Origin of the sequence: Oerskovia sp. Root22 (assembly GCF_001429135.1) — a bacterium.
Lineage (GTDB): Bacteria > Actinomycetota > Actinomycetes > Actinomycetales > Cellulomonadaceae > Oerskovia > Oerskovia enterophila.
Genome location: NZ_LMIL01000011.1, coordinates 457,555 through 515,225 on the forward strand (window position 1 = coordinate 457,555; position 57,671 = coordinate 515,225).

General features: G+C 73.0%; 45 protein-coding genes, 2 pseudogenes and 1 riboswitch (2 of these 48 only partly in view). Of the genes and pseudogenes, 34 read left to right on the forward strand and 13 right to left on the reverse strand.

What is annotated here, in order from left to right; translation table 11 throughout:
* Together ASE15_RS17415 and ASE15_RS17420 are read right to left on the reverse strand one after the other, a co-directional pair.
* Positions 1-680 carry the 5' portion of a 3-oxoacyl-ACP reductase gene (locus ASE15_RS17415; protein WP_056652511.1) on the reverse strand. It extends 673 nt beyond the left edge of the window, so the window shows 680 of its 1,353 coding nt (coding positions 1-680); it begins with the start codon at positions 678-680; its stop codon lies off the left edge, out of view.
* An 11-nt stretch (positions 681-691) separates the two neighbouring features.
* On the reverse strand, positions 692-2,143 hold the full coding sequence (locus ASE15_RS17420; RefSeq protein ID WP_082618555.1) for an acetyl-CoA C-acetyltransferase: 1,452 nt from the start codon (positions 2,141-2,143) through the stop codon (positions 692-694).
* 331 nt (positions 2,144-2,474) lie between these two features.
* Here ASE15_RS17420 and ASE15_RS17425 point away from each other — a divergent pair, with 331 nt between their 5' ends.
* The 3 genes from ASE15_RS17425 to ASE15_RS17435 all read left to right on the forward strand — a co-directional run bounded on the left by ASE15_RS17425 (position 2,475) and on the right by ASE15_RS17435 (position 6,467).
* Positions 2,475-3,209: a TetR/AcrR family transcriptional regulator gene (locus ASE15_RS17425; protein WP_369800642.1), complete on the forward strand. Its 735-nt coding sequence runs from the start codon at positions 2,475-2,477 to the stop codon at positions 3,207-3,209.
* A gap of 37 nt (positions 3,210-3,246) precedes the next feature.
* The gene (locus ASE15_RS17430; RefSeq protein WP_056764653.1) at positions 3,247-5,433 is read left to right on the forward strand and encodes an acyl-CoA dehydrogenase; all 2,187 of its coding nucleotides are present in this window, start codon (positions 3,247-3,249) and stop codon (positions 5,431-5,433) included.
* 308 nt (positions 5,434-5,741) lie between these two features.
* Positions 5,742-6,467, forward strand: coding sequence for a GNAT family N-acetyltransferase (locus ASE15_RS17435; RefSeq protein WP_082609000.1), 726 nt, complete (start codon positions 5,742-5,744; stop codon positions 6,465-6,467).
* 118 nt (positions 6,468-6,585) lie between these two features.
* Here the strand turns inward: ASE15_RS17435 and ASE15_RS17440 are convergent, their stop codons facing one another.
* Complete coding sequence (locus ASE15_RS17440; RefSeq protein ID WP_056764656.1) at positions 6,586-7,452, reverse strand: phosphotransferase family protein; 867 nt, start codon at positions 7,450-7,452, stop codon at positions 6,586-6,588.
* 114 nt (positions 7,453-7,566) lie between these two features.
* On the reverse strand, positions 7,567-8,637 hold the full coding sequence (locus tag ASE15_RS21275) for a DUF2599 domain-containing protein (protein ID WP_200960570.1): 1,071 nt from the start codon (positions 8,635-8,637) through the stop codon (positions 7,567-7,569).
* A gap of 246 nt (positions 8,638-8,883) precedes the next feature.
* On the opposite strand from ASE15_RS21275, the gene purL reads away from it, so the two are divergent.
* The 5 genes from purL (at position 8,884) to ASE15_RS17470 (ending at position 15,217) form a co-directional block, all read left to right on the forward strand.
* A complete protein-coding gene (gene purL / locus ASE15_RS17450) occupies positions 8,884-11,271 on the forward strand; it encodes a phosphoribosylformylglycinamidine synthase subunit PurL (protein ID WP_056764662.1) in 2,388 nt (795 codons plus the stop codon).
* A gap of 369 nt (positions 11,272-11,640) precedes the next feature.
* Entirely contained in the window at positions 11,641-12,702 is a 1,062-nt protein-coding gene (locus tag ASE15_RS17455) for an endonuclease/exonuclease/phosphatase family protein (RefSeq protein WP_082618556.1), read from the forward strand.
* The gene (locus tag ASE15_RS17460) at positions 12,699-13,703 is read left to right on the forward strand and encodes an endonuclease/exonuclease/phosphatase family protein (protein ID WP_157277268.1); all 1,005 of its coding nucleotides are present in this window, start codon (positions 12,699-12,701) and stop codon (positions 13,701-13,703) included. Before ASE15_RS17455 ends, ASE15_RS17460 begins: the two co-directional genes overlap by 4 nt.
* A gap of 9 nt (positions 13,704-13,712) precedes the next feature.
* On the forward strand, positions 13,713-14,072 hold the full coding sequence (locus ASE15_RS17465; protein WP_056652489.1) for a hypothetical protein: 360 nt from the start codon (positions 13,713-13,715) through the stop codon (positions 14,070-14,072).
* A 143-nt stretch (positions 14,073-14,215) separates the two neighbouring features.
* A complete protein-coding gene (locus ASE15_RS17470) occupies positions 14,216-15,217 on the forward strand; it encodes a hypothetical protein (protein ID WP_056764668.1) in 1,002 nt (333 codons plus the stop codon).
* 179 nt (positions 15,218-15,396) lie between these two features.
* On the opposite strand, the gene ASE15_RS17475 is transcribed toward ASE15_RS17470, so the two are convergent.
* The 7 genes and pseudogenes from ASE15_RS17475 to ASE15_RS17505 form a co-directional block, all read right to left on the reverse strand.
* A complete protein-coding gene (locus ASE15_RS17475) occupies positions 15,397-15,615 on the reverse strand; it encodes a hypothetical protein (protein ID WP_056764670.1) in 219 nt (72 codons plus the stop codon).
* Between the two features lie 49 nt (positions 15,616-15,664).
* Positions 15,665-16,921: an MFS transporter gene (locus ASE15_RS17480; protein ID WP_056764672.1), complete on the reverse strand. Its 1,257-nt coding sequence runs from the start codon at positions 16,919-16,921 to the stop codon at positions 15,665-15,667.
* The gene (locus ASE15_RS17485) at positions 16,918-18,357 is read right to left on the reverse strand and encodes an LLM class flavin-dependent oxidoreductase (RefSeq protein WP_082618557.1); all 1,440 of its coding nucleotides are present in this window, start codon (positions 18,355-18,357) and stop codon (positions 16,918-16,920) included. The genes ASE15_RS17480 and ASE15_RS17485 overlap by 4 nt, the downstream gene beginning before the upstream one ends.
* Positions 18,358-18,444: 87 nt before the next feature.
* A complete protein-coding gene (locus ASE15_RS17490) occupies positions 18,445-19,347 on the reverse strand; it encodes an ABC transporter permease (protein ID WP_082608997.1) in 903 nt (300 codons plus the stop codon).
* Entirely contained in the window at positions 19,340-20,215 is an 876-nt protein-coding gene (locus ASE15_RS17495; RefSeq protein ID WP_056764806.1) for an ABC transporter ATP-binding protein, read from the reverse strand. Before ASE15_RS17495 ends, ASE15_RS17490 begins: the two co-directional genes overlap by 8 nt.
* A gap of 98 nt (positions 20,216-20,313) precedes the next feature.
* Positions 20,314-21,414 carry an ABC transporter substrate-binding protein gene (locus ASE15_RS17500; protein ID WP_056764674.1) on the reverse strand — a complete coding sequence of 367 codons (1,101 nt, stop codon included), beginning with the start codon at positions 21,412-21,414 and terminating at the stop codon, positions 20,314-20,316.
* Positions 21,415-21,889: 475 nt separating this feature from the next.
* Positions 21,890-23,524: pseudogene (locus ASE15_RS17505) on the reverse strand (ATP-dependent DNA ligase).
* A 130-nt stretch (positions 23,525-23,654) separates the two neighbouring features.
* On the opposite strand from ASE15_RS17505, the gene ASE15_RS17510 reads away from it, so the two are divergent.
* The 16 genes from ASE15_RS17510 (at position 23,655) to ASE15_RS17585 (ending at position 40,700) form a co-directional block, all read left to right on the forward strand.
* Positions 23,655-24,473, forward strand: a complete 819-nt coding sequence (locus tag ASE15_RS17510) for a 3-hydroxyacyl-CoA dehydrogenase (RefSeq protein WP_056764676.1) — start codon at positions 23,655-23,657, stop codon at positions 24,471-24,473.
* A 691-nt stretch (positions 24,474-25,164) separates the two neighbouring features.
* On the forward strand, positions 25,165-26,424 hold the full coding sequence (locus tag ASE15_RS17515) for an LLM class flavin-dependent oxidoreductase (protein WP_082618558.1): 1,260 nt from the start codon (positions 25,165-25,167) through the stop codon (positions 26,422-26,424).
* Positions 26,425-26,436: 12 nt separating this feature from the next.
* Positions 26,437-27,918 carry an NtaA/DmoA family FMN-dependent monooxygenase gene (locus ASE15_RS17520; protein WP_056764677.1) on the forward strand — a complete coding sequence of 494 codons (1,482 nt, stop codon included), beginning with the start codon at positions 26,437-26,439 and terminating at the stop codon, positions 27,916-27,918.
* Positions 27,919-27,964: 46 nt separating this feature from the next.
* The gene (locus ASE15_RS17525) at positions 27,965-28,909 is read left to right on the forward strand and encodes a DUF1684 domain-containing protein (protein WP_056764679.1); all 945 of its coding nucleotides are present in this window, start codon (positions 27,965-27,967) and stop codon (positions 28,907-28,909) included.
* Positions 28,906-29,604, forward strand: coding sequence for a GNAT family N-acetyltransferase (locus ASE15_RS17530; protein WP_200960571.1), 699 nt, complete (start codon positions 28,906-28,908; stop codon positions 29,602-29,604). Before ASE15_RS17525 ends, ASE15_RS17530 begins: the two co-directional genes overlap by 4 nt.
* Positions 29,605-29,699: 95 nt before the next feature.
* Positions 29,700-30,854 carry an amino acid ABC transporter permease gene (locus ASE15_RS17535; protein ID WP_056764681.1) on the forward strand — a complete coding sequence of 385 codons (1,155 nt, stop codon included), beginning with the start codon at positions 29,700-29,702 and terminating at the stop codon, positions 30,852-30,854.
* Positions 30,851-31,690, forward strand: coding sequence for an amino acid ABC transporter ATP-binding protein (locus ASE15_RS17540; RefSeq protein ID WP_082618559.1), 840 nt, complete (start codon positions 30,851-30,853; stop codon positions 31,688-31,690). Before ASE15_RS17535 ends, ASE15_RS17540 begins: the two co-directional genes overlap by 4 nt.
* A 76-nt stretch (positions 31,691-31,766) precedes the next feature.
* Positions 31,767-32,798, forward strand: coding sequence for an ABC transporter substrate-binding protein (locus tag ASE15_RS17545; RefSeq protein WP_056764814.1), 1,032 nt, complete (start codon positions 31,767-31,769; stop codon positions 32,796-32,798).
* A gap of 82 nt (positions 32,799-32,880) precedes the next feature.
* Positions 32,881-34,053 carry an FAD-dependent oxidoreductase gene (locus ASE15_RS17550; RefSeq protein WP_056764683.1) on the forward strand — a complete coding sequence of 391 codons (1,173 nt, stop codon included), beginning with the start codon at positions 32,881-32,883 and terminating at the stop codon, positions 34,051-34,053.
* 93 nt (positions 34,054-34,146) lie between these two features.
* A complete protein-coding gene (locus ASE15_RS17555) occupies positions 34,147-34,968 on the forward strand; it encodes an NADPH-dependent oxidoreductase (RefSeq protein ID WP_056764686.1) in 822 nt (273 codons plus the stop codon).
* Positions 34,969-35,033: 65 nt separating this feature from the next.
* Positions 35,034-36,326 carry an LLM class flavin-dependent oxidoreductase gene (locus tag ASE15_RS17560; RefSeq protein WP_056764688.1) on the forward strand — a complete coding sequence of 431 codons (1,293 nt, stop codon included), beginning with the start codon at positions 35,034-35,036 and terminating at the stop codon, positions 36,324-36,326.
* A 99-nt stretch (positions 36,327-36,425) separates the two neighbouring features.
* A complete protein-coding gene (locus ASE15_RS17565; RefSeq protein WP_056764690.1) occupies positions 36,426-36,836 on the forward strand; it encodes a rhodanese-like domain-containing protein in 411 nt (136 codons plus the stop codon).
* A complete protein-coding gene (locus ASE15_RS17570; protein WP_082618560.1) occupies positions 36,833-37,603 on the forward strand; it encodes a GNAT family N-acetyltransferase in 771 nt (256 codons plus the stop codon). Before ASE15_RS17565 ends, ASE15_RS17570 begins: the two co-directional genes overlap by 4 nt.
* 133 nt (positions 37,604-37,736) lie before the next feature.
* A complete protein-coding gene (locus ASE15_RS17575) occupies positions 37,737-38,852 on the forward strand; it encodes an LLM class flavin-dependent oxidoreductase (protein WP_056652442.1) in 1,116 nt (371 codons plus the stop codon).
* Between the two features lie 134 nt (positions 38,853-38,986).
* Entirely contained in the window at positions 38,987-40,084 is a 1,098-nt protein-coding gene (locus ASE15_RS17580; RefSeq protein ID WP_056652438.1) for an LLM class flavin-dependent oxidoreductase, read from the forward strand.
* Positions 40,085-40,283: 199 nt separating this feature from the next.
* Positions 40,284-40,700 carry a hypothetical protein gene (locus ASE15_RS17585; RefSeq protein ID WP_235534509.1) on the forward strand — a complete coding sequence of 139 codons (417 nt, stop codon included), beginning with the start codon at positions 40,284-40,286 and terminating at the stop codon, positions 40,698-40,700.
* A gap of 41 nt (positions 40,701-40,741) precedes the next feature.
* Here the strand turns inward: ASE15_RS17585 and ASE15_RS17590 are convergent.
* Positions 40,742-41,275: pseudogene (locus tag ASE15_RS17590) on the reverse strand (flavin reductase family protein); the annotation flags it as partial.
* A complete protein-coding gene (locus ASE15_RS17595; RefSeq protein ID WP_082618578.1) occupies positions 41,272-41,994 on the reverse strand; it encodes an NADPH-dependent FMN reductase in 723 nt (240 codons plus the stop codon). The pseudogene ASE15_RS17590 and the gene ASE15_RS17595, both read right to left, overlap by 4 nt.
* 20 nt (positions 41,995-42,014) lie before the next feature.
* A riboswitch (SAM riboswitch) is annotated at positions 42,015-42,126 on the reverse strand.
* A 316-nt stretch (positions 42,127-42,442) separates the two neighbouring features.
* Between ASE15_RS17595 and gdhA the strand changes: the two genes are divergently transcribed.
* From gdhA to ASE15_RS17645, 10 genes are all read left to right on the forward strand, one after another.
* Complete coding sequence (gene gdhA / locus ASE15_RS17600; RefSeq protein WP_056652431.1) at positions 42,443-43,780, forward strand: NADP-specific glutamate dehydrogenase; 1,338 nt, start codon at positions 42,443-42,445, stop codon at positions 43,778-43,780.
* Positions 43,781-44,055: 275 nt separating this feature from the next.
* A complete protein-coding gene (locus tag ASE15_RS17605) occupies positions 44,056-44,811 on the forward strand; it encodes a copper homeostasis protein CutC (protein ID WP_056764694.1) in 756 nt (251 codons plus the stop codon).
* Between the two features lie 380 nt (positions 44,812-45,191).
* Positions 45,192-46,874, forward strand: coding sequence for an ABC transporter substrate-binding protein (locus ASE15_RS17610; RefSeq protein ID WP_056653424.1), 1,683 nt, complete (start codon positions 45,192-45,194; stop codon positions 46,872-46,874).
* 46 nt (positions 46,875-46,920) lie between these two features.
* Positions 46,921-47,916, forward strand: coding sequence for an ABC transporter permease (locus ASE15_RS17615; RefSeq protein ID WP_056652425.1), 996 nt, complete (start codon positions 46,921-46,923; stop codon positions 47,914-47,916).
* Complete coding sequence (locus ASE15_RS17620; protein ID WP_157257661.1) at positions 47,909-49,078, forward strand: ABC transporter permease; 1,170 nt, start codon at positions 47,909-47,911, stop codon at positions 49,076-49,078. The genes ASE15_RS17615 and ASE15_RS17620 overlap by 8 nt, the downstream gene beginning before the upstream one ends.
* Positions 49,075-49,986, forward strand: a complete 912-nt coding sequence (locus ASE15_RS17625; RefSeq protein ID WP_082608994.1) for an ABC transporter ATP-binding protein — start codon at positions 49,075-49,077, stop codon at positions 49,984-49,986. Before ASE15_RS17620 ends, ASE15_RS17625 begins: the two co-directional genes overlap by 4 nt.
* Positions 49,983-50,870: an ABC transporter ATP-binding protein gene (locus tag ASE15_RS17630; protein ID WP_056764696.1), complete on the forward strand. Its 888-nt coding sequence runs from the start codon at positions 49,983-49,985 to the stop codon at positions 50,868-50,870. Before ASE15_RS17625 ends, ASE15_RS17630 begins: the two co-directional genes overlap by 4 nt.
* Positions 50,871-51,074: 204 nt before the next feature.
* Positions 51,075-52,673: an RNB domain-containing ribonuclease gene (locus ASE15_RS17635; RefSeq protein WP_056764698.1), complete on the forward strand. Its 1,599-nt coding sequence runs from the start codon at positions 51,075-51,077 to the stop codon at positions 52,671-52,673.
* A 96-nt stretch (positions 52,674-52,769) separates the two neighbouring features.
* Positions 52,770-53,147, forward strand: coding sequence for a sterol carrier family protein (locus ASE15_RS17640; RefSeq protein ID WP_056652419.1), 378 nt, complete (start codon positions 52,770-52,772; stop codon positions 53,145-53,147).
* A gap of 389 nt (positions 53,148-53,536) precedes the next feature.
* Positions 53,537-57,671: the 5' portion of an ExeM/NucH family extracellular endonuclease gene (locus ASE15_RS17645; RefSeq protein ID WP_056764700.1), read on the forward strand. The gene runs 572 nt beyond the window's last position; the window shows 4,135 of its 4,707 coding nt (coding positions 1-4,135); it begins with the start codon at positions 53,537-53,539; the stop codon falls past the right edge of the window.

The window sequence follows — 57,671 nt, forward strand, 5'->3', positions numbered from 1 at the left end:
GCGATCGCGGCCCCGATCCCGCGGGCCGCGCCCGTCACGACCGCGACCCGGCCCGCGAGGGGTCGGTCCCAGTCGGGCCTCGCCTCGGTCGGGGCCGGACCCACGTGCAGCAGCTGGCCGTCGACGAACGCCGACCTCGCCGAGAGGAAGAAGCGCAGCGTGGCCAGGGCCGACGTGCTGTCGGGGGCGGCGTCCTCGGTGAGCTGGATGCCGTTCGCCGTGGCGCCTGCGCGCAGCTCCTTGGCGAGCGAGCGCAGGAACCCGTCGACGCCCTGGCGGGTCGCCGCGAGCAGGGGCGTGTCGTCGTCGGACGGTGCGCGCGAGACGGTCACGACGCGGCCTCCGGGCGCGAGCTGACGCAGGTTCGCGCCCAGCTCGAGGACGGGGGCCGAGAAGTCGGCGGGGCTCGTCGCGCCCGTCAGGACGACGACGATCGCGCCCCAGCGGGTCTCGGCGCCGTTCGCGTTCTGCCGCACGTCGAGGTCCCAGCCGAGCAGGGCCTGGGCGACCGCGGTCGTGTCGGCGGCCGAGCCGGGCTCGCCGATCACGAGCACGGGGCCCGGGACGAGCGGGTCGCCCGCGCGGTAGCGGCGCAGGACCGCGGGCCGGGGCAGGCCGAGCTTCGTGGCGAGCGTCTTGGTGAAGCCGGAGTTCACCGCGGACAGGTACTTGTCGGTCATGGCGGGGTCCCTCAGCTCTCGGTGCTCTGCGCGGGCGTGGCGGACAGGTCGTCGGCGCTCTCGAGGATCGCGGCGAGGCCCAGGCCTCCGGCCGCGCAGATCGAGATGAGCGCCCGTGCCGGGCGGCCCGTCTCCGCGGCCTTCTGCGCGACGAGCTTCGCGGCCGTGGCGACGATGCGCCCGCCTGTCGCGGCGAACGGGTGCCCTGCGGCGAGCGACGAGCCGTTCACGTTGAGCCGCGAGCGGTCGATCGAGCCCAGGGCGCCGTCGAGGCCGAGCTCGGTGCGGCAGTAGTTGTCGTCCTCCCATGCGGCGAGCGTGGTCAGGACCGTCGAGGCGAAGGCCTCGTGGATCTCGTAGACGTCGAAGTCCTCGAGCGTGAGGCCGTTGCGGGCGAGCAGGCGGGGGACCGCGTGGGCAGGGGCCATGAGCAGGCCCTCGTGGCCGTGCACGTAGTCGACGGCCGCGGACTCGGCGTCGACCACGCGGGCCAGGACGGGCAGGTCGTGCTCGGCGGCCCACTCGCGCGAGCCGAGCAGGACGACCGAGGCGCCGTCGGTCAGAGGGGTCGAGTTGCCTGCGGTCATCGTGGGGCCCACCTGCTGAGCGGGTCCGGCGTCTCCGCCCGCCGCCGCCCCGTGCGTGGGCGCGCTCGGCGTGAGGTGCTTGCCGAACACGGGCTTGAGGGACGCGAGCTTCTCGGCCGACGAGTCGGCGCGCATGTTCTGGTCCTGCGTGAGGCCGCGGAACGGGGTCACGAGATCGTCGAAGAACCCGGCCTGCCACGCGGCGGCGAGGTGCAGGTGGCTGTTCAGCGCGACCTCGTCCTGGGCCTCGCGCGTGATCCCCCACGCGGCGGTCGTGATCGCCTGGTGCTCGCCCATCGACAGGCCCGTGCGGGGCTCGCCCGTGCTGGGGGTCGACGGCGCCAGGTCGCCGGGGCGCACCGAGGCGAACGCCTTGAGGCGCGCACCCAGGGTCTTGGCGTGGCTGGCCTTGAGCAGCGCCTTGCGCAGCCCCTCGCTGACGGCGATGGGGGCGTCGGACACCGTGTCGGAGCCGCCCGCGATGCCCGACTCGATCTGCCCGAGGCGGATCTTGTTGGACACCGTCACGACGGCCTCGAGGCCCGTGGCGCACGCCTGCTGGAGGTCGAACGCGGGGGTCTGCGGCGAGAGCGACGAGCCCAGGACCGACTCGCGGACCAGGTTGAAGTCGCGCGAGTGCTTGAGCACCGCACCGCCGACGACCTCGCCCAGGCGCTCGCCCTGGAGGCCGTAGCGGGCCACGAGCCCCTCGAGGGCGGCCGTGAACATGTCCTGGTTGCTGGCTCCCGTGTACTTCCCGCCGGCACGCGCGAACGGGATGCGGTTGCCGCCCAGGACGTAGGCGTCGCGGAGGGCCGGGGGCTGCTGGGCGGAGCTGGGTGTGGGGGTGGGCTGCTGCGTCTTCCGGATGGCCACTTCGGCTGCTCTCTCTCGCTTCGTTGCTGAGGGTCTCGGACCGCGGGCGCGATCCACGCGGTGTCCAAGACCCACAGTACCTGATACTCTCGGTATCGTGAGGCGGGTCACACCCTTCACTCCCTGTGCCCGGCGTTCCCGCCAGGGTAGGACGCCGTCGTGAGGACCACTCGCGGACCGACGGACGGACGACCAGGGACGACACCGACGTCGGGCACCTCTGGAGGACTGTGTGATCAACGGCGACACGAACGGCAGGACCGGGCGACCGCGGACCGCCGTGCTCCACCGTGCCCCTGGCCGCACCCCCGCACCTGCTCCCGCTCCCGTCGTGGACGGACGCTCGACCCGGTGGGACGACCACCGGGCGATCCGCCGCGCCGAGCTCGTGCACGCGGCGCGCAAGGCCGTCCACAAGGGCGGCCCCGGGGTGTCCATGGACGAGATCGCGGCGGCCTCGGGCACGTCCAAGTCGATCATCTACCGCTACTTCGAGGACAAGACCGGCCTGCAGATCGCGATCGGGGCCTCGGTCGTCGGGCAGATGCACGACGCCCTGACGCAGGCCGCGGAGTCCGCCGAGACGCCGCGCCGGGCGCTGCGCGCCATGGTCGGCGTCTACCTCGAGATGATCGCGAGCTCGCCCAACGTCTACTACTTCGTGACCCGTACGGGCGCGATCGCCGGCACCGACGGCACCGCGCGCACGGCCTCCGCGCCCCTCGCGGCGTTCCTCGACTCGGTGACCGAGCTGGTCGCCCAGCCCTTCACGCGCGCGGCCGACGTCACGCCCGCCGACGCCGCGGCCTGGGCCGCGGGCGCCGTCGGGTTCGTGCGCGGCGCGGGCGAGTGGTGGCTCGGCCACCACGACGACCCCGACACCCCGGACCGCGACGAGCTCACCGAGCGGGTCGCAGCCTGGCTGTGGGGCGGCCCCGTGGGCGTCATGGCCCGTGGTCGGGGCGCGACCGCCGCGGGCGACGCTGCACCCGCCGCTCGTGGCGACGCCCCGGACGGCGCGGCCGCCCCGGACGGCGCGGCCGCCCCCTCCACCGACGACCTCTGATCCTTCTCATGGCTACCACCGGCACACAGGAGTCCCGATGACCACCACCTCTGACCGCACCGCCGCCCGCGACACCCAGCGGGGCGACGGCGCAGCGACCTCCACGTCCATCCCCGCCGCAGGCGTCACACCCCCGATGCCCGAGGGCGAGGTCCGCATCGACGTGGCCGACCTCTCGCACCAGCTCCTGGGCCGCTGGGCCGACCTGCGCGCCAAGGCGCGCGCGACCGCGGGCGAGGAGCGCTTCCAGCGCATCGAGGGGCTCTCGCTCACCGAGCACCGCGAGCGCGTCATGGACCAGGTCAAGCAGCTCGTCGAGATCGGGCAGGTGCACCGCGGGTTCCCGACGCGCCTCGGCGGGCAGGACGACGCCGGCGGCAACCTCGCCGGGTTCGAGGAGCTCGTCGCGGCGGACCCCTCGCTCCAGATCAAGGCGGGCGTCCAGTGGGGCCTGTTCGCCGCGGCGATCCTGCACCTCGGCACGCCCGAGCAGCAGGACCGCCTGCTCCCGGCCGCGATGGACGCCTCGGTGCCCGGCGCGTTCGCCATGACCGAGACGGGGCACGGCTCGGACGTCGCCTCGATCGCGACGACCGCGACGTTCGACCCGGCGACGCAGGAGTTCGTCGTCCACACCCCGTTCCGCGGGGCCTGGAAGGACTACCTCGGCAACGCGGCGGTCAACGGCACGGCGGCGGTCATCTTCGCGCAGCTCGTGACGAACGGCGTCAACCACGGCGTCCACGCGTTCTACGCGCCCATCCGTGAGACCACGCCCGACGGCGGCGCGGGGGCCTTTCTGCCCGGCGTCGGCGGGGAGGACGACGGGCTCAAGGGCGGGCTCAACGGGATCGACAACGGTCGCCTGCACTTCACGCACGTCCGGGTCCCGCGCGAGAACCTCCTGGCCCGCTACGGCCAGGTCGCCGAGGACGGCACGTACACCTCGCCGATCGACAGCCCCGGGCGTCGCTTCTTCACGATGCTCGGCTCGCTCGTCCAGGGCCGCGTCTCGCTCGACGGCGCCGCGATCACCGCGTCGAAGCTGGGCCTCGCGACCGCGGTGACCTACGGCAACCAGCGCCGTCAGTTCAACGCGGCCTCGCCCGTCGACGAGGTCGTGATCCTCGACTACGGCACGCACCAGCGTCGCCTGATCCCGCGCATCGCGCAGACGTACGCGATGCACTTCGCGCACGACCGCCTGCTCGACCTGTTCGACCTGGTGTTCTCGGGCGAGAACGACACGCCCGAGTCGCGCGAGGACCTCGAGACCATGGCGGCCTCGCTCAAGCCGATGAGCACGTGGTTCGCGCTCGACACCCTCCAGGAGGCGCGCGAGGCCTGCGGCGGCGCGGGGTTCCTCACCGAGAACCGGATCACGAGCCTGCGCGCAGACATGGACGTGTACGTGACGTTCGAGGGCGACAACACCGTGCTGCTCCAGCTCGTCGCCAAGCGGCTCCTGGCCGACTACGGCAAGGAGTTCAAGGACATCTCGCCCGGGCAGATGGCCCGGTTCGTGGTCGAGCAGGCCGCCGACGCCGCGCTGCACCGCACACCGCTCAAGCGCGCCGCGCAGACCATCGCGGACGTGGGCGACCCGCGCCGTGCGGCCGGGCACCTCAAGGACGTCGGGAACCAGCGCGAGCTGCTGACGGACCGCGTCGAGACCATGGTCGCCGACGTCGCCGCGGCCCTGCGCCCCGCGCAGAAGGCCACCCCGGAGAAGGCCGCCGAGCTCTTCAACGAGCACCAGTACGAGCTCATCGAGATGGCGAAGGCGCACGCCGACCTGCTGCACTGGGAGGCGTTCACGCAGGCCCTCGAGACCATCGAGGACGCGGGCACCCGCCAGGTCCTCACATGGGTCCGCGACCTGTTCGGGCTCACGGTCATCGAGCGCAACCTCGCCTGGTACCTGATCAACGGGCGCCTGTCCGCGCAGCGTGCGCGCATCGTGACGGGCTACATCGACCGCCTCGTCGCACGCCTGCGCCCCCACGCCCAGGACCTGGTCGATGCCTGGGGCTACGGCCCCGAGCACCTGCGCGCCAAGATCGCGTCGGGGGCCGAGCAGGTGCGTCAGGACGAGGCCCGCGAGTACTACCGGCAGCTGCGGGCCAGCGGCGACGAGCCCGTGAGCGAGAAGTCGATCAAGGCGCGCGAGAAGGCGGCGGCCAAGGCGGCGGCACGAGGCGGGTCGAAGATCGCGAGGCGCTGACGGCACGCGGGGCTGGCTGTCCGTGCCGAGCACGAGGTTGCGGTCGTTGTCCGGTCGATAGTGGCCGCAACCTCGTGCTCGAACGCACGCAACCTCGTGCTCGACCAGCACGGCAGCACCACCGCACGAACGACCTCGGGGCCCGGCGGAGCGGTACCGCCGCCGAGGGAGCCAGGGACCCGTGGGTCCGGCGTGACGACCACCAGCCGTCGCACCGGGCCCGCGGGTCCCTTCGTGCGTCGTCGAAGGCACCGCGACCGGCGACGAATCCTGTTGACGCGCCCCGTGCACTCGGCCAGGCTGCACCGATGGCACATGACCCAGCAGCCGATCCCGCGACCGACGCCCCCGCCCAGACCGTGCGCCGCACCGAGCCCCCGTCGCGCACCGAGCTCTGGCCCCCGTCCGGGCTGCGCGTCGTCTCGGGGGACCTGGAGCTGCGTCACCTCGACGAGGACCTGCTCTTCCAGCTCGCGGCGATCGGTGGCGAGGGCATCCACGACGAGGGCTTCATGCCCTTCGCGTTCCCGTGGTCGCGGGGGTCGGCGGTCGAGGTCGGCCGCAGCATCCTGGCCTACCAGTGGGGCGCGGCGTCGCGGATCGCGCCCGCGTCCTGGGCGATCGAGCTGGCCGTGGTCCGCGACGGCGAGGTGCTGGGTGTCCAGGCCATCACGGCGTCGGACTTCGCCGTGACGCGCACGGCGGAGTCCGGCTCGTGGCTGGGGCGGCGGCACCAGGGGGCCGGCGTCGGCACGCTCGCGCGGCTCATGATCCTCGAGCTCCTCTTCACAGGGTTCGGTGCGCAGACGGCCACGACGTCGGCCTGGGAGGACAACGGCCCGTCGAACGGTGTCACGCGCAAGATCGGCTACCGGCCCAACGGCACGGCGACGCTCGCTCGCGAGGGCAAGCCTGCGGTCGACGTCCGGTACCGCCTCGACCGGGCGGACTGGGAGGCCCGCGGCGAGGCGTTGCGACCCGAGGTGACGCTGCACGGTGTCGGGCCGGTGCGGGAGATGCTCGGGCTCGGCTGAGCGGTCGACCACGAGGTTCCGGTCGACCGAGCACGAGGTTGCGGTCGGAATCCGCCGGATATCGACCGCAACCTCGTGCTCGGCACCCAGCGACGGCCCCGTCCGCCGGCCAGGCCCCTCAGCCGGTCACGAGCCCCGCGAGCACCGACCTGGCCTCGGCCTCGAACGCCGGGTCGTCGTGCGCGACCGACCACGTGATGATCGCGAGCGTCGAGAGCGCGACGTACGCGCGCAGCACGAGGCGATCCTCGTCGTCGGGCACGCGTCCGTATCCCTCGAGGAACGCCGCCTCCAGGTCGGGGCGGCCCCGCCACTCGCGCATCGTGAGCTTCTGCAGGTCCACGGCCCACGGCGACGGCTCGCAGTGCGCGAAGTCGATCACGCGCGCGTGCCCCACCGCATCGACCAGCCAGTTGCGCGGACCGTAGTCGCGGTGCGCGGGCACGAGCCGCACGGACCGCACGTGGGCCACGGGCGCCGCGACCGTGCGCAGCCGCACCAGGTCCGCCGCGTCGACGAGCCCGGCGTGCGCGGAGATCTTCTCGTCGAGCTCGGCGAGGAGGCGCTCCCCGTACCCCTCGTCTGGTACGGCCGGGGCGCTCGCGTGCAGCCGCGCGAGCAGTGCCCCGGCCTGCCGGTGGACGTCCGGGTCGAGGGCGGCCGCACCGGCGGCGAGCGTCCCGGGCACGTGCGTCATCACCAGCACGTGCGCGTCGACGTCGGCGGCGAGCAGCTGACCGGCGTCGTCCCCCAGCACGGGGACGTACCGCCGCAGGGCCTCGACCTCGCGCTCCACGTTGCGCGCCGAGCGCTCCCACTTCACGACGACGTCGCCCGCCCCGGTCCGCACGCGCGCTACGCGGGACTGGCCGTGGGGCCAGAGCCACTCCTCGACGAGCTCGACGGCCCCGCCGTGCCCGACCGAGGTCGACCAGGTCGTGGCGGCGTCGAGCAGGACGGAGGACGGCGGGAGGTCTGAGGGCATCCGCCGATGCTAGGGCGCCCTCGACGCCGAGCACGAGGTTGCGGTCGGTCGAGCACGAGGTTGCGGTCGGAATCCGCCGGACAACGACCGCAACCTCGTGCTCGGCACCCAGGGCTACGACGTCGGGTTGCAGCGCGCCGCGGCCGTCGCGAGGAACCCGACGTCGGGCCGCCACGGCTCGAGGTTCCACGTCTTCTTGTCGGTCGCACCCAGGGCGTGGCAGTCGAACTGGTCGCGCATGGTCGACGAGTCGGCCTCGGGCTCGCTCGCGACGAGCTGCGCCCACGCGGTCTCCTCGCCCACCAGGCCCGACTGCCGCGCCCACGGCGTCGGGTCCACCGCGAGCGAGCGCCCGCCCTCGCGGTTGCCCCAGGTCGCGCTGCGCACGCCCTGCGCGCCGAGCCAGGTCGTCACGGTCACGTCGTCGGGCGGGGCGCTCGCGGTGGTTCCTGCCGTGCCCGACGGCGTCGCGCCCACCGCCTTCACGCGCACCTCCGCGCGGGTCGGCGCCACGACCAGCACTCCTGCGCGGACAGCGGATCCGGACGGTTCCGTCGCCTCCGGCGCCGACAGGCCGCCGAGCGGCGTGCCCGCCGCGTCGAGCACGCTGATGCTGCCGTCGCCGTTGCGGAGCAGGGACCCGTCGGCGGGGGAGACGAGGTCGAGCGTCGCGGTTGCGGCTGAGTGGTCGGCCGTGCTGTCCGTCGTGCCGGTCGTGGCGCCGCCGGCGCCGCTGTCGGAGGCGGCCCCGGTTCCGGCCCCCGGGACCGCGAGCCCGAACGAGACCCGGCTCGACCCGTCCTCGTCGGGCGTCACGGTGACCGGCGCGACGGGTGCGGACGTCGCCGGGTCGGCCCCTGCCGGATCGGCAGCGTCGCCCGCCGCAGCCGGCTCACCGGCATCCCCGTCGGCCCCGGCAGCCCCGCCCGGCGCAGCCCCGACCGGCACCGACAGCAGCAGCTCGATCCCGTCGGCCGTGAGCGTGCGCGTGGTCATGGCCGGCGCAGCGGACGCGAGATCCGAGTCGTCCGGCGGCCCGTCAGAGGGGACCCCCGCGGACGGCGCGGGTGACCCGGGGACGGGAGCGGCGCCGTCGGGCCCGCTGCAACCGACCAGCAGGCAGGCCACCAGCGCGGCCCCGACGAGGGCGAGGCGCGGACGGGGGCGGCGAACGATCGAGGTCACCGTGCGAGGCTATCCCCGCCGGCGGACCGGGCCCCGCGCGCGCACCAGGCCCTCCTGGCCCGAGGGGATCGCATCCGCCCAGCCCACGGGCCTGCCCGTGCCCCCACGGACGCGTTCGTGGACGCCCGACCGCACCGCGGCCAACCCCCGGTAAACTGGCCGCACCTGTGCAGCCCCGTGCCGGTCGCCTCCCCGATGACTCGCTCGTCGAAACGCGCCGGCTGGCACGCCACCCCGAGGGATTCGATGACCGCCCCCAGCAACGCCCCGACGCCCGCCGCCGCAGCGACCTCCGAGCACCGGCCGCACCTCGACACGGTCGAGCGCGCAGCCGCCACCCCCGACGAGGCGCAGCCCTTCGCGGAGCTCGGCCTCAAGCCGGACGAGTACCAGCGCATCCGCGACATCCTCGGGCGACGCCCCACGGCTGCCGAGCTCGCGATGTACTCCGTCATGTGGTCGGAGCACTGCTCCTACAAGTCGTCCAAGGTGCACCTGAGCACGTTCGGCAAGAAGACGACCGACGAGATGAAGAAGCACCTTCTCGTCGGTATCGGCGAGAACGCGGGCGTCGTCGACATCGGTGACGGCTGGGCCGTGACGTTCAAGGTCGAGTCCCACAACCACCCGAGCTTCGTCGAGCCCTACCAGGGCGCCGCGACGGGCGTCGGCGGGATCGTCCGCGACATCATCTCGATGGGCGCGCGCCCCGTGGCCGTCATGGACCAGCTGCGCTTCGGCGCGGTCGACCACCCGGACACGGCGCGCGTCGTGCACGGCGTCGTGTCGGGCGTCGGCGGCTACGGCAACTCGCTCGGCCTGCCGAACATCGGCGGCGAGCTCGTCTTCGACTCCTCGTACCAGGGCAACCCCCTCGTCAACGCACTGTGCATCGGCGTGCTGCGCCACGAGGACATCCACCTCGCCAACGCCTCGGGCGTGGGCAACAAGGTCGTCCTGTTCGGTGCGCGCACCGGCGGCGACGGCATCGGTGGCGCCTCGATCCTCGCGTCCGAGACGTTCGAGGACGGCGTGCCCGCGAAGCGCCCCTCGGTCCAGGTCGGCGACCCCTTCATGGAGAAGGTCCTCATCGAGTGCTGCCTCGAGCTCTACGCGGCGCGCGTCGTCGAGGGCATCCAGGACCTCGGCGCGGCCGGCATCTCGTGCGCCACGTCGGAGCTCGCCTCCAACGGTGACGGCGGCATGCACGTCGAGCTCGACTCGGTCCTGCTGCGCGACCCGTCGCTCAACGCGGGCGAGATCCTCATGTCGGAGTCGCAGGAGCGCATGATGGCCGTCGTCGCTCCCGACAAGCTCGACGAGTTCCTCGCCATCACGGGCAAGTGGGACGTCGAGACCTCGGTCATCGGCGAGGTCACCGGCACCGGTCGCCTCACGATCGACCACCAGGGCGAGCGCATCGTGGACGTGGACCCCAAGTCCGTGGCGCACGAGGGCCCCACCTACCACCGCCCCTACGCGCGCCCCACGTGGATGGACGGCCTCAACGCCGACAGCATCTCGACGGGCCCCGGCGCGGCGGCGTACTCCCGCCCCGAGACGGCCGACGAGCTCCGTGCGACCGCGCTGCGCCTGCTCGGCTCGCCCAACCTCGCGTCCAAGGAGTGGGTCACCAACCAGTACGACCGCTTCGTCCAGGGCAACACGGCCCTCGCCCAGCCCGACGACGGCGGCGTGATCCGCGTCGACGAGACCACGGGCCTCGGGGTCGCGCTCGCGACCGACGCCAACGGCCGCTACGCCAAGCTCGACCCGCGCACGGGCGCCCAGCTCGCGCTCGCCGAGGCGTACCGCAACGTCGCCACGACCGGCGCGCGCCCGCTCGCCATCACCGACTGCCTCAACTTCGGCTCGCCCGAGGACCCCGACTCCATGTGGCAGCTCGTCGAGGCCATCGAGGGCCTGGCCGACGCGTGCCAGACGCTCGGCGTCCCCGTCACGGGCGGCAACGTCTCGCTCTACAACGGCACGGGTGAGCCCGGGCAGATCGACTCGTCGATCCACCCGACGCCCGTCGTCGGCGTCCTCGGCGTGCTCGACGACGTCGCGCACGCCACCGGGTCCGGCTGGCGCGAGGCGGGGGAGGCCATCTACCTCCTCGGCACGACCCGCGCCGAGCTCGACGGCTCCGCGTGGGCCGACGTCGTCCACCAGCACCTCGGCGGCCTTCCCCCGCAGCTCGACCTCGCGGCCGAGCGCGCCCTGGCCGAGGTCCTCGTCAACGCGAGCCGCGACCACCTGGTCTCCGCCGCGCACGACCTCTCCGAGGGTGGCCTGGTCCAGGGCCTGCTCGAGGCGTCGCTGCGCTTCGGGACCGGCGCCAAGGTGTCCATCGACGCCCTCGCGACCCGCGACGGCGTCACGCCGTTCGAGGCGCTGTTCTCCGAGTCCACGGCTCGCGCGCTCGTCGCCGTGCCGCGCAGCGAGGAGACCAAGCTTGTCGACGCGTGCGTCGCCCGCGGCGTGCCCGTCCTCAAGATCGGCGTGACCGGCACCGAGCCGGCCGAGGTCGCCGAGACCGGAGAGTCGCTCGAGGTCGAGGGCATCTTCACGATCCCGCTGAGCGAGGCCGACCAGGTCTTCCGCGCGACGCTGCCGGGGATCTTCGGCTAGTCGTCCGACCCGAGGGACGGGTGCGCGGTCTTCTGTCCGCGCACTCGTCCTTCGTGCGTTCCTGCCGGGCCCGCCACGGCGGCGCGGACCCGTTCCTCTGCGCTGCCTCCCGCTGGTCCCCGGGGCGACGTGCGCTGGGTCTCGGCAGGTCTCGCGAGATGCGGCCAACGGGGGTCTTGGACGGTTTCCGACCCCCGTTGGCCGCATCTCGCGGCGCTAACCCTCGCGGCCGGCCCGACGCGCCACCCGCATCGAACCCCTCGCCGTGAGTGCCCGTTCACAGGATCCATCCGCGGGCTGCACCGGGCTCCCGCATCGAGAGCGGCCGACCGGCCCAGAACCATCCGAACCGGTCGATAGGGTCGCTCCATGACAGGGGACAGCCGCACCACGGGGGAGATCGCCGCCTCGACGGCCGAGTCACCGTCCTCATTGACCACCCCGCCCGACGCCAGCCCCGCGACTGTGACCCGACGTCGCCCCGGTGGGCGCGCCGTCGGGCTGGTGCTGTGGGTCGTGGGCGGGCTGGTCCTGGCCATGACGCTCGTGCGCGCCGTCCCGTACGACGGCGTCACGCCGCTCGCGCAGATCGTCGGCGTCACGCCGTGGGTCGTCCCGCTCGCGCTGCTGGTCGCCGCGACGGCCCTGGCCGTGCGCCGCCGGCTGCTCGCGATCCTGTGCGCGGTCGCGCTCGCGGCGCAGGCCGCGTGGGTCGCGCCGTTCTTCGTACCCGGGCAGGGCATCGAGGCAGACGCCCAGGGCACGCTGCGGGTCCTGACGGTCAACGCGTACTTCGGGCAGGCGGATGCCGCCGCGGTCGTGCGGTTGGTCCACGACCAGGACGCCGACGTGCTCGCGGTCGTCGAGCTCACGGCCGACTTCCACGACCGCCTCGAAGCCGCAGGGATCGAGGCGGTCATGCCGCACCACCTCGACGCCAAGGTGGGCACCGGTTCGCCCGGGAGCGGCCTGTGGAGCAGGACAGCGCTGACCGACCCCGACACGACAGAGTGGAGCACGTTCGCCATGCCCGCAGCCACCGTCGACGTGGACGGCACGCCCGTGCGCGTGACCGCCGTCCATCCCGTCCCGCCGCTCCCCGAGATCACGGGCGTGTGGCACCAGGAGATGGCCGACCTCGCCCGCCGGGCCCACGACGAGCCCCTGCCGCAGGTGCTGCTGGGCGACTTCAACTCGACGTACGACCACGCGTCGTTCCGTGCGGTCCTGGGCGACCGGTTCCACGACGCGACGCGCACGGCCGGGCGCGGCCTGAACCTGTCGTGGCCCGTGGGGGAGCGGATCCCGACGTTCCTCGACCTCGACCACGTCGTGGTCGACGAGGGCATGCGGGTCGACGACCTCACGTCGCTCGCGGTCCCCGGCTCCGACCACCGCGCGCTCGCGGTCACGGTGCAGGTCGCCCCGTGAGCGCCCCCGCTCTCAGCACGCGCCGTCCGCCGTCCCGGGCACGGCGAGTCGGCGGCGTGGTGTGGACGGTCGTGCTGTCGCTGTGCGTCGCGGGGGTGGGCGCGCTCACGCTCGCGCGCGCCCTGGGGGTCGACGACGTCACTCCCCTCACGCAGCTCGTGTCCTTCACGCCGTGGGTCGCCCTCGCGGCGCTCGTGGTGCTGCTGCTCTCGTTGAGCCGGCGGCGGTGGGTGCTCAGCGCGATCGCGGGGGTTCTCGTCGTCGCGCACGCGGTGTGGCTCGTGCCGTTCTTCGTGCCGGGCCCGGGCATCGCGCCCGGGGCGGACGGGACCCTGCGCGTCATGGCGACCAACGTCCTCTACGGGCGTGCCGACGCGCGGGCGGTGGTCGAGGCCGTCCGGGAGCAGCAGGTCGAGCTGCTGAGCGTGGTCGAGCTCAGTGAGGAGTTCGAGGCCGACCTGGTGGCCGCCGGGATCGAGGACGTGCTGCCGTACTCGTGGACCGCGATCCACCCGACCGAGGGGGCCGCGGGCAGCGGGCTGTGGAGCGCGATCCCGCTGACCGACGAGCGCGAGGGTGTGGCGAGCCGCTTCCACCAGCCGAGCGCCGTCGTCGGGCTGGACGGGACCTCGGTGCGCGTCACGGCCGTCCACCCGCACCCGCCCACACCCGGGGACGTCGACCTGTGGACGGACGACCTCGCGCTGCTGCGCGACGCGGCGCACGGCGACCCCATGCCGCAGATCCTGCTCGGAGACTTCAACGCGACCTACGACCACTCGGCGTTCCGCGACCTCCTGGGCGGACGCTTCGCCGACGCGACCCGCCTCGCGGGGCAGGGCGTGAGCCTGTCGTGGCCCGCCGGTCGGCGCTACCCGCCGCTCGCCGACCTGGACCACGTGGTCGTCGACCGGGGCATGCGGGTCGACGACGTGGGCACGGTAGAGATCCCCGGCACGGATCACCTCGCGATCCTGGCGACCGTGCAGGTCAGGCCGTAGGTTGGTGCCATGAGCGCCGACGAGACCGCCACCACGTACGAGTCGCAGCTGCGCGACCTCCTCGCCCAGCGCATGGACGCAGGTCGAGCGCTCGCCGAGCGGGCCGAGCAGGTCGCCGCTGCCCGCGCCCAGCTCGACGACGCCGAGCGCGCCTACGCCGCGACCTTCTCCGAGGCGCTCGCCGCAGGCTGGACCGAGGCCGAGCTGCGCAAGGTCTTCAAGTCGCTCGGCGTCGCCGTGCCGACGCGCCCGCGCCGCAGCAAGAGCACGGGCGTCAAGGCGCAGCCCCCGGTGCCCAAGCCCCCCGTGGTCTCGGCGCTCGCGCGCCGGCACGACGACACCGAGGTCATCCAGGTCGTCAGCGCCTGAGCGCTCGAGCGACTCCGGCGGGCCGGAGGCACGACTGGCCGGTCGAGCGTGCCGTCGATCCCGTCCCGTGCCCGACGGCGTCGCTCGCCGTCGCGGTCCGGCTACGCTTCTCGCCGACCCCGGCTCACGTGAGGATCCCTTAGATGGCGCTGTTCGGTTCGCTGTTCCGCAAGAAGAAGTCCGACCCGTCCTCGTGGGACGAGCTGTGGACGGTGCTGGCTCCGTACGGGGGGCGCGTGACGCCGTCGAGCACCGAGACGTGGCTCCGGGCCGCGGCGACCATGGACCCCAAGGTGCTCGCGAAAGCCAAGGACCAGCTCGAGCGGGCCTACGACCTGCTCGACACCGAGGCCGTGGCGCGCTTCGCAGGGGAGATCCCGTTCACCGGACCGGACCGTCCGTTCGCGCGCCGTCGCTTCCTGAGGACGGTCGACGCCGTGATCGTCGCCGGCCCGGAGACCGTCGCGCGCGTCGCGGCGGACCCCTCGTACCTGCGCTCGTACGACTCCTCGCCCGCCGTCGCGCCCTACGAGACCCCTGACCCCGAGGGGTACCTGAGCGACCGGTGGGACGTCGAGAGGTGGAAGGACCCGCTCCACCGCATGGTCTGGAAGGACGTGCTCGTGAGCCTGAGCACGCGGCGCCAGAAGGCATGGCCGAGCGTCGCGGACGACTCCGCCGCCCAGATGTTCCACCTCGACCCCGAGTACGGGTGGATCGACGTCGACGCGTCGTCGATCGCCGCGGAGCAGGGAGCGCCGGTCGAGGCTCGCGACGGGTGGACCGGAGCCGGCATCGAGGCGAGCAAGCGGCTCTACGCGGCCCTCGGGAGCCCTCTCGAACGACCTGACGTGCTGGGGCTCGTCGCGGTCGTCGTGCTGTCGCAGGCCGAGTGGGACGGCGAGGCCGAGGACGGGGACGAGGTGCGCGCCGGCGTCCTGAACATCGGGATCGACAGGTCCGCGACCGAGCTCGACATCGCGCTCTCGGACGCCGAGAGCGCGGTCACGGACCAGGACGAGCGCGTCGCGCTCCTCGTCGGCCGTGCGGCGCACGCGCTCCTCGTGTTCGACCTGCCGTTCACCGGGTCCCAGGCCGCGGCGCTCGGTGAGCTGGCGCGTTCTCGGGAGGGCCAGGGGCGCTGAGGTCCTCGCGTCGGACGTCGGGCACGCCGTGGGAGTGAGCGTGCCGGGAAGGTTCGGCTGGGCGGGACCTGGTCCTGCTCAGCGAACGCACGTTCGGCCCAGCCGAACCTGCTCGGCAGACAGCCCACCCCGCCGGAGCGGTTCGTCCGCTCGTCCGGACCGAGCGCCTGACGACCGGCTCAGCCCTCCCGGAACCCCGACCCCCGCTCGGCGAGCTCCTCGCCCAGGATGCGGATCGCCCGGGGCCCGACCCCGTGGATCGCGAGCAGCTCCTTGGCCGTCGCGCGTGTGAGGTCCTCGTAGCGGGTGTACCCGTGGTGGGCGAGCTCACGCGTCGCGACCTTGCCGATGCGTGGCGTGAGGTCGCTGGGCGGGACGGCAGCACGGTCCTCGGTCATGGGCTCGGTCCTCTCTCGGTCCGTCCGCGGGCGCGGCGCGCCTCCAGGATCACCGAGGGACGGCCTCGTCCGCCAGCGGGGTAGGCGCGACCAGCAGCACCGTCGACCGGGGCCACGGCGCCCACACCGGCACGTACCGCCAGAGCACCGCGCCACCCGCGGCCGACGCCGCCCCGACCACGAGCGCGGCGGCCCCGAGCGGGGCCACGAGCGCCGTGCCCGCGACCACGAGGGGACCTGCGAAGGCCCCCGCGTCGTGCATGAGCCGCCACGCCCCGAAGAACTCGGCGCGCTGGGCGGGCGGCGCGACGTCGGCCCCGAGCGTCATGATGACGCCGTTGCTCAGCCCGTTCCCGAGCCCCAGGACCAGGGCGACGACGGTCAACGACGCGACGCCGCCCGCCCAGGGCAGCGCGAGATAGCCCGCGGCCAGGACCAGCAGCGACGGGACCGCGAGCGCGCGTCGGCCGAACCGGTCCATGAGGTAGCCCGCCGGGATCGAGACCGCGACGTCGAGCGCCGCGCTGGCCCCGAAGACCAGGCTCGTGGTCGCGGCGTCGACGCCCAGGACGTCGGCCCACAGGGGAAGGACCACGGTGCGGGCCGTGCGCGAGAGCCCCATGAGCGCGGCCCCCAGGCCGAGCGTGCGCAGCAGCCGGCGGTGCTCGACCACCACGCGCCACAGCCCCGCCTCCCGCGTGCCCGCGTCGCCGGGCGAGCCGGACGTCCGGGGTGAGCGTCCGACGTCGGGCACGCGGCCCATGAGGACCGCCGTGACGCACACGGCCACGAGCTGGACCGCGAACCCGCCGCGCGTCCCGACGGCCAGGATCGCCGCCGCGCCGAGGATCGGCCCCACGAAGAACCCGACGCGCATCATGGCCGCGACCGTCGACATGACGCGCGCGCGGCGCGCGAACGGGACGGCCTCGGCCAGGTACGTCTGGCGCGCGAGGCCCCACACGGCCTGGGACAGCCCCGCGAGGAACACCCCCACCGCGAGCGAGGCCACCGACCACGAGACCAGGCACAGCACCACGCCGACCACGGCCACGACGCCCGCCCCGATGATCGAGCGTCGCTCCCCGAACCGGGAGACGAGCCGCCCCGCGGGCAGGTCGCCGATCAGCTGGCCCAGCCCGGCGAGCGCCACGACCAGTCCTGCGGCGCCGAGCGACGCGCCGTGCTCGCGCGCCGCGAGCGCGACGACCGGTGCCGCCGCGCCCTGGGCCACGCCCCAGACCCCCGCGGGGACGTGGACCGTCCAGGCCAGCCGGACAGGCGGGGCGCTCGTGCCCGTGCTCACGCCAGGACCGGCTCCGCGGTCCGGGCCTCCTCCTGCCCGACGGCGTCGCTCGCCGCGTCCGTGCCGCTCGCGTCGCGGAGGGCGGGGGCCGGGTCCGCAGCAGGCGAGGCGTACTGGCTCGCGGGGCGCTCGAGCCCGAGGTGGTCGCGCAGCGTCGTGCCCTCGTACTCCGTACGGAACAGGCCGCGCTCGCGCAGGATCGGCACGACGTGGTCGGCGAAGTCGTCCAGGCCGCCCGGCAGGTACGGCGGCATGACGTTGAAGCCGTCGGCGGCGCCCTGCGTGAACCACTCCTCGATCGTGTCGGCGACCTGCCCGGGCGTGCCCGCGACGACGCGGTGGCCGCGCGCCCCGGCGAGGCGGTGGAGCAGGCCGCGGACCGTGGGCTGCTCGCGCTCGACGATGCCCGCGACGACCTGGAGACGGCTGCGCGAGTTGTCGGTCACGTCGCCCGCGTCCGCGAACAGCTCGGCCGGGACGGGACCGTCGAGCTGCGCGTGGTCGAGGCGGACGCCCGTGAGCTTCTCGAGCTGGCGCAGCCCGTACTCGGGGACCGTGAGCTCGTTGAACTCGCGCTCGAGCGCCCGCGCCTCGTCCTCGGTCGAGGCGATGAACGGGCTGATGCCCGGGAGGATCTTGACCGCGTCGCGCGACCGGCCCAGGGCCTCGGCTCCCGCCTTGATGTCGGCGTAGAACGCCTGGGCGTCGGCCAGACGCTGGTGGGCCGTGAAGATCGCCTCGGCGTAGCGGCTCGCGAACGCGCGCCCCTCGTTCGAGGCGCCCGCCTGGACCAGGACCGGGTGGCCCTGAGGCGAGCGGGCCGCGTTGAACGCGCCCTCGACGCGCAGGTGCTTGCCGCGGAAGGCCACGTCGTGGATCTTCGCGGGGTCGGCGTAGCGGCCCGACGCGCGGTCGATCAGGACCGCGTCGTCCTCCCAGCTGTCCCAGAGCCGGGTGACGACCTCGACGAACTCGGCCGCCCGCGCGTACCGCTCGACGTGGTCCGGGTGGGAGTCGAGGCCGAAGTTGCGGGCCGCGTCCTCGGAGGCCGTGGTCACGATGTTCCACCCGGCCCGCCCGTTGCTCAGGTGGTCGAGCGTCGAGAAGAGGCGCGCCAGGTTGTACGGGTCGTAGAACGTGGTCGAGGCCGTCGCGACGAGGCCGATCCGCTCGGTCGCGGCCGCGATCGACGCGAGCGTCAGGAGCGGCTCGAGGCGGCCGACGCTGTTGAACTCGACGCCGTCGTGCAGGACGGGACCGTCGGCGAAGAAGACCGCGTCGAACGTCGCGGCCTCGGCCGTGCGGGCGAGCTCGGTGTAGAAGTCGGCCGTGAAGATGCGCTCGGGCTGGGTGTCCGGGTGGCGCCAGGCCGCCTCGTGGTGGCCGGCCGGGTGGATGAAGAGGTTCAGGCTGAGCTGACGGGGTGGGCGGGTCATGGTGCGTCCTCTGGTCGTGGGTGTGGGTGTGGGTGACGGGTCGGGAGGTCGTGCGTGCGGGGGCCGTTCAGGACGGGCGGCCCCGGCTCACGTGGTGCGCCAGCGCGAGAAGTGCCGCTCGAGGCTCACGAGCACCGCGTTGATCGAGACGCCGACGAGCGAGATCGCGATGATCCCGGCGTACATGTTCGTGATCTGGAAGTTGAACTGGGCGTAGGTGATGAGGTAGCCGAGGCCGGCCTTGGCGCCGACCATCTCGGCCGCGATGAGCACGAGGATCGAGCTCGTCCCGGCCATGCGGATCCCCGTGAAGATCGTGGGGACCGCGGCGGGCAGCACGACCTTCTGGAACAGCCGGACGGGCGGCAGCCCGAGCGACCGGGCGGACTTCACCAGCAGGGGGTCGACGGTGCGGACCCCCGCGATCGTGTTGAGCAGGATGGGGAAGAAGCACGCGTAGACGACGAGCGTGATCTTGGAGGTCTCGCCGATCCCCAGGACGAGGATGAACACAGGGAGCAGGGCCAGGGCGGCGGTGTTGCGGAACAGCTCGAGGAACGGGCCGAGGAACTGCGCGACGCTCGCCCACCAGCCGATCGCGATCCCCAGCGGGATCGCGAGCAGCACCGCGATCGAGAAGCCGATGCCGGCCCGGGTCAGGCTCGTCCCGACGTGCTTGCCGAGCTCGCCGCTCGTGAGCAGCCCCCAGAAGGACTCGAGGACCGCGCTGAGCGGCGGCAGGAAGACCCGGTCGACGAGCCCGACGCGCGGCGCGACCTCCCAGATCGCCAGGAAGATCACGATCGCGGCCGAGGCCCGCAGGACCCGTGCCCCGACGCCGCGCAGGCGGGCCGCGAGCGAGGGCGTCGGGTCCTGGTCGGCCGTGAGCGCCTGGCGGCGTCCCAGCGTGGGCGGGTCCGCGAACGCGACGGTGTCCTCGGCCGGGGGCACCGGGGCCACGCGGGCCGGTGTGGTCGCGGTGCTAGACATGGGCGTCCTCCTGGGTTCCTGCGGCGGCGTCCTGCGCCTGGGTGGGCGAGCCGTGGAGCGCGCTCCACACCTCGTGCCGGTACCGGCCGAACAGGGCCGAGGAACGGACGTCCCCTCCGGTGTCGTCGGCGGAGCGGTCCGCCGGACCGCGGTCCGTCCGGCTGGCGTCCCCGGACGGACCCGCGTCGCCGGCCCCCGCGAGGTCCACGTCGATCACGGTCTGCAGGCGACCGGGGCGGGGTGTCATGACCGCGACGCGCTGGCCCAGGTACACCGACTCCTCGATGCCGTGCGTGATGAAGACGATCGTCTTGCCCGTGGTGCGCCAGATGCGCAGCAGCTCGTCCTGGAGCGACTCGCGCGTCTGCGCGTCGAGGGCCGCGAACGGCTCGTCCATGAGGAGCACCTCGGGGTCGAACGCGAGGCTGCGAGCGATCGCGACGCGCTGCTTCATGCCGCCCGAGAGCTCGTGCGGGTACCGGTCCGCGAAGGCCGTGAGGCCCACGAGGTCCAGGTACTCGTCGGCGACGCGGGCGCGTGCGGCCCGCCCGACGCCCTTGGCCTCGAGCCCGAACTCGACGTTCGCGCGGGCCGACCGCCAGGGCAGCAGCGCGTACTGCTGGAAGACCACGCCACGGTCCAGCCCGGGGCCGGTCACGGGGGAGCCGTCGAGGAGGATCCGGCCCGACGTCGGCTCGGTGAGCCCGCCCAGCAGGTCCAGGAGCGTCGACTTGCCGCAGCCCGAGGGGCCGACGACCGTCAGGAACTCGCCCGCCCGGACGTCGAGCGTGAAGTCCTCGACGGCCGTGAAGCGCTTGCGGGCGCCGCGGCCACCGGCCGCGTCGCGCACGATGAACTCCTTGCGCACGTGCTCGAGGCGGAGCTTGGGCGTCGAGCCCGGGAAGTCCGTCGCGGCCGTGGAGTCCGTCGCGCGAGGCCGGGCGGTCGTGACCGCCACCGCGCCGTTCACGGTGACACCTCGACGGGCTCGCCGTCGGGGCCGGCGTCCTGCGGGTAGGTCCCGTTCGCGTACGGGTTGTCGTCGTTGGTGTAGATGTCCTCAGGAGAGAACTGGCCCTCCTCGAGCTCGCCCTCGCGGACGAGCCAGTCGATCCAGGTCGAGATCTCCTCCTCGACGATCACACCGCCCGGGGCCGTGATGCTCGCGGACTTCCAGTAAGGGACCAGGTCGGTGGTCTCACCGCGCCCGCGCCCCTCGATGATGGACGTGAACCGGGCACGGACCTCCTCGACCGGGGTGACCTGCGACCACCGGATGGCCCGCGCAGTGCCCTGGACGAAGTCCTCGACCACCTCGGGGTTCTGCGCGATGTACTCGTCGCGGAAGATGTACGTGCCGTAGCTGAAGTCGCCGAACAGCGAGAGCTCGCTGAACAGCGGCGTGATCCCGCCGCGTTCGAGCGCCTTGTCCTGGAAGACGCGGGACAGTGCGACGACGTCGACCTGCCCCTCACGCAGCACCTGCTCGGCGTTGACGGGCGGGACCACGATGAGCTCGACCTGGTCGATCTCGTCCGCGGTCAGCCCGCCCCGCGTGAGCCACTCGCGGATGACGAACTCGCTCTGCGCTCCCAGCGTGTTGACGCCGATCGACTTGCCGATCAGGTCCTTGGGCTCGGTCAGCGGGCTCCCCTCGAGCGTGTAGAAGCCGCCGTACGAGAGCTCGTCCGAGCCGTAGTAGGAGATGACCGACGTGATGGGCGAGCCCGAGGCCTTGAGCTTGACGATCGCCCCGTTGAACGCACCACCGAAGTCGGTCGAGCCCGTCGCGGCGGCCTGGATGCTCTGCGGGCCACCCGTCGAGTCGCCGACCCACTCGAGCTCGACCTTCTCGTAGTAGCCGAGGTCCGCCGCGAGCTCGGGGAACGTCACCTGGCCGACCGAGCCGTCGTAGCGCAGGACGGTCCGGCCCGACTCGCCGACGACGGCCTCCTCGGCGCTCGCAGCCGAGCAGGCCACGAGCGCCGTCGCGAGGCCGACGGTCACGGCGGCCCGCAGGGTGGTGCGAGCGAGCCGACGGGCATGGGGTCTGAGGGTGCGGGGCATGGGAGCTCCAGGGATTCGGGTACGGGAGCCGACCGGTCGTGGGTACGCCGGCGGCAGGGAGGGAAGCGAGACGCTCGGTGCGTGAGGCCGCGTGCGGGGGCGAGAGGCCTGCAGCGGCACGGCGTGAGCGGGATGGTGAAGGTGCGAGGTGCGCGGATCAACCGGTCGTCAGCGCGAGCTGCGGCCGGGCCGGGGCGGGGCTATCGACAGAGACTGCCCGCGACGAGACGCAGGTCGACGGCGCGGCGCACCACGAGGCGCACCGGTGTCCCGGGGTGCTCGTGGGCCCTGACGTCGAAGCGCATGGCGGTGATCCTGTCGGTCCGCGCGGGCAGGACACAAGCCCCCATCCGGTCTCCGAGACGATGTTTCGCCCGGTTTCTCCCGGTAAACCATGCCCGACGGCGGCCCGCGCCGCGGCAGGACGGGTCAGGGACGGGGAGTATCTCGGGTCGTGCGGGCGATCGGCCGCGGCTCACGCGAGCGACCTGACCCCCTCGATCGTGTCGACCTCGGCCGCGGTCTTGTCGTCGCGGTAGCGCAGCACGCGCGCGAACCGCAGCGCGAGCCCGCCCGGGTAGCGCGTGGAGCGCTGGAGCCCGTCGAACGCGATCTCGACGACCTGCTCGGGCCGCAGGGTCACGGTCCAGCCGTCGTCGGCGACCTCGAGCTCGCGGAAGCGCTCGGTCTGCCACGCGAGCATCTCGTCGGTCATGCCCTTGAACGTCTAGCCGAGCATCACGAACCCGCCCGTCTCGGGATCGCGCGCGCCCAGGTGGATGTTGGACAGCAGGCCCGTCCGGCGCCCCGACCCGCGTTCGACCGCGAGCACCACGAGGTCGAGCGTGTGCCGCGGCTTGATCTTGATCCACCCGGCGCCGCGCCGTCCGGCCGCGTAGGGAGCGTCGAGCGACTTCACGACGACGCCCTCGTCGCCCTCGCGCACCGTCTCGAGGAAGTACTGGGTCGCCGCGCCGGGGGAGGAGGTCGTCAGACGCCGGACCCTGAAGGAGTCTGCGACGCGGTCCAGCACGACGAGCCGCTCACGCAGTGGGGCGTCGATCAGGTCGCGACCGTCCGCGTGGAGCACGTCGAAGAAGTACGGGCGCAGCGCGAGCGCCCCGGCCAGCGTGGCAGCCTCGGCCTCGCCGTCCGGAGCACCGGGGGCGTCGCGCGTGGCCGAGCGGGCGGCCGTCTCCTGGAAGGGCCTGGCCACCCCGTCCGGCCCGACGACGAGGGCCTCGCCGTCCAGCACGAACCGCTCCGAGGCCAGGGAGCGGGCGTCCGAGACGATCTCGGGGACGCGTGAGGTGATGTCGTCGAGCGAGCGCGTGAATACCCGCACCTGGTCGCCGTCGCGATGGACCTGGATGCGGATGCCGTCGAGCTTGACGTCGACCGACACCTGGTGCGCCCGGTCGTCGGACTCGGCCGAGACACCGAGCTTGTCGAACGCCGCCGCGACGTCGGGGGCCGACTGCGCGAGCATCGGTCGCACGGGGCGCCCCACCTCGAGGCCGAACCCTGCCAGCGCGGTGAGCGCCGCCGTCGGGCCGGCTGCCTCGAGCGCCGCCCGCGCGACCGGGCCCGACGCCCCGCGCAGCATGGCCGCGCGGCGCACCGCGTCGAGCGGGATCCCTGCGGCCTCGGCGACCGCGTCGACGACCAGCGCGTCGAGCGCTCCTTGCCGCAGGTCGCCCGCGACCAGCCCGCGCAGGAACGACTGCTCACGCTCGGTGGCGGCGGCGAACACCGCCGAGGCCGCCGCGGACCGGGCCGTGTCGGAACCCGGCCCCGCGAGTCCGGCCATGTGCTCGAAGGCCGCGTCGACGGCCTGGACGGTCAGCGTCGGCGTCGCGGCGGGTGGAGGGAGCGCACGCAACGAGGCCCAGCCGAGCCCCGTGCGACGCTGGCGCAGCTCGCCCGCGAGGTAGGACACGACGATCTCGACGTCCTCCCCTGCGCTGCCCTCGGGTGCGCCCGGCCCCTCGGCCACCGCTGCGTCCCGGGCGGCACGGCGCAGCAGGTCGGCGATCGCTGCGCGCTTGGCGAGGCGCGAGCGGGTCGCGGCGACGGCGTCGGACGTGGCGGCGACCTCGGCGAGCAGCATGTCTCATCCTCCCGCCGCTCCCGCGGCCCCGCGCGGGGTGCTGCGACAAACCCGCGGTGGGAGTCTGCGCCGGGCGACGGCGCGACCACCTGGCTACGCTGGCGGACGACCGTCGACGAAGGAGTGGGACGTGGAGATCGCGGGCAAGGTCGCGCTGGTGACCGGAGGGGCCTCGGGCCTGGGCCGGGCGACCGTCGAGGAGCTGGCCGGCGCCGGGGCGCGGGTCGTGGTCGCGGACCTGCCGGGCTCGCCCGGTCAGGCGCTCGCGGACTCCCTGGGCGACGCGGTGCGGTTCGTGCCGACCGACGTCACGAGCGAGGACGACGTGTCCCGGGCCCTCGACGCGGCTGCGGACCTGGGCGGGCTGCACGTCGCGGTGAGCTGCGCGGGGATCGTGCTCGCGCGGCGCGTGCTCGGCAGGAACGGGGTGCACGACCTGGCGTCGTTCGCGAAGGTCGTGAGCGTGAACCTCGTCGGGACGTTCAACGTCTCGCGGCTCGCGGCCGAGCGCATGGTCGCGCTGGACGGGGCGGTGGGCGCGGACGGCGCAGACGGTGCGGCGGCCGGTGCCCCGGGGGACATCGGGGTCCCCGAGGAGCGCGGCGTGATCGTGAACACCGCGTCGGTCGCGGCGTTCGACGGTCAGGTGGGCCAGGCCGCGTACGCGGCCTCGAAGGGCGGGGTCGCGGCCATGACGCTGCCGCTCGCGCGCGACCTCGCGGACCTGCGCATCCGTGTCATGACGATCGCGCCGGGCATCTTCAGCACGCCCATGATGGCGTCGTTGCCCGCGGAGGCCCAGGAGTCTCTCGCGGCCCAGGTGCCGCACCCGCGGCGGCTCGGGCGCCCGGAGGAGTTCGCGCGCCTGGTCCGCGCGATCGTCGAGAACCCCATGCTCAACGGTGAGGTGATCCGCCTCGACGGCGGCATCCGGATGGCGCCGCGCTGACCCGCCGGGGTGCCGGCCCGCGAGGTAGAACCGTCTGCGCGAGGTAGTGCCCGCCGCGTCCTACCTCGCGCAGACGGTTCTACCTCGACACCGGGAACCTCCCGGTCGAGCGCGCGCCCGACGACGCCCCTCACCTCCGATGTCCGTTTCGGCAGGGTTCGGGGCGCAATCTCTACTGATTCGGTCCAGAATGCGGACTGTTCGCCGAAGTCGTTGACACTCCCCGGACCCGGGCATACATTCCGGGCCATCGGCAGACGCCACCGTCCGCCGCACCGAAGCGCCTCAGCACCCGAAGCACCGCCGACCCGAGGAGGACCCGTGGACATCCGCGACACGCTCGTCCTCACGCCTGTCGCGTCGGCACGGGGAGCCGTGGCTCCCACCCGTCGAATGTGTTGTTCCCCCGGGCGTCCCGTCGTCCCGGGCCGCGTCTGTTGTTGAGCCTGCGCTCCTCCTGACGCCTCCCGAGCCGAGCCGGCTCGCCCCTGAACCGCCCCGCCCGTGACGCGGTCGCCGCGGCCTGCCGGAACACCGGCCGGCCCCGGTCACCCGTCGCCCGGCCCGGCGGTCCACCCCGCTGCACCCCCACCTGCACCCCGCAGTGCTCGCGACCCGCCGCGGCCTTCCGCCGATCCCTGCGACAGCGGCCGAGCGACCCCGCACCCGACCTCCCGGAGTGGAACGACCCATGCCTGACTCGAACCTGACCCCGCTGTTCACCCCCGCCTCCTCGTCCGCCGAGCAGCAGGACGACCGCGCGACCGACCCGTCGCTCGACGCGCTCGACGACCTGCTCGACGGGCCGCCCCGCCGCTCGGCCCACCTGGGTGTCGACCTGTCCGACGCCGGAGCACGAGCGGGTGCGTGGCGCGCGGTCGGGTCCGAGTCGCCCCGCCTGTTCGACGGCCAGCGCCTCCAGGAGCTCGTCGCCACGGCCCAGCGCGGCGTGCTCGACTTCGCGCTGTTCGACGACACGTTCTCGCTCCAGCCGACGCGCAACACGACGCTGCGCGGACGCCTCGACGCGGCCCTCGTGGCCTCGCGCCTCGCACCGCGCTCGGCGGGGATCGGGCTCGTCGCGACGGTCGACACCACGCACACCGAGCCGTTCCACGTGTCCAAGGCGATCGCGACCGTCGACCACGTGAGCGCAGGCCGCGCCGCCTGGCAGGTGGGCTGGTCGACGACCGAGTCCGGCGCCGCGCTGTTCGGGCGCAAGGGCGCCCAGGACACCGCCGACGCGGTCGCCGAGGCCGAGGAGGCCATCGAGGTCGTCAGCCGGCTGTGGGACAGCTGGGAGGACGACGCCGAGATCCGTGACGTCGCCTCGGGCCGCTTCGTCGACCGCGACAAGCTCCACTACGTCGACTACGACGGCGTCCGGTTCGCCGTGAAGGGCCCGTCGATCACGCCCCGCTCGCCCCAGGCGCAGCCCCCGGTCGTCGTGCGCGGGGACTCCGCGGAGGCGCTGGCCCTCGCAGGTCGTCGCGCCGACGTCGTGCGGGTGCGGGCCACGACGCTCGACGGCGCCCGGGCGCTGCGCGACCAGGTGCGTGCTGCGGCCGCCGAGGCAGGCCGCAACCCCGACGACCTGCGCGTGCTCGTCGACGTCTACGCCGTGATCGGCCAGGACCGGGCCAGCGCCCAGGCACGCCTCGACCTCCTCGAGGGGCTCGAGGGGATCACGTGGGACACCGGGTCGCTCACGCACGTGGGCACGGCCCGCGACCTCGCCGAGGTCGTCGAGGAGTGGGTCGAGGCCGGGGCGGCCGACGGGTTCACGATCCGCCCCTCGTCGCTCCGCACCGACCTCGACGCCCTGGTCGACGACGTCGTCCCGCTCCTCCAGGAGGCCGGCGTCTTCCGCTCGACCTACCCGGGCTCGACCCTGCGGGACACCCTGGGGCTCGCCCGCCCCGCCAACCGCTACGCCGCCGCGATCGCCTGAGGACCCGCCACCATGACGCACCCCACCCCTGCCTCGACGGCCCGCTCGCGCGACGGTCGTCCCCGCAAGCAGATCCACCTGGGCGCCCACTTCCCGGGCGTCAACAACACGACCGTGTGGAGCGACCCCGCCTCCCGCAGCCAGATCGAGTTCAGCTCGTTCGAGCACCTCGCCCGCCGGGCGGAGGAGGCCAAGCTCGACTTCTTCTTCCTCGCCGAGGGCCTGCGCCTGCGCGAGCACAAGGGCCAGATCCACGACCTCGACGTCGTGGGCCGCCCCGACACGCTCCCCGTGCTCGCGGCCCTCGCCGCGGTCACCGACCGCCTGGGCCTCGCGGGCACGGTCAACACGACCTTCAACGAGCCCTACGAGCTGGCGCGCCAGTTCGCGAGCCTCGATATCCTGTCGGGAGGCCGCGCGGCCTGGAACCTCGTCACGAGCCCCGACGCGTTCACGGGCGCGAACTTCCGCCGCGGCGGGTTCCTGCCCTACGAGGAGCGGTACGAGCGCGCGGGCGAGCTCGTGGCCCTGGCCCGGCAGCTCTGGGACTCGTGGGACGACGACGCGGTGATCGATCTCGTCGACGGCCAGGACGACGGCGCGGTCGACGTCCTCGCCCCCGGGGGCCTCGTGAGGCCCGGTGGAGTGCGACCGTTCGCGCACCGCGGCAAGCACTTCGACGTGTCGGGCCGGTTCGAGACCCCGCGTGGGCCCCAGGGGCACCCGGTCCTGTTCCAGGCGGGCGACTCGGCCGACGGCCGCGACTTCGCGGCCGCGACGGCCGACGTCGTCTTCTCGGCGCACTCGGCGTTCGAGGACGGCCAGGCGTTCTACGCCGACGTGAAGTCGCGCCTCGCGGCGCACGGCCGCGACCGCGACTCGCTCAAGATCCTCCCGGCGACGGTCGTCGTCCTGGGGGACACGGCCGACGAGGCCGCCGAGCGTGCGCGCGAGATCCGCCTCCAGCAGGTGCCGGGCAGGACCGCGATCGCGTTCCTCGAGCAGGTCTGGGGGCGCGACCTCACGGCCTACGACCCCGAGGGTCCGCTGCCCGACGTCGAGCCCGACCTCGAGCACCTCAGCATCACGCGGGGCCGGGTCCGGCACGTCAAGGATCCAGGTCCCGTGGTCCGCGCCTGGCGCGAGAAGGCCGCGGCCAACGGCTGGTCCATCCGCGACCTCGTGATCGACGTGACGAGCCGGGGTGGGTTCGTCGGCACGGCCCAGCAGGTCGCGGACGACATCGACCGGCACGTCCAGGAGGACGCGTCGGACGGCTTCATCCTCGTGCCGCACCTGACCCCGGCGGGGCTCGACGACGTGTTCGACCAGGTCGTGCCGCTGCTCCAGGAGCGCGGCTCGTTCCGCACCGAGTACACGGGCACCACGCTGCGCGACCACCTCGGCCTCTCGCGCCCCGAGGTCGGAGCCGGCCCTGCCCCCGTAGGCGACACGGTCGCGGCCGGGGCGAGCAGCTCGACCCGCCTGAGCTGACCCCCGCAGCACCCGACCGTCCGACCACCAGTCCTGAAGGAGCATCATGACGACGAGCACCACCACCCCGACCGACGTCGCCACGCGCGGGCGCCACGCCGCGGCGTCCGCCCCGACGGGCACGTCGACCGGCAACCCGGACGGCGCGGCCGCGTGGGCCGCCTGGCACGCCGAGCGCGAGCGGTCGCTGCGCGAGCCGCACGGCTGGCTCACGCTCACCGCGCTGCACTGGGTCCCGGAGTCCCCGGCGACGTTCGCGGGCCTGCCCGGTCAGTGGTGGTCGGACGCCGAGGGCGTGCACCTGCGTGCGGCCGCGGCCGACGCGATCGTCCCGGCCGGCAGCCAGGACGCGCTGCGCGGCACCCACGTCCAGGACGTCGCGGAGGGCGCGTCGCGCATCGTCGCGACCTTCGTGCCCGACGGCGCCGACCCGGCCTCCGCGGTCGCGGTCGAGCTCGTGCGGCGCACCGGGCGCTACGGGCTGCGCGTGCGCGACCCGAGGGCCCGCGCCCGGGTCGCGTTCGAGGGCGTGCCGACGTTCTCCTACGACCCGGCCTGGGTCCTCGACGCGCCCGTCCGCTGGTACGACGAGCCCGTCGCCGAGGTCGTGGGCGGCGCGCAGCCGGGGCTCGAGCACCACGTCCAGGTCGTGGGCGAGGTCGACGTGGTCCGCGACGGCGTCACGACGACGCTCCGGCTCACGGGCAAGCCCGGCGGCGGTGCCACGCTGCTGTTCACCGACCCGGCCCCCGGCGTCGCGGACTGGCGGATCCTGTTCGTCGACCGTGACGCGGCGGGCGGAGGAGCCGACGAGGACGAGGCAGGAGAAGGCGTCCGCAGCGACGGGCAGCCCGGCCCGACGCTGCGCCTCGACCTGAACCGCACGCTCAACCTGCCCTACGCCTTCAGCGACTTCGGCACGTGCCCGCAGCCCGTCGCGGGCAACGTCCTGCCGTTCTCGGTCGAGGCGGGGGAGAAGGTCCCCCGATGAGCGCGCCCACCACGACACGGGCCGCCACGACACGGGCCGCCACGACCGGGCCGGTCGTCGCGCCGTCGGTCCTCCCGTCCGTCGAGGTCCGGTCGGTGACCCTGCACGACCCGCTCGTGCGCCCGCTCCTCGACGAGCTCGCCCACGAGTACGCCACGCGCTACCGCAGCATCCTCGACGCGGACGAGCTGCGGGCCGAGATGGAGCACTACCCGGCAGCCGACTTCGCGGCGCCCGACGGCGAGCTCGTCCTGCTCCTCGCGGACGGCGAGCCGGTCGCGGGAGGTGCGTTCCGGCGTCGGGCAGAGCCAGAGCTCGGAGAGCCCGCGCGCCGGACCCGGCCCGGGGACGGGCGGTCCGCCCTGCGTGACGACCCCCGCCCGGACGCTCACGAGACGCACAGCGAGGACGGCACGCCCCTCGTCGCGACGGCCGAGCTCAAGCGCATCTGGACCCACTCGGCCCACCGGCGCCGCGGGCTCGCGCGCCAGGTCCTCGTCGAGCTCGAGGACCGCGCTGCCGAGCGCGGCTACGCGCGGATCTACCTGACGACCGGCCCTCGCCAGCCCGAGGCCGCCGGGCTCTACCTGAGCGCGGGCTACACCCCGCTGTTCGACGTGAGCCGGGACCCCGAGGACGTCGGGCCCCTGGCGTTCGAGAAGTGGCTCTGTCCGCACGTGTCAGCACCGGCGTGACCTCGACGTCCCGCTCGCTCTGACACGGCACGACCTGGCCCCGGCTCCCGCCGCGGCGCCCTCGCCCGACCCCTTCTCACCCGCCCGAGGTCCCCATGAGCACCCTGTCCCTGCCACAGGACGAGTCACGCCAGCTCGTCCCACCCCCCGGAGCACTGCCCGACCCGCCGGGCGCGACCACGCTCGCGCCCGCCACCCCGACGACGACCAGCACGACCAGCACGACCGACGTGTCGCCCACGCGCTGGGAGGACCTCAAGGTCGTCCCCGCGCGGCACCCGGGCCGGTGGATCGCCACCGCGGGCGTCGCGGTCCTCCTCGCGATGGTCGTGAGCTCGCTCGTGACCAACCCCAAGTGGGAGTGGTCGATCGTCGCGCAGTACCTGACGTGGCCCTCGGTCCTCAACGGCCTGTGGGGCACCATCCGGCTCACCGCGGTCGCCGCCGTGGTCGGGTTCGGCCTCGGCACGATCCTCGCGCTCATGCGCCTGTCGAGGTCGCCCCTGCTCCAGGCCGTGTCGTCCGCGTACACGTGGGTGTTCCGCTCGGTGCCGCTGATCCTGCAGCTCCTGCTCTGGTACAACCTGGCCTATCTCTACCCGACGCTCTCGCTGGGCATCCCGTTCGGCCCCGGCTTCCTCGAGTTCGGGACCCTCGACGTGATCGACAAGTTCGGTGCCGCGATCCTGGGCCTGGGTCTCTCGCAGGCCGCCTACTCCTCGGAGATCGTCCGGGCCGGGATCCTCTCGGTCGACCAGGGCCAGCACGAGGCCGCGGCCTCGCTCGGGATCCCGCGCTCGCGCCAGACGCTGCGCATCGTGCTCCCGCAGGCCATGCGGACCATCGTGCCGACGTCGGTCAACGAGATCATCGGCCTCGTCAAGGGCACCTCGGTCGTGTACGTCCTCGCGTACGGCGAGCTGTTCTACACGATCGGCGTGATCTACGGCCGCAACCAGCGCGTCGTCCCGCTGCTCATGGTCGCGGCGATCTGGTACCTCGTCATCACGACCGTGCTGACGATCGCGCAGTACTACGTCGAGCGGCACTACGCCAAGGGCGCGGTGCGCACCCTGCCCCCGACGCCGGTCCAGCGGGTCCGCTGGACGCTCCAGGTCGCGTGGTCGCGCGTCACCGGGCGCCCCGCACCCGCCCACCTGCCCCCTGCCTACGCCGCGCGCGCCGCGGTCGGCCGCAGCCACCTGCTGCGCACGGGGACGAGCGACCGCACCACCGGAGGTGCCGCATGACCGCCACGACCACCGCTGCGGCCGCCTCGACCGCGGCCGCCTCGACCGCGGCCGGCTCCACGACCGCCTCCCCGGCCACGGGCCTCGTCGAGGTCCGCGGGGTCCACAAGTCCTACGGCACGCTCGAGGTGCTCGCGGGCATCGACCTCGAGGTCCGCCCGGGCGAGGTCACCGTGATCCTGGGCCCGTCGGGCTCGGGCAAGTCGACGCTCCTGCGCGTCATCAACCACCTCGAGAAGGTGGACCGCGGCTTCATCGCGGTCGACGGCGACCTCATCGGCTACTCCCGCAAGGGCGACACCCTGCGCGAGCTCAAGGAGAAGGAGATCCTGGTCCAGCGGACCCGGATCGGGTTCGTGTTCCAGAGCTTCAACCTCTTCCCGCACCTCACGGCCCTCGAGAACGTCGTCGAGGCACCGGTCTCCGCCCAGGGCAGGGACCGGTCCGAGGTCGAGGCCGAGGGGCGCGAGCTCCTGGCCCGCGTGGGTCTCGCCGACAAGGCCGACGCCCGTCCCCGGCAGCTCTCGGGCGGGCAGCAGCAGCGCGTCGCGATCGCCCGCGCGCTCGCCATGCGTCCCCGCGTCCTGCTCTTCGACGAGCCGACCTCTGCGCTCGACCCCGAGCTCGTCGGCGAGGTGCTCGACGTCATCAAGGGCCTCGCGCACGGCGGCACGACCCTGGTCGTCGTCACGCACGAGATCGGCTTCGCCCGCGAGGTCGCGGACACGGTCGTCTTCATGGACGCCGGCCGCATCGTCGAGCAGGGCCCGCCCGCGCAGGTCCTCGACGCCCCCCGCCACGACCGGACCAAGGCCTTCCTCGACAAGGTCCTGTGACGCCCGGAGCCCGGCACACCGATCGCCCGGGCCGCGTCACCCCACTGCACGTCCACCCACACCGAAAGAGAACATGATGTCCCTCCGTACCTCCGGCGCGCCCCGCGCCTCCCGCCGCCCCTCCCGCCGGACGGTCGCCGCCGTCGCGACCCTCCCGCTCCTCGCGCTGCTCGCGGCGTGCGCCACGAGCGCCGACGCCGAGCCCGGCACGGCCGACAACGAGAAGGCCGCGGAGGCCGCCGGCCTCGTCATCGACACCTCGCCCGACCAGGAGTGGATCCACACGACCGAGTCGCCCGAGGCCATCGCCCTCCTGCCCGAGGACGTCAAGGCCGCGGGGGTCCTCAAGGTCTCGACGACCGCGGGCGGACTGCCTCCGCTCGGCTTCCTCGCGGACGACGACAAGACGCCCATCGGCAACGAACCCAACATCGCGGTCCTCGTCGCGGACGCGCTCGGCCTCGAGCTCGAGCTCGAGGTCAAGGCGTGGGCTGACTGGCCGCTCGCGCTGCAGTCCGGGGACGTCGACGCCGTGATCTCGAACGTCACGGTGACCGAGGAGCGCAAGGAGCTCTACGACTTCTCGTCCTACCGCAACGACCAGCTCGGCTGGCTCGCGGGTGCGTCCAACGACAAGGTGCCTGCGATCAAGGAGGCCAAGGACATCGCGGGCCTCACCGTGGGCGTCGGTTCGGGGACCAACCAGGAGAAGATCCTCCTCGCCTGGAACCAGGAGAACATCGACGCGGGGCTCGAGCCCATCAAGGGTGGCGAGCCCGAGTACTACGAGGACTACAAGGACGCGCTGCTCGCGGTCGCGTCGGGCAGGCTCGACCTCTACGTCGGCCCCAACGCGAGCCTCGCCTACAGCGCCGCGACCGCGCCCGACCAGTACAAGGTGGTCGGCACGCTGAACGGCGGCTGGCCCGCGACCGCGCAGATCGCCGTCGCGACGCTCAAGGGCAGCGAGCTCGCCCCGGCCGTGACCGCGGCGATCAACCACGCGATCGAGGACGGCAGCTACACCGAGCTCCTCGAGCACTGGGGTCTCGAGGACGAGGCGATCCCCGCCTCCGAGACCAACCCTCCCGGGCTGCCCAAGCCCTGACCCGGACGGCCGACCGGCCCGCGTAATCCTCCTGGGACCCGCGGGCCGGCGGCACCAGACCTACTGATCGAGAGGCAGCCAGATGACCGAGCACGTGTCGCACGTCGTCGTCGGTGGAGGCGTCATGGGCTCGGCCGCGGCGTGGCAGCTCGCGCGCGCGGGGCACGACGTCGTCCTGCTCGAGCGCTTCGAGCCAGGCCACGCGCACGGTGCCTCGCACGGGGCGTCGCGCATCTACCGGACCACGTACACCCAGCCCGCGTACCTCGATCTCGCGCAGGAGGCGTTCGGCCTGTGGCGCGAGCTCGAGCGCGACGCAGGGCTCCCCGCCGACGCGGTCCTCACCCTGACGGGCGGCGTGAGCCACGGCTTCCCGCGCCGCACCGAGATCGGTGACGCGTTCGTCGCGCGGGGCGTCCCGCACGAGTGGCTGCGCCCCGAGGAGGCTGCCGAGCGCTGGCCCGGCCTGCGCTTCGAGGGCGACGTGCTCCACGAGACCGCGACGGCGGGGCGTGTCCACGCCGACCGCGCGGTCGCCGCCTTCCAGGCTGCGGCGCGCTCGCACGGCGCCGACGTGCGCCACGGCGTGCACGTGCGCCACGTCCACCCGGGTGCGGGCTCGGTCCGGGTCGTCACCGACCGGTACGACCTGGTCGCGGACACGGTCGTGGTCGCGGTGGGCGCGTGGAGCGCGGGCCTGCTGGGTGCGGCCTTCACGGTGCCCGACGGTGGCGCGCCCGTCCCGCCCCTCGTCGTCACCCAGGAGCAGCCCGCGCACTTCGCGCTCGCCCCGGGAGCACCGGCGGAGGACACCTGGCCCAGCTTCACGCACGCCCCTGCCGAGCCGCACCCGTGGCCCAGCGGGGTCTACGGGCTCGCGACCCCGGGAGAGGGGATCAAGGTCGGCTTCCACGGGGTCGGGCCGCGCACCGATCCCGACCGGCGGACCTACCGTCCCGAGCCCGGGCAGCTCGCACAGCTCCAGGACTACGTCAGGGCGTGGGTCCCGGGGGCCGACGCCGACCGGCTCGTGCCGATCTCCTGCACGTACACCACGACACCGGACCACGACTTCGTGCTCGACCGCGTGGGCCGTGTCGTGATCGCCGCCGGGTTCTCGGGCCACGGCTTCAAGTTCGCGCCGTCGATCGGCCGGGTCCTGGCGGAGCTGGCTCGCGAGGAGCCGGCCGCCCAGCCCGTCGCCGCGGACCGGTTGTTCTCGCTGGCCCGGTTCGCGGGGGTGCCGGCGGGCTGACGCGGCCGGTCCGCATCCTTCTGCCCGGCCCCGCACCCGCACCCGCACCCGCACCCGCACCCGCGCCCCCGCCCGCACGACCGAAAGGCCAGCATGTCGACCATCACCACGGCCTCGCCCCTGACCGAGCGCTATGGCGCCCACCAGCCCGACGACGTCGCCCCGCTCACCGACGCGATCGCCGGCATCCTGCGGCACCGTACGGTCCGGGCCTACCTCACCGACCCGCTCGACGACACGGTCCTGCCGACCCTGGTCGCCGCCGCGCAGTCCGCGCCGACCTCGTCCAACATGCAGTTCTGGAGCGTCGTCGCGGTGACCGACCCGGCCCGCAAGGACCGGCTCGCGGCGCTCGCCGGAGGGCAGGCGCACGTCCGCCAGGCTCCGCTGCTGCTCGTGTGGGTCGCGGACCTGGCCCGCGCCCGGGCGATCGGGGCGGCCGACGGCACGCACCTGGCGGGCGCCGACTACCTCGACTCGACGGTCGTCGCGTTCGTCGACGCGGCGCTCGCCGCGCAGAACGCGGTCGTGGCCGCCGAGTCGCTGGGGCTCGGGACCGTCTACATCGGCGCGCTGCGCCACCACCCCGAGCAGGTCGCGGCCGAGCTGGGCCTGCCCGAGGGCACGGTCGCGGTCGTCGGCCTCGTCGTCGGGCATCCCGACCCCGCAGGCGGCGAACGGGTCAAGCCACGGCTTCCCCAGGCCGCGGTGCTGCACCACGAGACCTACGACCTGGCCGTCCAGGCGCCGTACGTCGACGCGTACGAGGACCTCATCGCGCCCTTCTACCGCGAGGAGGGGCTCGCGCAGAGCTGGCGCCGCCGCGTGGTCGACCGGCTCGCGGTCCCCGGACCCGAGCGCGGCCACGCGCACCTGCACTCGGCGCTCGCAGCGCGCGGGCTGCCCTCGCGCTGACCGGCGGACCGCCCGCCCGACCCCCTGCTCGACCAGGACACCCCCACGACCACCGAGGAACCCCGATGACCGTCTCCGACCAGCCGACCACCCCGCAGACCCCGCACCCGACCCGGGTCCCGCTGTCGATCCTCGACCTCGCGGTCGTGAGCGAGGGCTCGACCGGAGCCCAGGCCCTGCGCGACACCCTCGACACCGCGGTCCGTGCCGACGAGCTGGGCTACCGCCGCATCTGGTTCGCCGAGCACCACCTGTCCCCGGGCGTCGCCTCGGCGTCCCCCGCGGTCCTCGCGGCCCTCGTCGCCGAGCGCACGGCGCGCATCCGCGTGGGGTCGGGCGCCGTGCTGCTGAGCACCACGAGCCCGCTCCTCGCAGCCGAGCAGTTCGGGACCATCGCGGCCCTGCACCCGGGCCGGGTCGACCTGGGACTGGGCCGGGCCTTCACCCCGCCCCCCGCGAAGAGCGAGGCGAGCACGGGAGCCGAGGCTCCGTCGTCGGGCACGCAGGCGACGGCGGCGGGCGAGCCCGAGCCCGCGCCCGCCCCCGCGCAGCCCGCCGGGACGCGCGTGGTCGACGGTCTCCTGATCCCCGCCGCACCCGGCGTCGCCTTCACCGACACCGCGCTGCGCCAGCGGCTGCTCGCCCAGAAGGAGGTGGTCGGTGCGAGCCGGACGCCCGCGGAGTTCCGCGACGAGCTCGAGCTGGTCCTGGGCCTGCGTGCGGGGACCTTCACCAACAGCGCGGGCACCGCGTACACGAGCCCGCCCGTCGAGGGCGCGGCGTTCGACCTGTTCGTGCTCGCGTCGAGCGGCGGCGTGAGCGCGCGCGTCGCGGGCGAGCTGGGCCTGCCGCTCGCCGCGAACTACCACGTGGGTCCGTCCGCGACGCTCGACACGATCGCGGCCTACCGTGCGGCGTTCCGGCCGGGCGTGCTCGACCGGCCGTACGTCGTGGTCTCGGCCGACGTCCTGGTCGCGGACACCGACGCCGAGGCCCGCCGGATCGCGGACCCCTTCACGGCCTGGGTCCTGTCGATCCGCCGAGGGGCCGACGGTGCGATCGCCTACCCCGCGCCCGGCACGACGCCCGCGTGGGACGACCTGTCCGACGCCGACCGTGCGGCCGTCCAGGACCGCGTCGACACGCGGTTCGTCGGGTCGTCCGAGACGGTCGTCGAACGCCTCGAGACCCTCGCGCGCGTGACCGTGGCCGACGAGATCGTCGTGACGACGGTCGCGCACGACCCCGCCGACCGGGCCCGGTCGTTCGAGCTGCTCGCGGCTCGCTGGGGCCTGCCGGCGGCGGACGCGGCCGGGCCCGAGGTCGCGGCCGACCGCGAACCAGCCCTCGCGAGGTAGAGGGAACCCGTCGAGGTAGAGGGCTCCAGACCTCTACCTCGACGGGAGGCCTCTACCTCGGCAGCAGCACCACCTGCACCACCCGAACCAGGAGACGACATGACCCAGCACCAGCCCCTGCTCACCCCGGCCACCGACGCGGGCGACCGCGTCGCCGCCGGAGCCTTCCTCGTCGACGTCCGCAGCGCGGGAGGCCGTGCGAGCGCGGGCGCCATCCCGGGTGCCACGGTCACGGACCGCGAGGACCTCGACGCGATCTTCGGCTCGGTCGCGGCGCCCGCGGTCTCGCTCGACACCCCGATCGTCGTGGTCTGCGGCTCCGAGCGCGGTTCGGGCCCCGTCGCCGAGGCCCTCGCCGCTCGCGGCTACACGAACGTCTCGCACGTCGAGGGCGGCTTCCCCGCCTGGCGCGACGCGGGCCTCCCGGCCGAGCCGGGCGCGGGTGCGCAGGACGCGGCGGGCGAGCCGGCGTCGTCGGGCCCGCACGAGCCCGTCCGGCAGCGCGCATGAGCGCGCCCACCACGTCGCGCGCGGGCGTCGGGAACCCGCCCGCCGGCGCTGCTGATCCAGGAGAGTCCTCCCGCCGGGCCCGGCGGGTGCGCGAGGTGGCCGACGGCGTCGCCCGCCTCGTCGAGTCGGCGCGCCGCGACGGTCACGGGGGCAGGGGGCCCGACGGCGCCGCTCGCCCGGACGGGAGCCGTCACGGAGGAGCAGGGTCGCCCGGGGACGGCGCCGGGGTGACCGTCCGGCGCGTGACGCCCGCCGAGCACCAGGCCGTCGCCGACCTGCTCGAAGCGGCGTACGGGTTCGAGTACACGATCTCGGAGTCGTACCGGGACGTGCTGCGAGACGTCGCGAGCCGCGCGGCCGAGCACGACGTGTGGGTCGCGGTCGACGACGAGACCGGAGCGCTGCTCGGGACCGTCGCGACCCCGCCGCCTGGTCGGCACATCTCACCCCTGGCGCTCGACGGCGAGCTGGACTTCCGCCTCCTCGGCGTCGCTCCCGCCGCTCGGGGACGGGGGATCGGGACGACGCTCACGCGGCACGTCCTCGACGTGGCTCGTGCCCAGGGGGCGCAGCGGGTCGTCATGAACTCGGGTCCGCAGATGACCCGGGCGCACCGGCTCTACGAGGCGCTCGGGTTCAGGCGGCTGCCCGAGCGCGAGACCCGCGTGATCGAGGGAGAGGGCGGCGGGCGGCTGCACGCGTACGGCCTGGACCTCCCGCCCGTCGAGGGCCCCGGCCCGCATCCACCCACCGTCCCGCCGAGGTAGTGCGTGCTGCGCGAGGTAGTGCTCGACGCGTTCTACCTCGCGCAGCAGGTTCTACCTCGGCCGACCGCCACTCGCACGAGCACCACCACCCGTACCCGCCGAAGACCCCACCCCACCTGAACCGGAGAAGACCATGCCCGTCGAGTTCCTCGGCATCGCCACCACGAGCGACGCCTCCGAGACCACGTCCCGCACGACCGCACCGTTCGACAAGCAGTACCTGGAGCGCATCGTGCGCGCCCACGAGGACAACGGCTGGACCCGTGTCCTGTTCGCCTACGGGTCGAGCGGACCCGAGCCGTCGGCGCTCGCGGCCTGGACCGCGGCCCGCCTCGACACGGTCGAGCTGCTGCTCGCGCACCGCCCCAACGTCTCCTACCCGACGTTCGCGGCCAAGTCCTTCGCGACCCTCGACCAGCTCTCCGAGGGTCGCCTGTCCGTCCACTTCATCACGGGCGGCAACGACCACGAGCAGCGGCGCGAGGGAGACACCCTGACCAAGGACGAGCGCTACGCCCGCACCCAGGAGTACATCCAGATCGTCAAGAAGGCCTGGTCGAGCGCCGAGCCGTTCGACCACCACGGGAGCTTCTACGACCTCGACGACTTCGTGCTCGACACCAAGCCCTTCGAGGGGCGCACGCCGACCATCTCGTTCGGCGGGTCCTCGGACGCGGCGTTCAAGGTCGGTGCGGCCGAGGCTGACATCTACGCGGTGTGGGGCGAGCCGCTCGACCGCACGGCCGAGCAGATCCAGCGCGTCCGCACCGAGGCCGCGGCTGCCGGGCGCTCCACGCCCCCGCGCATCCACGCCGCGTTCCGCCCGATCCTCGGCGCGACCGAGGAGCTGGCCTGGGAGAAGGCCCACCGCGTGCTCGACCGGATCGAGGAGCGCAAGGCCGCGGCGGGCGGCGTGCTGAGCCGTCGCCACCCGATCGACAAGCCCGAGAACGCGGGCTCGCAGCGCCTCCTGGAGATCGCGGCCCAGGGCGACCGGTTCGACACGGCCCTGTGGACCGCGACGGCCAAGGCCACCGGGGGCGCCGGCAACTCGAACGCTCTCGTCGGGACGCCCGAGACCGTCGCGCAGGCGCTGCTCGCCTACTACGACCTGGGCGTCCGTATCATCTCGGCGCGCGGCTACGACCTGCTCGACGACGCGACCGACTTCGGCCGCTACGTCATCCCGATCGTGCGCGAGGAGGTCGCCAAGCGGGACGCCGAGGCGGCGTCGGCACAGGCGGCCTGAGCCTCCTTCCCCGCGAGGTAGAGGGCTCGCGTCGAGGTAGAGGGCCCGAGCCCTCTACCTCGACGCCCGCCCTCTACCTCGACGCCCGCCGTCTATCGCGGCACACCCCACCCCACCCCCACCAAGGAGCATCCGTGCGTTTCCAGGTCCTCGACATCGTCTTCAACCCGCCCCACCCCGTCACGGGCGAGGCCGTTCCCGCGGCCGAACGACTCGAACGCGTCGTCGAGACCGCGGTCCTGGCCGAGGAGCTCGGCCTCGACGCGTTCGCGGTCGGCGAGCGGCACGCGGGGGACGTGCTGTCGTCGTCGCCCACCGTGATCCTCGGGGCGATCGCCGCGCGCACGTCGCGCATCCTGCTGAGCACGGGCGTGACGGTGCTGTCCCTGCTGGACCCCATCCGCGTCGCGGAGGACTACGCGACGATCGACCAGCTCAGCCGGGGCCGGTTCGAGATGGTCATCGGCAAGGGCAACGAGGCGCTCCAGTACCCGCTGCTGGGCCTCGACATCGACCGGCAGTACGAGTACCTCGAGGAGAACTACGAGCTGCTCCGCCTGCTCCTGAGCGGTGAGGAGGTCGACTGGGAGGGCCGCCACCGCCCCGACCTGCAGGGCGCCACGACCCTGCCCCGCCCGTACGACGGCGCGTTCCGGATCTGGCACGGGTCCGCGACCTCGCGCTTCGCGGTCGAGCTCGCCGCGAGGTGGGGCGACCCGATCGTGAGCGCCAACGCGTTCCAGCCCCGCGAGAACTACCAGGTGCTGATCGACCACTACCGCGAGCAGTACGCGGCCGCGGGCCACGACCCGGCGTACGGGTTCGTCGGCTCCGGCTCGGGCGGGCTGTTCCTCGCGGACACGACCGAGCAGGCGATCGAGGAGTTCCGCCCCATCTACGAGGGAGCCGTCGCGCGCGCAGACCTGCGCAAGCACGACCCGGCCGCGGTCGGCAAGGTCACGAGCTTCCGGACCATCGAGGAGGCCGTCGAGCGCGGCCCGGCCCTCGTGGGCTCGCCCGAGCGCGTCGCCGAGAAGATCCTCGACTACCACCAGAGCTACGGGCACGACCTGCAGTCGGTCTCGATCAACCACCTCCTGGAGCCGGCGCGGCAGGACGACGTGCTGCGCCGGTTCGCGGAGGAGGTCGTGCCGCTCGTCAGGGCCGAGGTCAAGACCGACCTGTGGGGCCCGGCCGACGCCCGCCGGGCCAAGGGGTTCACGGCGGGCTAGCACGGGGCGTCGCCAGGCGATGCCCTACGAGACGCAAGAGGTGCCCGCCCGGACCCCGGTCTCGGCGGGCGCCTCCCGTCTCCCGCGCAGGGCCACGTGGCCGTCCCCGACCCTGGCGGAGCGCTCCCACACGTCCTAGGCTGGAACTGTCCTGCGGGCACGTGCGCTGCGCGCAGGGGCACGGAAGAAGGCTCCGACGATGTGGCTTCTCGTGATCTCCGGCGTGGTGGGCGCGGCGACGGTCGCCGTCATCGCGTGGCTCACGGTGCGCCACGACCGACCCCCCGTGGACGTCCTCCCTCCCCTCCGGGCGCACCGGACCACCTGGCGCGAGCGGCGCCGTCGGGCACCCGACCCCCTCGTGGCGCTGGGCCTCCAGATCCGCCTGGGCCAGCTCGCGCACGAGCTGCGCGACGTCCAGGACGACCCGGGCGTCTACGCCCGGGCGCACCACTACCTCGCCGCGCAGGGCGCGTACGACGCGCTGCTGCGCGAGGCGTGCCGGCTCAGCGGTCTCGAGGTCGACGCGGACCCGCTCGCCGCGGGCCTGCGCAGCGACGAGGACGAGCGGCTGCGCGAGGAGCTCGAGCTCAGCGCGCGCGGCTGGACCTGGTAACCGGCACACGGCAAGGGCGAGKGGTCCCCGATCCGGTGGTAGGACCGGTCGTGGTAGACGAGCGGCGTCGCGTCGCTGCGCGTCCCCGACGCGAGCGCGCGCAGCGAGACCAGGTAGCTGTCGCCCACGGGCGTGCGCTGGATGATGCGCCCGCGCACCCAGGACAGCGCACCGTCGATCACGGGCTCCCCGGAGTCGAGCGGTGACCATCCGCCGGCTGCGAAGCGGTCGATCCCGCTCGTCGCGAAGCGCGCCGACACGTCGTCCTGGTCGGCGCTGAGGAAGTTGACCGTGACCGTGCGGGCCGCGGAGATCGCGGGCCACGACGACGACGTCGACGCGAGCGAGAACGCGAGCAGCGGCGGCGCGGCCGAGACCGAGATGACCGACGTCGCGGTGAAGCCTACGGGCCGCCCCTCGTGGTGCAGCGCGACGACCGCGACGCCCGCGGGGTGCTGCCGGAACACGGCCTTGTAGGCGTCGGGGCTGAGCTGGGGCTCGTCCTGCTCGTGGAGCAGGGCCTCGAGCCCGGCGAGGCCCGCGACGTCGGAGCGGGTGGTGGGTTCGGCGGTCATCGGGTCACCTCGGCGAGCTCGGGGGCGGTCTGGTGGGTGGGGACGTCCTGCCCGACGGCGGCGCTCGCCGCCCGGAGCAACGGGCCTCCCGCACGGTCGAGCCAGGCGTCGACGGTGCTCGCGAGCTCGGCCTCGCCCAGCTGGGAGTCCAGCAGGGCGAGCGTGCGCGTGGGGACCGTGGCGCCGAGCTCGACGAGGAGCGGGCGCAGGTGCACCTCGCCGGCCAGGGCGTGCGCCGGGTTGCCCGACACCACGACCGGCACCACGACGACCCCGGCCAGGCCGTCCGGACCGTAGAGGTCGAGGAACGCCTTGAGCAGCCCGGTGTACGAGCCCTTGTAGACGGGCGTCGCGACGACCACCACGGTCGCGCCCGCGACGACCTCGCGCGCGGCGTCCGCGCGCGGGTGCACGGGGGTCAGGATCTCGGCCGCGATCTCGGCGAGGTCGATGGTCGCCGTGGTCGGGGAGATCGGGGAGCTCGCGGGGTCGGTCGAACCCGCCTCTGCCGGACGTGCCGCGAGGCCCAGGTGGTCGGCGACCCGGGCCGCGACGGCCTGTGCCGCGCCCAGGGTCCGTGACCCCGGGCGCGGGTTGCCGACCAGGGTGACCACGGTGGGGCGGGGCGGAAGAGGTGAGCCGTCGGCAGGGCCGGGTCGGTAGCCGAGGCCGCTGTCGGCTCCGGCTGGGTCGGTGGGCGGTGCCTGGTGCTGCGTCATGGTGTCCTCGCTGTCGTCGTGCTGCACGCTTGCCGCGCCGGTGCCGGCGCGACCAGGTCATCTCCCGGAGCACCCCGTCGTGGGAGGGGTTGCTGACCAGCGAGCCGGGGCTTGGCGCTGGTGCTCGTGACCGTTGGGTAGGGGTATAGCCCGGTCGGCGCGAATCTGTACCGATCCGGTCGAGATTTCTCACGGCGTGGACGGTTGTTTCGCGACGGGGCCGGGGTGGGGCGCGGTCGGGGGCCGGGCGGGAGGCCGTCGCACCGGCCGCGGCCCGGTCCCTGCCGGGGTGAGCCCGGTCCGGGGCGCGCCACGGGAAGTGGCCCCGGGCAACGGCGATGTCCCAGGTCGTGAGCCTGCCGTCTTTCAGAGTGGGACAGGAGTACGGCCGTGTTTACACGTACGTAACCTGGTGCAGTTAAGAGCCAGCCCTGCCGAGGAGCACTTCATGGATAGTCGTCTGCACTCCGTCTACGACGAGGTCCTCGCCCGAAACCCTGGTGAGGCCGAGTTCCACCAGGCGGTGCGCGAGGTCTTCGACTCGCTCGGCCCGGTGCTCCAGAAGAACCCCCAGTACGTCGACGCCGCCGTGCTCGAGCGCATCTGCGAGCCCGAGCGCCAGATCATCTTCCGCGTGCCGTGGGTCGACGACAAGAACCGCGTGCAGATCAACCGCGGGTTCCGCGTCGAGTTCAACTCGGCTCTCGGCCCGTACAAGGGTGGCCTGCGGTTCCACCCGTCGGTCTACCTGGGCATCGTCAAGTTCCTCGGGTTCGAGCAGATCTTCAAGAACTCGCTCACCGGCATGCCCATCGGCGGCGGCAAGGGCGGGTCGGACTTCGACCCGCGCGGCAGGTCCGACGGCGAGGTCATGCGCTTCTGCCAGTCGTTCATGACCGAGCTCTACCGCCACATCGGTGAGTACACCGACGTCCCGGCCGGCGACATCGGCGTGGGTGGCCGCGAGATCGGCTACCTGTTCGGCCAGTACAAGCGCATCACGAACCGCTACGAGTCCGGCGTCCTCACGGGCAAGGGCATCAGCTGGGGCGGGTCGCTCGTGCGGACCGAGGCCACGGGCTACGGCACGGTCTTCTTCGCCGACCACATGCTGCGCACCAAGGGTCAGAGCTTCGACGGCCAGCGCGTCGTCGTCTCGGGCTCCGGGAACGTCGCGACCTACGCGATCCAGAAGGCCCAGCAGCTCGGCGCGAACGTCGTGTCGTTCTCCGACTCGTCGGGTTACGTGGTCGACGAGGCAGGCGTGGACGTCGAGCTCCTCCGCCAGATCAAGGAGGTCGAGCGCGGACGCGTGGCCGACTACGTCGAGCGTCGCCCCGGTGCGCGCCTCGTCACGGGCGGCAGCATCTGGGACGTCCCCGCGACCGTCGCCCTGCCCTGCGCCACGCAGAACGAGCTGACCGAGCAGGACGCCAAGCAGCTCGTCGCCAACGGTGTCCTCGCGGTCGCGGAGGGCGCCAACATGCCCACCACGCCGGGGGCCGTGGCCCTGCTCCAGGAGGCCGGGGTGCTCTTCGCGCCCGGCAAGGCCGCGAACGCGGGCGGCGTCGCGACCTCGGCCCTCGAGATGCAGCAGAACGCTTCGCGCGACGCGTGGACGTTCGAGTACACCGAGGAGCGCCTCGCGCACATCATGGAGGGCATCCACTCGCGCTGCGAGGAGACGGCCGACGAGTACGGCGAGCCGGGCAACTACGTGCTCGGTGCGAACATCGCAGGCTTCACCAAGGTGGCCGACGCGATGATCGCCCAGGGCGTCATCTGACGGTCGTCCTGACGGGCCGCTGAGCCGGCCCGGGCACTGCCCCGCACGACCAGGAGCGGTGCGTCCCCGTGTGCCTCGAGCACGCGCGGGGCGCGCCGCTCTCGTCGTCCCCGGCGGGGCGTGAGGTGGGCTCGCGGGCCGCGCTCGCGGGCGGGCGACCCGACGACGTCACGTACGGGACGCCGTCGGGCCGCGGTCCTGCGCGGGTCTACGCTGGCCGCTGACCCGCCGGTGCGCCGTCGCGCGCCGGCCCCCGAGGCAAGGAGCACCAGCACATGGCACGCGAGGTCGCGCTCGAGATCGCCGTCCAGGACACCGACGGCGTACGGATCGCCACCGAGGTCGGCGCCAGCCGGGTCGAGCTGTGCTCGGCGCTGGGGGCGACGGGTGGGCTGACGCCGAGCGTCGGGCTGCTCGCGGCGGCCGTCGCGGTGGCCGCAGAGGCCGCGGGCGGGGGAGTGCCGGTCGAGGTCCACCCGCTGGTCCGGCCGCGCCCGGGAGGGTTCGTCTTCAGCACGGCCGAGCTCGACGTGCAGGTGCGCGACGTCCGCGCGGCCGTCGCAGCAGGCGCCGCCGGCGTCGTGATCGGGGCGCTCACGTCCGACGGGCTCGTCGACGAGGCCGCGGTCCGCGCCCTGGTCGCGGCCGCAGACGGGCGCGAGGTGACCTTCCACCGGGCGATCGACGTCGTCGAGGACGTCACCGCGGCCCTCGACCTCCTCGCGGGACTGGGGGTCACGCGCGTGCTCACGTCGGGTGGTGCGGCTCGCAGCATCGACGGGGTCGACCGGCTGGGTGCCATGGCTCGGCACTCCGCAGGGCGCGTGCAGATCCAGGCGGGTGGGGGAGTGCGAGCCCAGGACATGGGGGACCTCGTGGCGGCGGGCGTGGACGCGGTCCACCTCTCGGCCAAGGGCATCCGGCCCGACGACGGCGGCCCCGGCGGCGGGGGCGGGTCCGGCTACGAGGTCACGGACCTGGGAGCGGCACGTGAGGCCCGCGCTGCGCTCGACGTGGCGCTGGGCTCCTGAACAGGGGGCGTCGGATCCTGACGCCCTGAGATCCGCGCTGCCTCGTACCTGACCGACCGGTCGGGTGCGGGGCAGTGTGGCCCTGCGGTGTGCGCCGGGCAGGGCGTCCGTCACCCTCGATGGGAGGCTCTTGACCGTCGCGGCGGGCGCGTCCGGGGTCCTGGTCGCGTCCCCCGGCCCACCGAGCGCGGTCGGCGACGCGCGAGATCCCCGGATTCCTGCGGATCCTGCCGCGTTCGACCCTTCACGTGTTTCATTTAGGTAACTTTCCTGTTGTATTGCTCCCGTGGGGCCCGATTGATTCGTTAGTGTTCCTGCACATACCCGCCGAGCGGGGCTGATCGACGTGATGAGGCGTCGACGACTCGAAAGGACCGATGATGATCCGAAGCAAGGGGCGCAAGCGCCTTCTCACCGCGGTGGCGCTCGCCTCCGGCCTCACGCTGCTCGCCACGGGCTGCGGCTCGTCGGGTGACGACGGCGACCAGGGCACAGCGAGCAAGGGCGACGGCGTGCTCACGGTGTGGGCAGGCAGCCAGACGCCGATCGTTGCGAACTTCAACCCGTACGCGCCGACCGTCCTCCACGCTGCGCTCGGTGGCGTGTACGAGACCCTCTTCTACTACAACAAGGCCAGCGCAGAGGCTCCTACCCCGATGCTCGGGGAGTCCTTCGAGTTCAACGAGGACGGCACCGAGCTGACGGTGAAGATCCGCGAGGGCGTCACGTGGAACGACGGCAAGCCGTTCACTGCCGAGGACGTCGTCTGGTCCTTCTCGAACGAGACCTCCAAGCCGGAGTACCTCGCGTCCGCCGAGGTCGTCGACCCCACGACCGTCAAGCTCACCTTCACGGGCCCGCAGTTCACCAACGAGTTCGCCCTCCTCGGCGCTTCCTGGATGGTTCCCCAGCACGTCTGGAAGGACGTCCCCGACCCCGTGACGTTCGCCAACGAGGCGCCGGTGGGCACCGGTCCCTACACGGTCGCGAGCACGTCCGACGCGTCCTACACGATGGCCGCCAACGCCGACTACTGGGGCGGGGCACCGGCCGTCGAGAAGGTCCAGTACCTCGGGATCGACGCGAACACCTCGGCCGAGAGCCTCCTGAAGACCGGCAAGGTCGACTGGGCCGGCATGTTCGTGGCAGACCCCGACGGGCTGACCGCCGACGGCCGTCTCGGCTACATCAACACGCCGCAGGACCCGACGGTCCTGTACACCTGCGCCAACGTCGAGGCAGGGTGCGCCGGCGCACAGACGGACGTCGCGGTCCGCCAGGCGCTCAACGTCGCGATCGACCGCGGCGTCATCAACGAGAAGGCCTTCGTCGGCCTCGCCGGCGAGATCTCCCCGACGTTCGCCCTGCTCGGTCGCGACGACAAGTGGATCTCCCCTGACGTCGAGAAGGTCAGCCCGCAGGAGGCGAACGCTGCCGAGGCCGGCAAGATCCTCGAGGCCGCCGGCTACACCAAGGGCGGAGACGGCATCTACGAGAAGGACGGCAAGAAGGTCGAGCTGACCCTCACGTCCGTCGAGGGCTGGAGCGACTACAACGCCGCTGCCGAGCTCATCGCCGCGCAGGCCAAGGCCGCCGGCATCGGGGTCACGGCCAGCACCGTCACGTGGGACGAGTTCTCGGACTCGCGCCAGACCGGCAGCTTCGAGCTGATCATGGGAGGCGTCGTCGGCACCTCGGTCGCCGACCCGTTCCAGATCTACCGCGACTGGTTCAGCGGCGAGTACACGCAGCCCGTCGGGACTCAGCTCGAGTCCGGCGAGTGGAACTTCTCCCGGTACTCGAACCCCACGGTCGACGCAGCCGTCAACGCCGCAGCCGCGACGAACGACGAGGCGGCGAAGAAGGACGCCTACGCCACGATCCAGACCGAGATCACGCGTGACCTCCCGTACATCCCGCTGGTCATCAACGCGACGCAGACCTTCTTCGACCAGAAGGACTTCACCGGGTGGCCCACGGAGGACAACCTTTACGCCTTCCCGCCGTCGTGGGGTTCGGTGTCTGCCGGCGTGGTGCTGAGCACCATCAAGCCCGCCGAGTGATGTCGGGCCGAGGAGGAGCTTCGATGATGATGGGACGTACAGAACGGTGAAGTACTACGCTCGGCGGCTCACGTTCTACGTGATCACCCTGTGGGCCGCCATATCCCTCAACTTCTTCATCCCTCGGCTGATGCCGGGGAACGCGGAGGACATCTTCCGGGCAAAGATGGCCCGCAAGGGAGAGCTCACCCCCGCGATGGAGAAGAGCATCCAGCTCCTCTTCGGCTCCGACGACCAGTCGTCCTTGTGGGACCAGTACCTGCGGTACTGGAACAACCTCCTGCACGGCGACCTCGGGACCTCCATCACCAAGTTCCCCGCCCCGGTGTCCGAGCTGATCGGTCAGGCTCTGCCCTGGACCATCGTGCTCGTCGGCCTGGCGACCGTCCTGTCCTTCGTCATCGGGATCTCCCTGGGCGCGTGGGTCGGCTGGCGGCGGGGAACCTGGGTGGACGGGGTCATCCCGGCATCCACCCTCCTGCAGTCCGTGCCGTACTTCTGGCTCGCACTGATCCTCATCGCGGTGTTCTCCGTGAACCTGGCCTGGTTCCCGATCATCGGCGGCTACGACACGTTCATGTTCCCGGACGGCCCTGTGCCCACCTGGGAGTTCTTCTCGAGCGCCGTCTACCACGGGTTCCTGCCCGCGCTGACGATCGTCCTGTCCTCGGTGGGCGGCTGGCTCCTCGGGATGCGCAACATGATGGTCTCGACCCTGTCCGAGGACTACATCACCACGGCCGAGGCCAAGGGGCTGCGACCCTTCCGGATCCTCACGACCTACGCCACGCGCAACGCGGCCCTGCCGTCGCTCGCCGGGTTCAGCGTCTCGCTCGGCTTCGTGGTCGCCGGGTCGATCGTCATGGAGCAGGTCTTCACCTACCCCGGTGTCGGGAAGCTGATGATCAACGCGGTCCAGGACAAGGACTTCGCGCTCATGCAGGGGGTGTTCCTCGTCATCACCGTCACGGTGCTCGCGGCGAACTTCCTCATGGACCTTCTGTACGGCTTCATCGACCCGAGGGCTCGACACAATGGCTGACGACGACATCCGCACGCAGGAGTTCGTGACTCCCGCCACCAGCTCGTCCCCGGTCGCCGAGACAGTGGCCGACGGGATCGCTCCGAGGGACCGTACCGAGGGGCTCGTGCCCGACGTCCCGACCCCGAGGGACGTCTCGACGGCAGGACTGACGGCCGACGCACCGGTCGTCGCCCCGCCCCGGCGCGGGTTCCGCGAGATGCTGCCTCGCAGGTCGGGCAAGCTGATCGTCGGTCTGGTGCTCACGATCGGTATCGGCCTGTTCGCGATCATCGCGCCGTTCGTCACGCAGGATCCCTGGAACTACGACAACCCGGTGTTCGAGCCGCCGAGCGCGGCACACCTCCTGGGCACCAACAACCTCGGTGCGGACCTCTTCGCGCAGCTCGCAGAAGGCGCGGCCGGGTCGTTGACCGTAGGCCTCGTCGCGGGGGCCATCGCCGTCGTCCTGTCGCTGTTCTTCGGGATCGTCGCCGGCTACGTCGGCGGCTGGACGGACGAGGGCCTCTCGCTCGTCACCAACGTCATGCTCGTCATCCCGGGGCTCCCGCTGGTCATCGTGATCGCGAGCTACATGGAGAGCCGCAGCATGTGGATCATCGCGGTCGTCCTCGGCCTGACGAGCTGGGCGGGCTCGGCGATCGTGCTTCGTTCGCAGGCCAAGTCGCTGCGGAGCCGCGACTACGTGGCGGCGTCCCGCGTCGCGGGCGAGAAGCCGATGCGCATCATCACGGTCGAGATCCTGCCGAACCTCCTGCCGCTGCTCGCCGCACAGTTCCTCTTCGCCGTCGTGCTCGCGATCCTCGCCGAGGCCGGCCTGTCCTATCTCGGGCTCGGCCCGTCAGGGGCGATCACCTGGGGAACCATGCTCAACCAGGCCAGCCAGCACAACGCCTTCACGATCGGCGCGTGGTGGTGGTTCGTGCCGCCGGGCCTCATGATCGCGTTGTTCGGCTGTGGTCTCTCGCTCATCAACTTCAGCATCGACGAGATCATCAACCCGAAGCTGCGCACGGCGCCGGCGGCGGTCAAGAGCGTCCGCAAGGCGCGCAAGGCGCAGGTACGGGACGAGGACACGCGCCCGGACCCCGAGGCCGACGCCCCCGTCGACGGCGACGACACCGGCGGCAACGCCAAGGAGAAGGAGAGGGTGAACGCATGACGGCGCTCACGACCGGGCCGCTGACGACGCCCGACCACGCGGAGTCGATCGCCGGCCTCGCGCCGGTCCTCACAGCGCGCAACGTCTCGATCGAGTACGAGGTCACGCCCCCGGTCAAGGCTGTCAAGGACGTGTCCCTGACCCTGCACCGTGGCGAGATCCTCGGCCTCGCCGGAGAGTCGGGATGCGGCAAGACGACCCTGGCCTACGGGATCAACCAGCTCCTGAAGCCACCCGCCCTGCGTACCGCAGGGGAGATCGTCTTCCACGACCAGGACGGGACGGACATCGACGTCGCCGCGCTCGAGGGGGACGCGCTGCGGGCGTTCCGGTGGGACAAGATCTCGATGGTCTTCCAGGGAGCCATGAACTCCTTGAACCCGGTCATCAGCGTGCGGTCCCAGCTGTTCGACGTCTTCACCACGCACCGTCCCGGCATGTCGAACGCCGAGAAGCTCGAGCGCAGCCGGGAGCTGCTGCAGCTCGTCGGTGTGGACCCGAACCGTCTCGACAGCTTCGCCCACGAGCTCTCGGGCGGCATGCGCCAGCGCGTCATGATCGCCATGGCGCTCGCGCTCAACCCGCAGGTCATGATCATGGACGAGCCGACGACCGCTCTCGACGTCGTCGTGCAGCGGGGGATCCTCCGAGAGATCATGCGCCTGCGCGAGCAGTTCAACTTCGCGGTCGTCTTCATCACGCACGACCTGCCGCTGCTGCTCGAGATCAGCGACCGGATCGCGGTGATGCGGCACGGCGAGATCGTCGAGCTCAACACCTCCGCGAACATCTTCGCGAAGCCGCAGCACGAGTACACGCGCAAGCTTCTCGCTTCCTTCCCCAGTCTCACCGGGGACCGTGGCTCGTTCGTGCGCAGCGGTGAGAGCACGGAAGGGAACGCACTGTGAGCACGCTCGAGGTCAAGAACCTCACCAAGGACTTCCGCGTGCGCGGCAGCGGGGCGGGCAAGAAGTTCCGTGCCGTGGACGACGTCTCGTTCACGCTCGAGCCCGGCCGGACCATCGCCCTGGTCGGAGAGTCGGGCTCGGGCAAGTCGACCGTCGCCCGGATGATCTCCAAGCTCGAGACGCCGACGTCGGGCGAGATCCTCATCGACGGCAGGAAGAGCGCGACCCGCGGGCGCGCGCTGGCGGAGTACCGCCGCAACGTGCAGATGGTCTTCCAGGACCCGTTCGCCTCGCTGAACCCGTTCCACACGATCGCGCACCACATCGAGCGTCCCCTCCGGCTGCACGGCAAGGCGAAGGGGCGCACGGAGATCGACGCACAGGTCCACCAGCTCCTCGAGCGGGTGAACCTCACGCCCGCACCGATCGTGGCGGCGAGACGGCCGCACGAGCTCTCCGGTGGGCAGCGACAGCGTGTCGCGATCGCCCGTGCGCTCGCCCCGGGAGCCCGCTTCCTGGTGGCGGACGAGCCGGTCTCGATGCTGGACGTCTCGATCCGGTTGTCCGTGCTGAACCTTCTGGCCCGGCTGCAGCGCGAGGAGAGCCTGGGCGTCCTGTACATCACGCACGACCTCGCGACCGCTCGTCACTTCAGCGACGAGATCATCGTGATGTTCCGCGGGAAGATCGTGGAACGTGGGCCGTCGGACGAGGTCATCCTCAACCCGCAGCACGACTACACGAAGCTCCTCCTGGGGGCGGCGCCCAACCCGGAGAACCATGGGCGGCTTCGCGAGGAGGTGCGCAGAGAGCTCGCGTCGGCATCGGCAACCTCGGGGGATGCCGGTGCGGCGCGCGACCGCTTCGGCACAGCCGACCTCTGAGGTCGGCCGCCGGAGCGGTGCCGGTGGCGAGCAGGCGACCGGCAGGACGAGGAACGGCCCCGGGCAGATGCCCGGGGCCGTTCCTCGTCGCCAGTGCGGCGGCCTCGCCGGCACGCGGCCCCACCGGCGGCTCGCCCGGCTCTTCTGGTCGGCGATCCCGTCGCGTCACCGTCCGACGCCGGAGCGACGGCCTAGAGTCGGGACGTGCCCACCAGGAACCTGCGCATCGCGCCCACCACCGCCCCCGTCCGGCCCGCGGCCGACCCGGTCCTCGCGGCGCTCGCATCGCTGCGTGCCGAGATGGAGATCCCCGCGGGCTTCCCGCAGGACGTGCTCGACGACGCAGCGGCCGCGGCCGCGACCGACGTCTCGTCGGGGCGTGCGGACCTGCGTGCCGTCGGCTTCGTGACGATCGACCCGCCCGGGTCCATGGACCTCGACCAGGCCGTCCACCTCGAGCGGTCTCCCGGGGGATTTCACGTGCGGTACGCGATCGCCGACCTCGGGGTGTTCGTGACCCCGGGCGGTGCGCTGGACGCCGAGGTGAACGAGCGCGGGATGACGCTCTACGGCCCCGACGAGCGGACCCCGCTGCACCCGGAGGTGCTGTCGGAGTCGGCGGCGAGCCTCCTGCCGGACGCGGACCGTCCGGCCGCCGTCTGGCACGTCGAGCTCGACGAGCGCGGAGAGATCGTCTCCGCGCGGGTCGAGCGTGCCCTCGTGCGCAGCACCGCGCGACTCACCTACGAGGAGGCCCAGGCCCGGCTCGACGCCGGCGACGCGGGCGAGATGCTCGACCTGCTCCGCGAGATCGGGCTGCTGCGCGAGGCGCGCGAGCGGGAGCGTGGCGGCGTGTCGCTCAACGTGCCCGAGCAGGACGTCGTGGCGCACCCGGACGGGACGTTCGGGCTCGCGTTCCGCTCGACGCTGCCGGTCGAGGGGTGGAACGCCCAGATCTCCCTGCTCACCGGGATCGCGGCGGCACGGCTCATGCGCGCGGGCGGTGTCGGGATCTTCCGCACCCTGCCCGCGGCGGACCCGCGTGACCTCGCGCGCCTGCGGCGCACGGCCCGGGCGCTGGGCATCGACTGGCCCGAGGACGTCACGTACGGCGACCTGCTGTCGACGCTCGACTCGGGGACCTCGCGGCACGCCGCGTTCCTCAACGAGGCGACGTCGCTGTTCCGGGGGGCCTCGTACGCGCCGTTCGGTGGGGTGGGGCAATCTCCGGGGGTGCCCGACGACGTCGCGCACGCCGCCATCGCGGCCGAGTACGCGCACGTGACCGCACCGCTGCGCCGCCTGGTCGACCGCTACGGCACCGAGATCTGCCTGGCCCTCAGCGCGGGGGCGCAGGTCCCGATCTGGGTACGCGAGGCGCTTCCGGGGCTGCCGCGGACCATGGCCCGCACGGGGCAGAGGGCCGGATCGTACGAGCGGTCGAGCGTCGACGTCGTCGAGGCCGCGCTGCTCGCGGGCCGCGTGGGCGAGGAGTTCGACGCGGTGGTGGTCGACGTCGAGAACGACGACGAGCGCCGACGCCGTGCGACCAAGGATGCCGAACGGGCTGCGAAGGCGTCGGCCCGCGACGGGGCGGCCACCTCCGCGGCCAGCGGTCCCTCTGCCGGAGCGGCAGCACCGGCGACGGCCGGCCACGACCTGGTGCGCGGTCAGGTCGTGATCGCCGAGCCCGCGGTCCGTGCGAGCGTCCAGGGCGTCGGCCTGCCGCTCGGCGACCCGGTCCGGGTGCGGCTGCGCGAGGCGTCGATCGAGCTGCGACGGGTCGGGTTCGACCTGGTCTGAGGCCCCCGTCCGGTCGAGTGCATGATTCCGCCGCGAAATGCCCGGCGAGTCGCAGCGGAATCATGCACTCGGCAGGGGAGAGGGGAGGATGGACCCATGCCTCCTCGTCGCCGCACCGACCCGGCCGTCGGCCGTACCGCCCTGGCCGCCTGGCAGGACGGTGCCGCAGGCCGTCCTGAGGTCACGACCGCCGTCCGCTTCACGCTCGAGGAGCTCGCCGAGGTCTCGCCGGGGCACGCGGTCGAGGTCCGGGTCCCTCCGTACGGGGCGGTCCAGGCCGTCGAGGGACCGCGGCACACGCGCGGGACCCCGCCCAACGTGGTCGAGACGGACCCCGAGACCTGGCTCGGCCTGGTCACGGGCACCGTGGCCTGGGCCGACGCCGTCACCGACGGACGGATCAGCGCGTCGGGCGAACGCTCGGACATCTCGGCACTGCTGCCGTTGCAGGCCGCCCGCCGCCGCGACCGCTAGGGCGAGCCGAGCGCTCGGACCTGCGCGCCGCCGTCGGGCACGCGGACACCTCCCGACCGGCGGGTGAACTTCGCCCCGCGACCCGCACCTCCGAAGTTCCCAGTGTCTGCATCGTGAGATAGCGTGCCAGGCGAACGGGCGACGGCGCCCGTCGACCGGTCTACGCACGACGACGTCGCGCACCCCGGCAGGACAGTGCCGTTCGTAGGGGGAAGCGGGCGTTCGACCGGAAGTGACCGGCCGGACACCGCGCGTTCATCAGCCTGCTGTTGGATTCCAGAGCCCGCACCTGCGCCACCCGCGCCGAGGTGGGCGCGCCGGGAACCCGGCCACGACACGAAGGAGTCAGCGTGATCGGTAGTCATGATCAGTCCCGACGCAGGAGAGGTGTGGTCGCGGCCACCCTGTCCGCGTCGCTCGTCGCCACGGCGGCGTTCAGCACGGTAGCCGCGGGGGCTGCCTCTGCTGCGGTCGACGGGTCGTCCGTCGTCATCAACGAGGCATACCTCAACGGTGGCAGCGCGAACGCCCCGTACCTCAACAAGTTCGTCGAGCTCTACAACCCGACGGCCGCGGACATCGACCTCACGGGCTGGTCCGTCCAGTACCGGTCCGCGACGGGCACGGGGGCCTCGAACGGCGTCGTCCCGCTGTCGGGCAAGATCAGGGCCGGTGGCTACTACCTGGTCCAGGGCGCCTCGAACGGCGCCAACGGCGCCGCTCTCCCCACGCCGGACGCGACGGGCACCATCGCTCCGCAGGGTCAGAACGGCACGCTCGCGCTGGTCAAGTCACCCTCGGCGATCACGCTGACGCCGGGCTCGCTCGTGGGCAACCCGCAGGTCGTCGACCTCCTGGGCTACGGCTCGTCCAACACGTTCGAGACCGCGGCCGCTCCTGCGGGCACCGCGAACAACGTGCCCAGCTCGCTCAACCGTGCGGCCGGCGCAGACACGGACGACAACTCCGTGGACTTCGCGGTCAGCAGCACCGTCACCCCGCAGAACAGCGGTGGCGGCTCCGGCCCCGGCCCGGACCCTGAGCCCGGCACGGCCAGGACCATCGCCGAGATCCAGGGCACGGGCGCCGCGAGCCCCCTCGTGGGACAGACCGTCACGACGCGCGGCGTCGTGACCGCGACCTACCCCTCGGGCGGTTTCGACGGCCTCTACATCCAGACGGCTGGCTCGGGCGGCGACCTGGACCTCGCGACGCACACCGCGTCGGACGGCCTCTTCGTGTACTCGAAGGCTGCGGCGACGGCGCTGCAGGTCGGTCAGCACGTCGAGGTCACGGGCGTCGTCTCGGAGTACTTCGGCCTGACGCAGGTCACGCCTGCCGCGGGCGGCTGGACGGTCCTGACGGACCCCGCCGAGGTCGTGAAGCCCGCGAACGTCGCGTACCCCGCGACCGACGCGGACCGCGAGAAGCTCGAGGGCATGCTGGTCCAGCCCGCCGGTGACTACACCGTCGCCGACAACTACGACACGAACTACTACGGTTCGGTCGTCCTGGCCAGCGGCACCGAGCCGCTCCGTCAGCCCACGTCGGTCGGTCGGCCGGGCAGCGCGGAGGCCGCAGCCGCGGTCGCCGACGCGAACGCCCGCCGGGTCAACCTCGACGACGGCGCGACGACCAACTTCAACAACGCGGCCAACAAGGCCAAGCCCCTGCCGTACCTGACCGGTGGCGCACCCGTGCGCGTCGGAGCGCTCGCGACGTTCACGTCGCCCGTGGTCCTCGACTACCGGTTCGACGGCTGGAACTTCCAGCCCGTCACGGAGCTGACCCCGGCCAACGCCGCCGCGGTGCAGCCCGCGACGTTCGCGAACACGCGCACGGACTCCCCGGAGGACGTGGGCGGCGACGCGACCGTGGCGACGTTCAACGTCCTGAACTACTTCACCACGACGGGCGACCAGCTCAGCGGGTGCCAGTTCTACACGGACCGCGAGGGGAACCCCATCACCGTGCGTACGGGCTGCGACGCCCGCGGCGCGGCGAACGCGACCAACCTGCAGCGTCAGGAGACCAAGATCGTCGCGGCGATCAACGCGCTCGACGCGGACGTGGTCTCGCTCGAGGAGATCGAGAACTCGAAGGCGTTCGGCAAGGACCGCGACTCGGCGCTCTCGACGCTCACCTCGAAGCTCAACGCCGCGGCCGGCGCGGGGACCTGGGCGTTCGTGCCCTCCCCGGCCACGCTGCCCGCCTCGGAGGACGTCATCCGCACGGCCTTCATCTACCGTCCGGCGGCCGTCGAGCCCGTGGGGGCCTCGGTCATCCACGACGTCGCGGCCTTCGACAACGCGCGTGAGCCGCTCGCCCAGACCTTCCGGGTCGCCGGGGGAGAGGCCTCCTCGGACTTCGTCGTCATCGCCAACCACTTCAAGTCCAAGGGCTCGGGCTCGGGTGCCGACGCCGACCAGGGCGACGGGCAGGGCGCCTCGAACGCCTCGCGCGTCAAGCAGGCCACGGCGCTCGTCACGTTCGCCGACCAGGTCTCCACGGCCGCCGGCACCGACAAGGTGCTGCTCGCGGGCGACTTCAACGCCTACGCCCAGGAGGACCCGATCAAGGTCCTGACGGACGCGGGCTACGTGGACCTCGGCCCCACCACGGGCAAGGAGACGTACCTGTTCGACGGCCTCGTCGGCTCGCTCGACCACGTGCTCGCCTCGCCCGGTGCCGCCGCTGCCGTGACGGACACCGACATCTGGAACATCAACTCGGTCGAGCCCATCGCGAACGAGTACAGCCGCTACAACTACAACGTCTCGAACCTGTACGACACCACGGCGTTCCGCTCGTCCGACCACGACCCGATCGTCGTCGGCCTCGAGCTGGGCGGCGAGGAGCCGGGCGGGGTCAAGGAGCTCGACCTGCTCGCGATCAACGACTTCCACGGTCGTATCGACGCGAACACGGTCAACTTCGCCGGGACCGTCGAGCAGCTGCGCGCCGCCAACCCGGCGGGCACCGCGTTCCTCTCGGTCGGCGACAACATCGGCGCGTCGCTCTTCGCGTCGGCGCTGCAGGACGACCAGCCGACCATCGACGTGCTCAACGCCCTGGACCTGTCCGCCTCCGCGGTGGGCAACCACGAGTTCGACAAGGGCTTCAGCGACCTGGCGGGGCGCGTGACCGACGCGGCCGACTGGTCCTACCTGGGCGCGAACGTCTACGCCAAGGACACCACCAACCCGGTCCTGCCGGAGTATGCGGTGATCGACGTCGACGGCGTCAAGGTCGGCGTCATCGGCGCCGTCACCGAGGAGACCCCGACGCTCGTGACCCCGTCCGGGATCGCGGACCTCTCGTTCGGCGACCCCGTCGAGGCCGTGAACCGCGTGGCCGCGCAGCTGCGTGACGGCGACCCGGCGAACGGTGAGGCCGACCTGCTGGTCGCGCTCTACCACGAGGGTGCGAGCGCCGGCACGCCGGACGGCTCCTCGCTCGAGCAGGAGCTCGCCCACCAGGGCGCGTTCGAGCAGATCGTCAACGACACGGACGCCCGTGTCGCGGCGATCTTCACGGGCCACACCCACAAGCAGTACGCGTGGGAGGCGCCGATCCCCGGCACCGACAAGACCCGTCCCGTCCTGCAGACGGGCAGCTACGGCGAGAACATCGGGCACGTGAGCCTGACGTTCGACACCGCGACGGACGAGGTCACCGACTACTCGGTCGCGAACGTCAAGCGCACCACGACGCCTGCTCCGGAGCTCGTCGCGGCGTACCCGCGCGTGGCCGAGGTCAAGACGATCGTCGACGCGGCGCTCGCGCAGGCCGAGGTCATCGGCGCTCAGCCGGTCGGCTCGGTCACCGCGGACATCACGACCGCCTTCCTGGGCGGCTCGTACGTCGACGGCAAGTACAAGGGCTCGGGCCCGCTGCCCTCCACGGGTCGTGACGACCGTGCCTCGGAGTCGACCCTGGGCAACCTCGTGGCGACCTCGCTGCTCGACACGCTGGCCGACCCGGCCCGAGGCGGCGCCGACTTCGGTGTCGTCAACGCGGGCGGCCTGCGCAACGAGCTGTTCTACGGCGACGACGGCGTGATCACCTACGCCGAGGCCAACGCGGTCCTGCCGTTCGTCAACAACCTGTGGACCGTGTCCCTCACGGGCGCGCAGGTCGAGACGATGCTCGAGCAGCAGTGGCAGACCAACCCCGACGGCACGCGCCCGTCGCGCCCGTTCCTGGCGCTGGGCCTGTCGGACAACGTCAAGTACACGGTCAAGACGACCGACGTGAACGCCACCCCCGGCGACAACGTCACCTCGGTCCTGGTCAACGGCGAGCCGCTCGACCCGGCCAAGACGTACCGGGTCGCGACGTTCTCGTTCCTCGCCACGGGTGGTGACAACTTCCGGGTCTTCGCGCAGGGCACGGACGCGCGCGACTCGGGTCTGATCGACCGCGACGCGTGGATCTCCTACCTGCAGACCCACCCGAACCTCAGCCCCGACTTCGCTCGTCGCAGCGTGGTCGCGGACGGTCTGGGGACGGTCACCGCGGGCG

Bases quoted from the DNA above. Each gene is read 5' to 3' on its own strand.
- ASE15_RS17430 (WP_056764653.1), top strand. From the start codon at position 3,247: ATGACCACCACCTCTGACCGCACCGCCGCCCGCGACACCCAGCGGGGC.
- ASE15_RS17435 (WP_082609000.1), top strand. From the start codon at position 5,742: ATGGCACATGACCCAGCAGCCGATCCCGCGACCGACGCCCCCGCCCAG.
- ASE15_RS17440 (WP_056764656.1), bottom strand. From the start codon at position 7,452: ATGCCCTCAGACCTCCCGCCGTCCTCCGTCCTGCTCGACGCCGCCACG.
- purL (WP_056764662.1), top strand. From the start codon at position 8,884: ATGACCGCCCCCAGCAACGCCCCGACGCCCGCCGCCGCAGCGACCTCC.
- ASE15_RS17455 (WP_082618556.1), top strand. From the start codon at position 11,641: ATGACAGGGGACAGCCGCACCACGGGGGAGATCGCCGCCTCGACGGCC.
- ASE15_RS17465 (WP_056652489.1), top strand. From the start codon at position 13,713: ATGAGCGCCGACGAGACCGCCACCACGTACGAGTCGCAGCTGCGCGAC.
- ASE15_RS17470 (WP_056764668.1), top strand. From the start codon at position 14,216: ATGGCGCTGTTCGGTTCGCTGTTCCGCAAGAAGAAGTCCGACCCGTCC.
- ASE15_RS17475 (WP_056764670.1), bottom strand. From the start codon at position 15,615: ATGACCGAGGACCGTGCTGCCGTCCCGCCCAGCGACCTCACGCCACGC.
- ASE15_RS17485 (WP_082618557.1), bottom strand. From the start codon at position 18,357: ATGACCCGCCCACCCCGTCAGCTCAGCCTGAACCTCTTCATCCACCCG.
- ASE15_RS17490 (WP_082608997.1), bottom strand. From the start codon at position 19,347: ATGTCTAGCACCGCGACCACACCGGCCCGCGTGGCCCCGGTGCCCCCG.
- ASE15_RS17500 (WP_056764674.1), bottom strand. From the start codon at position 21,414: ATGCCCCGCACCCTCAGACCCCATGCCCGTCGGCTCGCTCGCACCACC.
- ASE15_RS17515 (WP_082618558.1), top strand. From the start codon at position 25,165: ATGCCTGACTCGAACCTGACCCCGCTGTTCACCCCCGCCTCCTCGTCC.
- ASE15_RS17520 (WP_056764677.1), top strand. From the start codon at position 26,437: ATGACGCACCCCACCCCTGCCTCGACGGCCCGCTCGCGCGACGGTCGT.
- ASE15_RS17525 (WP_056764679.1), top strand. From the start codon at position 27,965: ATGACGACGAGCACCACCACCCCGACCGACGTCGCCACGCGCGGGCGC.
- ASE15_RS17530 (WP_200960571.1), top strand. From the start codon at position 28,906: ATGAGCGCGCCCACCACGACACGGGCCGCCACGACACGGGCCGCCACG.
- ASE15_RS17535 (WP_056764681.1), top strand. From the start codon at position 29,700: ATGAGCACCCTGTCCCTGCCACAGGACGAGTCACGCCAGCTCGTCCCA.
- ASE15_RS17540 (WP_082618559.1), top strand. From the start codon at position 30,851: ATGACCGCCACGACCACCGCTGCGGCCGCCTCGACCGCGGCCGCCTCG.
- ASE15_RS17545 (WP_056764814.1), top strand. From the start codon at position 31,767: ATGTCCCTCCGTACCTCCGGCGCGCCCCGCGCCTCCCGCCGCCCCTCC.
- ASE15_RS17550 (WP_056764683.1), top strand. From the start codon at position 32,881: ATGACCGAGCACGTGTCGCACGTCGTCGTCGGTGGAGGCGTCATGGGC.
- ASE15_RS17555 (WP_056764686.1), top strand. From the start codon at position 34,147: ATGTCGACCATCACCACGGCCTCGCCCCTGACCGAGCGCTATGGCGCC.
- ASE15_RS17560 (WP_056764688.1), top strand. From the start codon at position 35,034: ATGACCGTCTCCGACCAGCCGACCACCCCGCAGACCCCGCACCCGACC.
- ASE15_RS17565 (WP_056764690.1), top strand. From the start codon at position 36,426: ATGACCCAGCACCAGCCCCTGCTCACCCCGGCCACCGACGCGGGCGAC.
- ASE15_RS17570 (WP_082618560.1), top strand. From the start codon at position 36,833: ATGAGCGCGCCCACCACGTCGCGCGCGGGCGTCGGGAACCCGCCCGCC.
- ASE15_RS17575 (WP_056652442.1), top strand. From the start codon at position 37,737: ATGCCCGTCGAGTTCCTCGGCATCGCCACCACGAGCGACGCCTCCGAG.
- ASE15_RS17585 (WP_235534509.1), top strand. From the start codon at position 40,284: ATGTGGCTTCTCGTGATCTCCGGCGTGGTGGGCGCGGCGACGGTCGCC.
- ASE15_RS17595 (WP_082618578.1), bottom strand. From the start codon at position 41,994: ATGACGCAGCACCAGGCACCGCCCACCGACCCAGCCGGAGCCGACAGC.
- gdhA (WP_056652431.1), top strand. From the start codon at position 42,443: ATGGATAGTCGTCTGCACTCCGTCTACGACGAGGTCCTCGCCCGAAAC.
- ASE15_RS17605 (WP_056764694.1), top strand. From the start codon at position 44,056: ATGGCACGCGAGGTCGCGCTCGAGATCGCCGTCCAGGACACCGACGGC.
- ASE15_RS17610 (WP_056653424.1), top strand. From the start codon at position 45,192: ATGATCCGAAGCAAGGGGCGCAAGCGCCTTCTCACCGCGGTGGCGCTC.
- ASE15_RS17620 (WP_157257661.1), top strand. From the start codon at position 47,909: ATGGCTGACGACGACATCCGCACGCAGGAGTTCGTGACTCCCGCCACC.
- ASE15_RS17625 (WP_082608994.1), top strand. From the start codon at position 49,075: ATGACGGCGCTCACGACCGGGCCGCTGACGACGCCCGACCACGCGGAG.
- ASE15_RS17640 (WP_056652419.1), top strand. From the start codon at position 52,770: ATGCCTCCTCGTCGCCGCACCGACCCGGCCGTCGGCCGTACCGCCCTG.